Annotated in this window: 37 protein-coding genes and 1 pseudogene; 21 read left to right on the forward strand and 17 right to left on the reverse strand. The window is 61.3% G+C overall.

Annotated features, from left to right (window positions below):
* The 3 genes from RT028_RS08210 to RT028_RS08220 form a co-directional block, all read right to left on the reverse strand.
* Window positions 1–292 (reverse strand): hypothetical protein (locus tag RT028_RS08210; RefSeq protein ID WP_312934210.1); only part of this gene is annotated, 292 nt, incomplete at its 3' end.
* A 101-nt stretch (window positions 293–393) separates the two neighbouring features.
* Window positions 394–600 (reverse strand): hypothetical protein, encoded by a 207-nt coding sequence (locus tag RT028_RS08215; protein WP_312934211.1) that lies wholly within the window; start codon window positions 598–600, stop codon window positions 394–396.
* Between the two features lie 281 nt (window positions 601–881).
* Window positions 882–1847 (reverse strand): tetratricopeptide repeat protein, encoded by a 966-nt coding sequence (locus tag RT028_RS08220; RefSeq protein ID WP_312934212.1) that lies wholly within the window; start codon window positions 1845–1847, stop codon window positions 882–884.
* A 499-nt stretch (window positions 1848–2346) separates the two neighbouring features.
* Between RT028_RS08220 and RT028_RS08225 the strand changes: the two genes are divergently transcribed.
* Window positions 2347–2919 (forward strand): hypothetical protein, encoded by a 573-nt coding sequence (locus RT028_RS08225; RefSeq protein WP_312934213.1) that lies wholly within the window; start codon window positions 2347–2349, stop codon window positions 2917–2919.
* 51 nt (window positions 2920–2970) lie between these two features.
* Here RT028_RS08225 and RT028_RS08230 read toward each other — a convergent pair whose 3' ends face one another.
* Window positions 2971–4155: a hypothetical protein gene (locus RT028_RS08230; RefSeq protein WP_312934214.1), complete on the reverse strand. Its 1185-nt coding sequence runs from the start codon at window positions 4153–4155 to the stop codon at window positions 2971–2973.
* A gap of 229 nt (window positions 4156–4384) precedes the next feature.
* Window positions 4385–4909: a hypothetical protein gene (locus RT028_RS08235; protein ID WP_312934215.1), complete on the reverse strand. Its 525-nt coding sequence runs from the start codon at window positions 4907–4909 to the stop codon at window positions 4385–4387.
* A 597-nt stretch (window positions 4910–5506) separates the two neighbouring features.
* On the opposite strand from RT028_RS08235, the gene RT028_RS08240 reads away from it, so the two are divergent.
* From RT028_RS08240 to RT028_RS08270, 7 genes are all read left to right on the forward strand, one after another.
* Window positions 5507–5761: a hypothetical protein gene (locus RT028_RS08240; RefSeq protein WP_312934216.1), complete on the forward strand. Its 255-nt coding sequence runs from the start codon at window positions 5507–5509 to the stop codon at window positions 5759–5761.
* Between the two features lie 425 nt (window positions 5762–6186).
* Entirely contained in the window at window positions 6187–10005 is a 3819-nt protein-coding gene (dsr1, locus tag RT028_RS08245; protein ID WP_312934217.1) for an anti-phage defense-associated sirtuin Dsr1, read from the forward strand.
* Between the two features lie 605 nt (window positions 10006–10610).
* Window positions 10611–11204 (forward strand): hypothetical protein, encoded by a 594-nt coding sequence (locus tag RT028_RS08250; protein ID WP_312934218.1) that lies wholly within the window; start codon window positions 10611–10613, stop codon window positions 11202–11204.
* Window positions 11205–11872: 668 nt separating this feature from the next.
* Window positions 11873–12178, forward strand: coding sequence for a DUF3077 domain-containing protein (locus RT028_RS08255; protein WP_312934219.1), 306 nt, complete (start codon window positions 11873–11875; stop codon window positions 12176–12178).
* A gap of 189 nt (window positions 12179–12367) precedes the next feature.
* Complete coding sequence (locus tag RT028_RS08260) at window positions 12368–12682, forward strand: hypothetical protein (protein ID WP_312934220.1); 315 nt, start codon at window positions 12368–12370, stop codon at window positions 12680–12682.
* Between the two features lie 414 nt (window positions 12683–13096).
* Entirely contained in the window at window positions 13097–13336 is a 240-nt protein-coding gene (locus tag RT028_RS08265) for a hypothetical protein (protein ID WP_312934221.1), read from the forward strand.
* 136 nt (window positions 13337–13472) lie between these two features.
* Window positions 13473–13721 (forward strand): CsbD family protein, encoded by a 249-nt coding sequence (locus RT028_RS08270; RefSeq protein ID WP_312934222.1) that lies wholly within the window; start codon window positions 13473–13475, stop codon window positions 13719–13721.
* Window positions 13722–13963: 242 nt separating this feature from the next.
* Here RT028_RS08270 and RT028_RS08275 read toward each other — a convergent pair whose 3' ends face one another.
* The 5 genes from RT028_RS08275 to glnT all read right to left on the reverse strand — a co-directional run bounded on the left by RT028_RS08275 (window position 13964) and on the right by glnT (window position 20204).
* Window positions 13964–15289, reverse strand: a complete 1326-nt coding sequence (locus tag RT028_RS08275) for an ammonium transporter (RefSeq protein WP_312934223.1) — start codon at window positions 15287–15289, stop codon at window positions 13964–13966.
* 569 nt (window positions 15290–15858) lie between these two features.
* Window positions 15859–17181, reverse strand: a complete 1323-nt coding sequence (locus RT028_RS08280) for an FMN-binding glutamate synthase family protein (RefSeq protein ID WP_312934224.1) — start codon at window positions 17179–17181, stop codon at window positions 15859–15861.
* A 15-nt stretch (window positions 17182–17196) separates the two neighbouring features.
* Window positions 17197–17880: a protein glxC gene (locus tag RT028_RS08285; protein WP_312934225.1), complete on the reverse strand. Its 684-nt coding sequence runs from the start codon at window positions 17878–17880 to the stop codon at window positions 17197–17199.
* Window positions 17877–18797, reverse strand: coding sequence for a glutamine amidotransferase family protein (locus RT028_RS08290; RefSeq protein WP_312934226.1), 921 nt, complete (start codon window positions 18795–18797; stop codon window positions 17877–17879). Before RT028_RS08290 ends, RT028_RS08285 begins: the two co-directional genes overlap by 4 nt.
* 72 nt (window positions 18798–18869) lie before the next feature.
* The gene (gene glnT, locus RT028_RS08295) at window positions 18870–20204 is read right to left on the reverse strand and encodes a type III glutamate--ammonia ligase (protein ID WP_312934227.1); all 1335 of its coding nucleotides are present in this window, start codon (window positions 20202–20204) and stop codon (window positions 18870–18872) included.
* Window positions 20205–20478: 274 nt separating this feature from the next.
* Between glnT and RT028_RS08300 the strand changes: the two genes are divergently transcribed.
* From RT028_RS08300 to RT028_RS08335, 8 genes are all read left to right on the forward strand, one after another.
* Complete coding sequence (locus RT028_RS08300; protein ID WP_312934228.1) at window positions 20479–21081, forward strand: helix-turn-helix domain-containing protein; 603 nt, start codon at window positions 20479–20481, stop codon at window positions 21079–21081.
* A 250-nt stretch (window positions 21082–21331) separates the two neighbouring features.
* A complete protein-coding gene (gene purU, locus RT028_RS08305) occupies window positions 21332–22198 on the forward strand; it encodes a formyltetrahydrofolate deformylase (RefSeq protein WP_312934229.1) in 867 nt (288 codons plus the stop codon).
* Entirely contained in the window at window positions 22195–23100 is a 906-nt protein-coding gene (folD, locus tag RT028_RS08310) for a bifunctional methylenetetrahydrofolate dehydrogenase/methenyltetrahydrofolate cyclohydrolase FolD (protein WP_312934230.1), read from the forward strand. Before purU ends, folD begins: the two co-directional genes overlap by 4 nt.
* Window positions 23082–24323, forward strand: coding sequence for an FAD-dependent oxidoreductase (locus RT028_RS08315; RefSeq protein ID WP_312934231.1), 1242 nt, complete (start codon window positions 23082–23084; stop codon window positions 24321–24323). The genes folD and RT028_RS08315 overlap by 19 nt, the downstream gene beginning before the upstream one ends.
* Before the next feature lie 10 nt (window positions 24324–24333).
* Window positions 24334–24633, forward strand: coding sequence for a sarcosine oxidase subunit delta (locus RT028_RS08320; RefSeq protein WP_312934232.1), 300 nt, complete (start codon window positions 24334–24336; stop codon window positions 24631–24633).
* On the forward strand, window positions 24630–27527 hold the full coding sequence (locus RT028_RS08325; protein WP_312934233.1) for a 2Fe-2S iron-sulfur cluster-binding protein: 2898 nt from the start codon (window positions 24630–24632) through the stop codon (window positions 27525–27527). The genes RT028_RS08320 and RT028_RS08325 overlap by 4 nt, the downstream gene beginning before the upstream one ends.
* A 1-nt stretch (window position 27528) precedes the next feature.
* The gene (locus tag RT028_RS08330; RefSeq protein ID WP_312934234.1) at window positions 27529–28110 is read left to right on the forward strand and encodes a sarcosine oxidase; all 582 of its coding nucleotides are present in this window, start codon (window positions 27529–27531) and stop codon (window positions 28108–28110) included.
* A gap of 116 nt (window positions 28111–28226) precedes the next feature.
* Window positions 28227–29006 carry an IclR family transcriptional regulator gene (locus RT028_RS08335; protein WP_312934235.1) on the forward strand — a complete coding sequence of 260 codons (780 nt, stop codon included), beginning with the start codon at window positions 28227–28229 and terminating at the stop codon, window positions 29004–29006.
* A gap of 138 nt (window positions 29007–29144) precedes the next feature.
* Here the strand turns inward: RT028_RS08335 and RT028_RS08340 are convergent, their stop codons facing one another.
* From RT028_RS08340 to RT028_RS08350, 3 genes are all read right to left on the reverse strand, one after another.
* Window positions 29145–31265 (reverse strand): ATP-binding protein, encoded by a 2121-nt coding sequence (locus RT028_RS08340; protein ID WP_312934236.1) that lies wholly within the window; start codon window positions 31263–31265, stop codon window positions 29145–29147.
* Window positions 31255–32754, reverse strand: coding sequence for an ATPase domain-containing protein (locus RT028_RS08345; RefSeq protein ID WP_312934237.1), 1500 nt, complete (start codon window positions 32752–32754; stop codon window positions 31255–31257). The genes RT028_RS08340 and RT028_RS08345 overlap by 11 nt, the downstream gene beginning before the upstream one ends.
* A gap of 138 nt (window positions 32755–32892) precedes the next feature.
* A complete protein-coding gene (locus RT028_RS08350; RefSeq protein ID WP_312934238.1) occupies window positions 32893–34449 on the reverse strand; it encodes a PAS domain-containing protein in 1557 nt (518 codons plus the stop codon).
* A gap of 196 nt (window positions 34450–34645) precedes the next feature.
* On the opposite strand from RT028_RS08350, the gene RT028_RS08355 reads away from it, so the two are divergent.
* The gene (locus tag RT028_RS08355) at window positions 34646–35413 is read left to right on the forward strand and encodes an NAD(P)-binding domain-containing protein (protein ID WP_312934239.1); all 768 of its coding nucleotides are present in this window, start codon (window positions 34646–34648) and stop codon (window positions 35411–35413) included.
* Between the two features lie 57 nt (window positions 35414–35470).
* On the opposite strand, the gene RT028_RS08360 is transcribed toward RT028_RS08355, so the two are convergent.
* A complete protein-coding gene (locus RT028_RS08360; protein ID WP_312934240.1) occupies window positions 35471–35686 on the reverse strand; it encodes a hypothetical protein in 216 nt (71 codons plus the stop codon).
* Between the two features lie 229 nt (window positions 35687–35915).
* Here RT028_RS08360 and RT028_RS08365 point away from each other — a divergent pair, with 229 nt between their 5' ends.
* The 4 genes from RT028_RS08365 (at window position 35916) to RT028_RS08380 (ending at window position 40428) form a co-directional block, all read left to right on the forward strand.
* Window positions 35916–36923 carry a zinc-binding alcohol dehydrogenase family protein gene (locus tag RT028_RS08365; protein ID WP_312934241.1) on the forward strand — a complete coding sequence of 336 codons (1008 nt, stop codon included), beginning with the start codon at window positions 35916–35918 and terminating at the stop codon, window positions 36921–36923.
* 294 nt (window positions 36924–37217) lie between these two features.
* The gene (locus RT028_RS08370) at window positions 37218–37508 is read left to right on the forward strand and encodes a hypothetical protein (RefSeq protein ID WP_312934242.1); all 291 of its coding nucleotides are present in this window, start codon (window positions 37218–37220) and stop codon (window positions 37506–37508) included.
* Window positions 37496–39211: a TonB-dependent receptor gene (locus tag RT028_RS08375; protein ID WP_312934243.1), complete on the forward strand. Its 1716-nt coding sequence runs from the start codon at window positions 37496–37498 to the stop codon at window positions 39209–39211. Before RT028_RS08370 ends, RT028_RS08375 begins: the two co-directional genes overlap by 13 nt.
* A gap of 299 nt (window positions 39212–39510) precedes the next feature.
* Entirely contained in the window at window positions 39511–40428 is a 918-nt protein-coding gene (locus RT028_RS08380) for a LysR substrate-binding domain-containing protein (RefSeq protein ID WP_312934246.1), read from the forward strand.
* A gap of 155 nt (window positions 40429–40583) precedes the next feature.
* On the opposite strand, the gene madM is transcribed toward RT028_RS08380, so the two are convergent.
* The 3 genes and pseudogenes from madM to RT028_RS08395 form a co-directional block, all read right to left on the reverse strand.
* The gene (madM, locus tag RT028_RS08385; protein WP_312934244.1) at window positions 40584–41345 is read right to left on the reverse strand and encodes a malonate transporter subunit MadM; all 762 of its coding nucleotides are present in this window, start codon (window positions 41343–41345) and stop codon (window positions 40584–40586) included.
* Between the two features lies 1 nt (window position 41346).
* The gene (gene madL / locus RT028_RS08390) at window positions 41347–41766 is read right to left on the reverse strand and encodes a malonate transporter subunit MadL (RefSeq protein ID WP_312934245.1); all 420 of its coding nucleotides are present in this window, start codon (window positions 41764–41766) and stop codon (window positions 41347–41349) included.
* A gap of 60 nt (window positions 41767–41826) precedes the next feature.
* A pseudogene (locus RT028_RS08395) lies at window positions 41827–42354 on the reverse strand (malonate decarboxylase subunit epsilon); the annotation flags it as partial.

Below are 42354 nucleotides of genomic sequence, written 5' to 3' on the forward strand. Positions count from 1 at the left end.
CATACATGCACCTCTTACTCATGTTATGCCTGAACACAAAATTTCTGACACCCTCAAATTCTAGGTTAGCACCATTCACAACAAAATGTATTTCAGCTGCAACGACAAGCTCAACAGCTCTCGTGTTCACACCTGAACTCTTCCTCATTGCCAAATACTTGAAAGACAAGCGCGATACAAGATATGCAACAAAATGCCGAAAGTGCATATTAAACTCTGTTGGTCCAGTTAAATTTCCTGCCGTGCCAAACGAGGAATATTCAGAAAGCGAACAACCAAAGAGCGATGACACATAGCTCTCATCATTGGTGGGGTTGCATTGATCCGCCGGGACTGAGGCTATACTGGCTCTAATGTCTGCATTTGGCCGTTTGCGCCCTCCACGAACGGCTGTTATGGGTCGAAAGCAGACTTGTGTGACTGGTCGATTGTGGCCGCTTGCTCAGGGCCGCTTTTGGCGAACGACCAAAAGGTCGGAAAGTCGTCTACGTCGCTCTGGCTTTTCGGTCCGCCCAGGTCATAGTCGCCCATCACCCCGCCGATGGTGATGCGCGAGCAGCTCTGCATCAGCGACAGCGCCACCAGCACCAGCACCAGCACGCCTGCGAAGTTCGTGCCTACATCAGGCCGGCGACGCGGACCCAGTCGCCTACAGGCACGGCCAACTTCGGCGCCAGCTCGATGAGCTGAGTGGCGATGCTGATGTACAGGATACGGTGGCGCATCGCTTACTTCGTCGGATATGTCGACAGATCGTTGGTCAGCACGGCAGTCCTGCTGATCTGCTGATCAGGCGACAGGCTCAGATCACCCTCCATGGCTGCAGTACCCCAGCGCCTCTCTCAAGAGTTGCTAAGGATTCTGCGCAAGGCCATCGCAGCTCAAGCCAGCAACCGGTCGATCAACGCCTGCTCGTAATCGTTGAGAGGCTGATCCTCATAGAGCTTGTCGGAGGCCGCGACCAGCGCCTGGCCCTCGACCTCACGCCCACTGTCGCCATAGACATGCCCAAGGTTCTCCAGCGACTGCAGGTTGCCGTGCAGAGAGAAGGAGATCAGGTACCAGCGCTCGGCCGCCTCGAGCTCGCCCAGGCGGTGGTAGGCCACCGCCAGGTTGTGCTGGGCGTAGACGTGGTCGGATTCCAGGGCCTGCAACAACGCCTGCTTGGCCTGCTGATAGTCTTCGAGCTGCAAGTACAGCAGGCCAAGATTGTTGTAGCCGTCGACATGGCCCAGCTCGGCCGCGCGCCGGTAGGCCTGCTCAGCCTGCGGATAGCGCTCGGCCTGCAGATGGACGTCGCCGAGCAGGTTCAGCGCCTCCGGCTGATCGTGGCGTACGGCGTTGTTGAGGTGCTCGACGGCGGCATCGTGATCGCCATCCTGGAAGGCCATGCTGCCAAGGTTGAAGTGGCTGCGGGGGCAATCGTACGCGGCGCCTTTCTGGAAGTAGTGACGGGCGGTGTCGTGATCACCTTCCTGGAAGGCCATGGTGCCGAGGTTGTAGTGGCTGCCCGGATAATCGTGCTCGGCAGCCTTCTGGAAGTGTCGGCGCGCGGCGTCGTGATCACCGTCCTGGTAGGCCATGATGCCGAGGTTGTAGTGGCTGCCGGGATAATCACGATCGGCGGCCATCCGGAAGTGTCGATGGGCATCGGCGCGATCGTCACGTGCCAGGCTCACCGCGCCGACGCCATTCATCCAGCGTGCGTCGGCGGGACATGCCTTGGCCAGGGTCTGGAAGCACTCCAGCGCGGTGTCCAGATCCTGCTCGCGAAACGCCGCCCAAGCCTGGTCATGGAGCGCAGTCGCCTGCTCGTCACTGAGCGTTTGTTTTTTCATGAACCACATGGTGTTTCCTTCCTTGCGAGGGCTGGCCATTCTAAGGGCGTGCAGAGAAGCCAACAAGGCAACGGCTCTGCTGGGCAGGTTTGAGCCGTACTCGCCAGGCCCAGGTTGCAGCGGCATGACGCACTGGCGCGAGGCCTGAGCATCAGCGGTGTGGCTCCGAATCGGACGCAGCAGCGTCGCGGGTGGATGAAAAGAGCGCACAGCTCCACCCTACCAGTTAGTCCCGCGTCGCAGCGCACCCGTAGTAGCGAACAGCAACCCTCGCTGGTCACGTCAAGCGGGGATATATCCATCAAATGCCCAGCCCCCCACTGCAGCAGGTTACGGGTACTCCCATGGGGCATAGCCGCGCGCACAAGTTCGGCTGTGCACACTGCCCACTACGCTGGCGACGCTGCGGGTCCTTGCCGCTAATAAGGCATTTCAGCAAACTGTACCGCCCCCACACGACTGCCAGCAGGTCGTTCCCACATGTGCAGCCCCCCGAGAGAACGCCGACATGAAACTCCGCCCCCGCATCGCCGCATGCATGCTTGCACTGCTTCCTACGGTCTCGATGGCGGAGGTGCCTATGGAACTGTTGGGGGGTGGCAATTCGGCGAATGACGGGAAAATGGCAAACACGACGTTCTATAAAGGCAAGGAAGGCATTTGGGTGCTGTCGCACAAGGCGGTGAATGATGGCTACCAGTGCTCCGTCAGCTTCATCAGCAAGACGGCCTCGCTGAAGATTGCAGGTCCGTGGGATGCCGACATGGCCAAAAAAGGCGACGGGATGCTGTGGTTCAACAGCAAGGACATTCCTCAGGTAAAAGCCCCTGAAACCGTAAGAGTCACCTTCGGCAATGGGCTGGGCAATGCTGATGTCGGGGCTTACCAGGTCCCCGGCAGTCACGGCCAGGGAGGGGTTTTCATCCTGTCACTCAAGTTTGACTCGGTGCTGAAGGATAAAAGCGACACTGCCCACTACACCATCGGCATGAATGGCAAGCCTATGGTCGATATACAACCCATTGGCGTGCAGGCCGCCTATAAGCATTTGAAGGATTGCATGGCGGTGCGGGTAAAGTAAGCCCCGGGCGACAGCTCCGGGGCAGTACGTTACACCGCCTTGATGTGCCCCTTATTGGCCGGGCGTGTTCATGACGTTGGCGCAGGCATGCATGCCGCGGGTATCCCCTGCAGAGTCAGCCGCTACCCGGACATCGGCAACTTTGTAGACGTTGTCCGACTCGTCCGGCATCAGGACATAGCGCACGTTGCAATACTGCCAACCGCCCGCCGAGCCCATTGGGGCGCCATTGAACGCATTGACCCACTGCACCTGGTTGTCGTACGAACTGCCGTAGGAAAGAAAGCGCATCCCACCGGCCTCATTGATTGCCGGCGGCCCGTTCGCCACGACTACATCATGTTCTGTTTTCCCTACCCACACCTGGACCAGCGTTGACTCGGCCAGCGACAGCTTGCGCTTGCCGCGCAATTGCGCAGCCTTGGCGGTAAAAGAAAGTTCTCCGCCAAGCTTCTTGAGCGTTGCATTGGTCTGATCTGCTTCACGGTCAACTTTCGACTTGAGCTGGGCCATGTTTCGTTTGAGTCCGGCGATTTCAGCCGGCGTCATCTTCCGCGCGGCTACCGAGGGCGGGCGTACCGCGTCCTTCCAGATGTGCTTCCAGGTGAAATCTGCCGCATCCTCACCAGGACCTATTGGAACCACGGCCAAACCGTGGAGGCCCAGCCCTTCCATATTTTTTGCAAGCAGTCCGTCATTGATGGAGCGGTCCGGGTTACCCGAGGCCTGCAGTGCGCTCGAGAAAGCATCCGGCTGACAGGCAATGCGATAGGCCTGCAGCAAGGTGTAGCTCGAGGTGGTCTGCCAATCCGTGGGTTGCATTGCATCGTAGCTGTCTTTTTTCCGCGACCAGGTTCCACCTCCACTGGAACGGAACCTGATGGTGTCTACTTCCGGCAAGGATGCAAGTTTGACCTCCATATCTTTCGGCACCCGCACATTGCTTCCATTCACGTCCGGCATGTTCATGCGATTCATGTTGGGGCATTCGAATTGCGCCGCCATGACCGTCCAATTAGGCTTGTCAGCCGCCTCGTAGACCAGTTCCAGCTCGATCCCTCGAATCAGCGTTTTGGAAAATGCACTGCCACCCAGTCTGGCAATATCCTCCGCATCGGCATACACGATCACGCGATTGGGCGATTCACCCTGCACGTCGATGATGTACTTGTTCGCCAGTACCGGGCTGGCCATCGCCAATAGGGCCAGCCCGCAAAACAGTTCTTGAACGTTCATCGAAGGGTCCATTGTGGTGATCCACAGCGCAGTGCATGGCCGGCTATGACCTTGAGAGGGTTCGATCTTAGAGTTGCTTGGTCCGGCTAACAAGCCGACCAGAATGGCTACTACCTGCCAGACGCGCAACGACTCAAGCAATTTCCATCTCTACGCTGATGCCCGGTCCACGCGCAGCGTAGTGAGGTCTAATAACCGTTACAGCAAGACGAATTTCGACCCTAAACTTTCAACAGATTGAGGTAACGAATCGCGTTTCGAGGCCAACGTTTACTGGCGGTAGCGCATTGATCAACACGACGGCATCGTCGCCCTGGTTAAGGTAAATCAAGAAGTCACCAGACTCGAACGTAACTCTGAATCCGGCCAGCCAAGGCTCGTGTCCGCTGAGCGAGTCAAGCACCCCCTCGACTTCGCAAACTTTGGTTTCCCCAAGGTGCGTTGCTGATAAACCTGCGAGCAGGTCTTCCCGTTTCCAGGAGCAGGTCGCGTTCGGCTCTATGTCGAAAGCTGTCGGCGTCTCGGACGGCAAGAAGTCCGCGCCTACTTTCTCGCCGTCACTCAAGAGATACATTGATAATATTTCTTGCTCGCCAAAGTGCCACTCCAGATCACCTAGGTCTCCCAGTACTTTCTCGTCGTTGAAATAATACTGGTCGTGCAGCAGCTGGCTCAGGCGCTTTCCCAAAAGCGAGCGTGCGTTTTGGAGGTCTTGTGCCGCCCTTGCTGGGGACGGAGAGTAGCGGCCAGACATCGGGGATCTCATAGAGGTGGGAAGAGCGGCAGATACTACACAAACGCTGTTGCAACTGGGCAACAGCCCACAACGCATCACAGACGGCTTGATCATCAGCCACCCCCGCCACAACCCGCCAAAACACGACGCGCAGAGCTAGACCGCGTTGGAGCGACTTCAGTCGCGATGGGCTGCAAAGCAGCCCCAATTGCTGCATTTGCGATCCCAGCCCCCGCCTGCGCCGTGGTCGTTTTGATGGATTTTCCAAACGGGAACCCGTCTACAGCACCACAATCCTGTAAGACCTTTCCGAATGTGAAACCAAACACTTCAGGATCGCAACGCTGGCGAATTATCCTACGCCACGAGCCGAACTATCGCCGTTGTCGGGGAAATGCTTCAGGACTAATGTCCACCGCGTCGCTTCAGCGACCGGGTGTGAGAACCCGAATGCGTTAAAGCTCGGCCAAGTTTCATGGTGGCCATGCGTGGGCAGACTTCGGTCTGGCCGGGTTTTGCTCTGACGCCTCGGTTTCTCACCCCGCGCATGGCTGCCACCCGATCCTGTGAGAAGGATGGATGGCAGCTTGGTATCCATAAGTCAGAGCTCCCATCATGAAAAAGCCCGTACCTGATCCACCCCAAACTCAGCACGCCCGCAACTACTTCCTGATCAATCCAGACCTCAGCGCCATCGATGCCTTGAATCACACCCTTGAGTTGATGTCGGGAATCGAAACCACCCTAGACGAATACATCTGCGCGAACGCCGGTGAGCCGGGGGTGCCGATGTTGGTGAATACGGTGCATCAAGTGCAGATGGTGCGGGCGTTGGCTACGTTTGCGGTACGACGTATGGAGCAGAGCTAACCACGTTGTAGTTAGTCCAAAGCCCGTCCTTTACCAATATTCCATTGCTCCAAGCGACCGGGGTTTTGCCTATTAAATGACCAAGAAGGGCTATAAACGGACAGACTTCCTATGGCCTATCATTCGAAACAAAAGTTCTGCCCTAGATTGTGGCGGATTCCGACCTATTAGCGCCCTCACCGGACCCAGGCAATCGGATGGCATTGTGGAAACATGGGCTGGATTATCTTTTAGGCAGCGGGGATTAATCAGATGCTAATGAGTCTATCCGCTACCGCTTTTCCAGACCCGTGATTCATCCGGATAAGTGCTGAGATCACAAAGCAGAAGAGACGATTCTTATCGTTAATGGCGTAAAGGTCCCATCCGTGCTACACAACAGCTAGAAAATGGCTTTTCGCCATCAAAACAGAGGTGGGGCAGGGATGCAATTTGTAATGAATGGTCCAGATATTCCAGATGAGCTGCTCCAGGCCCATGAAGAAGGGAGGGTAATTTTCTTCTGTGGGGCAGGTATTTCATATCCAGCAGGGCTCCTGGATTTCAGAGGGTTGGTAGAACTCATCTATAAAGAAGCGTCGACTACCTTTGATAGCGCAGAGCAGAAGGCTTTTGATAACTACCAGTTTGATGCCACGCTTGATCTACTAGAACGTCGTTTGCCGAATGGGCGGGGTGCGGTTCGAGAGGCGTTAGCGCGGGCTCTCAAGCCCAAAATTCGACTCAAAGGCGCAACTGATACGCATGCGGCATTGCTGAGATTGGGAAAGTGTCGGACTGGTGAAGTGCGTCTGGTAACCACAAATTTCGACCGAGTGTTCGATGCCGCAGGTCGGCGTACAAAACAGAGTTTCAACTCTTACTCAGCTCCCATGCTACCTCTTCCCAAAAAAAGTCGATGGGATGGGGTCGTTTATCTGCACGGGAAGCTGCCGGATAAACCCAACATTTCAGAACTGAACCGACTGGTCATTACCAGCGGGGACTTTGGACTTGCTTATCTAACTGAGCGTTGGGCTGCCCGATTCGTAAGCGAACTTTTCCGTAACTACGTGGTTTGCTTCGTGGGGTACAGCGTCAGCGATCCAGTTCTGCGATACATGATGGACGCATTGGCGGCTGACAGAATGCTTGGAGAAGTTACCCCCCAGGCGTGGGCGTTCGGATCTTGTGCACCAGGAGAAGAAAGCCTGAAGACCGCTGAATGGAAAGCAAAAGGGGTCGCACCTGTTTTGTACCACACTCAGCCGGGCGCGAACGCGCATAGAGGATTGCACCAGACTCTAAAAGTTTGGGCCGAGACTTACAGTGACGGGACTACCGGTAAGGAGCGGATCGTAACCGCCCATGCTCTTTCCAGGCCTTCGGCCAGCACCCGGCAAGATGATTTCGTGGGGCGCATGCTGTGGGCGCTTTCTGACAAGTCAGGACTGCCGGCGCGGCGTTTTGCAGATTTCAACCCTACTCCGCCTTTGGAGTGGCTGCTAGACGCCTTCAGTGATTCCCGCTACTGCCACTCAGATCTCGCGCGTTTTGGTGTTCCCTGTCACGCTGAACCTGATCTAAAGCTCAACTTCAGTCTGATTCAAAGGCCATCGCCTTATCATCTAGCGGCGCCGATGACATTAGGCAGCGGGAGCACGGGTAACTGGGACCATGTGATGTTCCAGATCGCTCGTTGGCTTGTCCGACATCTAGACGATCCAGATCTTCTAATATGGCTTGCTATGCGTGGTGGATATATCCATGATCGGCTTGCATTTCTTATTGAAGATCAACTGACGCGTATCGCTAGGCTCCATACCGAAGGAAACGCCACTGAGTTGGACGCGCTTCGCAAAAGCTCACCTAATGCGATACCTGGGCCTAACATGCGTAAGCTGTGGGGACTATTCCTGACGGAACGGATCAAGTCTCCCCTCAAAAACATGGCCCTCTACAGCTGGTTGGAGCGATTGAAACGTGATGGTCTGACTGCCAGTCTTCGACTGCAACTCAGGGGGCTACTTTCGCCTGTAATATCGATCTCCCGCCCGTTTCGATTTTCACAAGAGCAGGATGTCTCAAACAAAAAACTGCGCGATCTTGTTAACTGGGATTTAGTTTTAGTCTCCGATCATGTGCGATCCACGCTCTCTGAGTTGTCTCGTTCGGAGTGGGCACCGGTCCTGCCCTTACTACTTGAGGATCTCCAGGCATTGGTCCGTGATGCGTTGGATCTTTTGCAAGAATTGGGAAGTGCTGATTCATCTAAGGATCGTTCGTATTGGGATCTGCCGTCTGTCAGTCCTCACTGGCAGAATCGTGGTTTCCGCGAATGGGTCGTGCTTGTGGAACTACTGCGTGATTCGTGGCTGGTTACTTTCCAAGAACAACCCGAAGCTGCTGCGAAGATTGCGCATAGGTGGTTTGAGGTTCAATACCCAACATTTAAACGCTTGGCGCTCTTTGCTGCTAGTCAGGATGGAGCTATTCGTCCTGATGTTTGGGTTGAATGGCTACTTGTCGAGAATGGTCGTTGGTTGTGGTCCCCCTCCACTAAACGCGAGGTCTATCGTCTACTTGTGTTGCAAGGGAGCATACTGTCCTTTACCGCTCAAATAAGGCTAGAGCAAGAGATTTTGGCCGGCCCCCCCAAAGAAATTTTCGTGGAAGGCATTACGGATGATCGCTATCAGATACAAGTAGACCGGGCGGTTTGGAGGGGCTTGGCAAAGCTTAAGTGTGGTGGGCTTGTGCTGGGTGATCAGGCTCAGCAAAGACTTGATACGCTGTCCGCAGCCTACCCACATCTACGTTTGGAAGACAATCAGAGTGACGAGTTTTCTCATTGGATGAGTGGGACTGGAGATCCTGACTATCAGCAACAGCGTATTATCAATACTGCACCATACAAACGCAAAGCATTGGTCCAATGGCTTCGAAATGTCCCGCCATCTGATGGATATTTCGATGAAGACACCTGGAGAGATGTATGCCGAAAGCATCTTCTCAACAGCTTGTATGCTTTGGGTGATCTAGCGGACGAAGGTCAATGGCCCGTAAGTAGGTGGCGGGAAGCTTTCCAAGCATGGAGCGAATCAGGCATAGCTCGAAAATCATGGCGTTACGTTTCTCCTTGGATCAATAGGATGCCCGATAGTGAACTTGAGCAGGTAATTCATTATGTAACTCGCTGGCTTGATGAGGTATCCAAATCAGAGCTTCAAGATATGGATTTGTTTTTGAGGCTTGTCCGTAGGGTCATGCATCTCCCCCTGGAAGCGGATACTGGGATGACCAGCAATGGTGAACCGATCAATCAACCAGTTACTGAAGCCATCAATCACCCCATTGGGCACGTCACCCAGTCTCTCTTGAATATTTGGGAGAGATCAGGCCTTAACGATCGTGGCGGTCTGCCAGAATGGATAGGGCACATTTTCTCCGAGTTGTGCGATGCGCGAGTGGAGCGATACCGTCATAGCAGGGTTTTGCTTGCTTCCAGACTTATTGCTTTGTACCGGGTGGATGAAGCTTGGACGAGAGCAAATCTACTTCCTCATTTCAGCTGGGCCCGTAGTCCTGCTGAGGCTATGAGGGCTTGGGAAGGTTTCTTATGGTCGCCGCGCCTGTATCGTCCGCTTCTGTTGGCCTTGAAAGCTGAGTTTCTTGATACTGCACGCCATTATGCGGATCTGGGTGAACATGCAGAGCAATTCGCGGCAATTTTCACGTACGCAGCCTTAGATTCACTTGAGGGGTACACCAAGGATGAATTCCGGGATGCTTTTTCAGCGTTTCCACTAAAAGCGTTACAAGAGGCAGCTCAGGCCCTTTCACAAGCGCTGGAGGGGGCAGGGGAACAGCGGGAGGAATATTGGCGAAATCGGATCCTGCCTTTTTGGCAAAACATCTGGCCAAAATCAAGGGACTTAGTTACATCCAATATCGCTGAATCATTGATCCGGATGTCCATAGCTGCCGGAAGACAATTTCCTGAGGCCCTAAAAACGATTTACGATTGGCTGGTGTCCATCGAGCATATGCACTACGTCACCCATATGCTTCATGAATCAGGCCTCTGCTCAAGTCACCCTGAAACAGCACTACGCTTGCTGGATGCGGTCGTAGACGAGCAGGGTTGGCCGTCTACTGACCTTCTCACTTGTATGCAGGCGATCGCAGAGCAGCAGACGAACCTTGCTGAACGTCCTGAGTATCGTCGTCTTATGGAATACTTGCGTCGCCGTGGCCAGACCTAGCGCCGAAAAAACCGATGCAGCGGCTGAATTAACCTTGTGCAAGAATGTGGACTGCGGAGCAATTGGATGAATATTTCTAGCCGATAGCTGTATCTCTACGGACAGAGTAAACCTGGGTTCTCGTCAACATGAAGCTTAACGAGAAGGCAGGTTTACCATCATTGCGGACTTCACTGGCCGTACGCTTTGGGCCGATAACCGCTTGTAGCGGAACGCAACCCTCAACCCTTCAAATGCCACAGAAGGATATGGTTGTATCTCATTCAAATTTTGGGGCGGTTAACAAATACAAATTCGCGGATCAATTTCACCTACCATTCCAGATACAAACCAAGAGGATGTCTCAAATCTAAGTCGATGTGCATCACGCGCGCCCATTTCGCTTTATCCCTCGGCGATGATAGGCAGTGGCCTTGAAAAAAACGCACAGGCAGAAAAGGTATTGACATCCCCAACACCAATGCCTAAAGATTCCCCGACCTGGGGAGGCACCCTGCTGCGAAGGGAAAAAACCCTCAAGTCTACATCTTGATTTTTCGCCTTTTCCGGTCCAGCAAGCAGCATGCAATTACCGAGACATCGGTACAGGCCAATGGAGAAAAATCATGTCTGCTGCAATCGACTGCTACAACGACTTCAAGTACCTATCCCGCCAGTTCAAAAACGATGGCATGACGCATTGCCAACGGCTCGATCTTCTTTGCCGCAAGCTCGGTTTCAACAACCGGCATCATTTCGAGCAGATGATCGCCCAACTCCCTGATGCTCAGATCGGCAAATTCTCAACGAAACTCATGCATCAAGCTTGCGCAAGGGTGCTGCCAAAGCCCAACGTGGCCTACTATGAGTTCATCTCTCAGCACGAACGACGCATGCGCTTCTACAGCCTTTGGGTGGGCTGGGACAAACGCGGACAGGAGATTCGTGTTCCTAGGGGGCTCAATGGGCCTTTCTCGGTTCCGCGTCTGCGTGAGCGGCTGGATGCGCCTGTATATGTTGTTGAAACTGATCGCCAGTTGGTGGCTTGGAGAAGTCAGTGGCACGGCATGGCTTATGTGCCTGTAGCACTTGCACGCGAGCACATGAGTGAAGCTTTTGCACGTCATCAATCGGTGGCGAAAGGGCCTCGAAATGAAGCTTATGGACTGGAGGCAGATTTCAGCGACAATTATGCAACATGGTATCCAGTTGGCGAGTAGATAGGCTATAGGGGCTGCGATGCGGCCCCGCTTTGATGCAACGCAGCAGGATGTCTCCAGTAACCACAGTGACCTTCCCCAGTCGCTTACGCTAACCGCCCAAACCTCAGTTTTATCCTCTTTCCTGTAGGCAATTTCCCAAAGATACTCCCCGCGCGCGTTTTCCGTTGTGATCCCCTTCCAACGCTCCTAGTCTCCCCCGGTCGTCGCAACCCGACGACACGACTTTGACAGGTCGCAACGGTAAACAACAAACGGCTACCGCTTATGGCAGCTGTACGTGCGGGCACGCTTGCGTGCGCCGGAGCTTGTTGTTTCCGCCGGTCTGTCAACCCACGTACAGCTGCCACCCACTGTTTGACAGCAGCGGATGGTGGTCTTCAAAGGGAAACAAGCATGTTGAAGATAGTCCCTGATCCACCCCTCATTGCCCCCTCCGCCACGCCTCACAGCGGCAGATGTCAATCAACGTCCCCAGATCCTTCCCCATGCCTCAATGCTCGTCTCGCGTCGGGCATGACAAAGGCTTGCATCATCGAAGACGAACCGCCGCCAAATCGCATGAACCAACTCTCCTCCGCCAGCTCAGCAGACGGGTCTAACAAGCCACAGCCACGCCCCCCGGCACCGCGCAAAGCAACTTCGGCTTTGGTGGGAAGACCCGACCAATGAGCGAGCAAACATCCCAGCAGTCAGACAAGGCCAGCGTCTCCGTCGGTTCAGCCACCTTTGGCGAGGGCGCCAGTGGCACCAGCACCCATCGTCTCTTCAGGGTCATCCCAGGCCACGATCATGACTACCTGCTAGAGCAAGCCAGCATCTTGATGAGCTGCGTCTACCAGCTCAATCGGGAGGCAAGCCTGGAACGGGACGACAAGCTGATCGTCGCCGCTTACTACCTCAGTGGCATGGCCAAGGCGCTCATCGAAGACATCGCAATGGCACGCACCATCACCCCGCCAGCAGCGACGTAGTACGCACTGTCTGCCGCCAACCCCGAGTGACAAGCCATTGGGTGAATGAGCGCAACCCGCTCGAACGCCCATGCGAAAACGGCGACCCACATCCGAAAAGATGAGGTCGCCCGTTCAATCAAATTCGTCCACTAAAGACCCCTTAGGCCCGTGCCGATAAGTAGAAAACGCACCCACGGACGGTCCCTCATGCGCAGCTCTCTCCTGACCCTCGCCCTCACCCTACTCACCCTAACCACCCCCGCCTCCGCCCTCCAACCCACCCCCACCGACGCCCAAATCGCCCAACACCTCATCGACCAATCCATCGCGGCCTACCCCGGCCCCTGCGCCTGCCCCTACAATCGCGCGCGCAACGGCAGCAGTTGCGGCCGGCGCAGCGCCTACAGCCGTGCGGGCGGCTACGAAACCCTGTGCTACCGCAAAGACATCACCCAGGAAGCCATCAAGGCCTACCGCGACCAATACAATCCCACCCCGGCCAACCGCAAACGCAATCAGTAACCGGTGTTGCATTCCCTGACGGCGCTACAAGCGGAACCCTTTTCCAGGCATTCCTCCCCAACTTTTCCCGACTGTGTCCCTCTGCTACCTGCCGAGGTCGCCATGCTCACCCGGCCCGCAGGTCCTCCAGCACAGTCAAACCTTGCAAGCCGGTGGCCGCCTCCACTACGAACACATCGAAAGCCCTGACGGCCAACGCCTCTCGATCGGCACGCTCGAAACCCGCGCCGGTGCGCGCGAGAGCCTGCAAAACTGCGCGGTTTTTTTGCAGGCCATGGCATCATCTTCAACCTGGGTCAGTTACAGATGACCGATTGCAGCGGCGCGCGGGTTTTTCCGTGCGTGCACGGCAGTCTTGGCAGCCACAGCAGCCTGGCCCTCTGCAACCCTCAACCGAACCGGAGACGGCACGCGATGCCCGAAGCACCACTGTCACTCGTTTTCATCCCGGCCCTGGTCGCTTTGCTCAAGGCCGCAGAAGATGCCAAAGGCACACCCTTGGACATGCAGGAGGTGCTGGATATTCGAGACAAGGGCGTCTGCATCGCACTGCCAGCGGATGAAGCCGCGGCCATGGCGATGAGTCGCGGCTATGCGGACATCGATCCGCAACACTGCTGGGAGGAATGGCAGCAAGTGCGCGCCGTGCTTTAAAGGGCAATCGCCAATGCGGCAGTCCTGACAAAACCTTGAACTATTCATCACCGCCCGCGCCCTAACCTTGTGCGCATTACCGCACGCTCAGGCCACCCGCTGAGCCGTTCATCCAGACACAAGGATTCAGTCAGTTATGAAAAGCGAACAAGTTGAAGGCACCGTACAAAAAGTAGCCGGTAAAGCTCAAAACGCCGTCGGCAAGCTGTTTGGCGATTCCAAGCTGGAAGCCGAAGGCGCAGGCCGTGAAGCGGCTGGCCAGTTGACCGAGACCTATGGCGACGCAATGAACTGCGTCTCCAACTTCGTCAAAGAGAAGCCAGTGGCCGCTGTGGCCATTGGTGCAGTTGCGCTGCTGGTGCTGGGTCGCCTGCTGCGCCGCTGAATCGGCGAGAAACGCGCCTGAGCGCTCAGCTCGATCTCGGCCCCGTACGCTTGGTAATGACTTATGCCAAGCGTACGGGGCCGAGTCTCGTTTTGCTGGAGGCGTCCGCTTGGCCATCAAGGTTGCACGTCAGCGACTGAGGCCGCTCTGCGACCCATTGCGCCTGACCGGACCGGTAACGGTCGGTAGCGCAGTCCGAAGACTCAAGCCTCATTGGTACCACAAAGCGTCCCCAGCCCCCCTCAGTGGTTGTACGCCCGCTCGTTATGCTCCCCAAGATCGAGCCCCATCTCCTCCACCGTGTCATGCGCACGCAGCCCCATCACCGCTTTCAACCCCTTGAGGATGATCCAGCTGGCGATGAAACAGTACGCTGCGGTAAACGCCACCCCCTTGATCTGCGCGATCACCTGATCGGCCATGCTCACGCCGTCGACCAGCCCGCCCAGTGCCGGCATGCAGAACACGCCGGTCAGCACGGCACCGATCATGCCGCCAATGCCATGCAGGCCAAAGACATCCAGGCTGTCGTCATACCCCAGGCGGGTCTTCAGTACGGTCACGCTGAGGTAGCAGAACACGCCGCACAGCAGGCCAATCGCCAGCGCGCCGCCTACCCCGACATACGCACAGGCCGGGGTGATGCCGACCAGGCCGGCCAAGGCGCCACTGGCCAGGCCCAAGGCACTGGGCTTGCCCACCTTTAGCCATTCGGTGAACATCCAGCCGAGAATCCCGGCGCAGGCGCCCAGCTGTGTGTTGAGCATCACGATGCCTGAAAGCCCGCTGAGGCCGCCGCCAGACCCGATGTTGAAGCCGAACCAGCCGACCCAGAGCATTGCCGCGCCGGCCATGGTCAGGCTCAGGTTGTGCGCGGGCATCGGTGCGTTCTGGTAGCCCTTGCGTTTGCCGAGCAGTAGACAGGCGGCCAATGCCGCGACCCCGGCATTGATGTGCACGGCGGTGCCGCCGGCAAAATCCAGCACACCCCAGTTGTGCATCAGCGCCCCTGCCCCGCCCCAGACCATGTGCGCGACCGGCGCGTAGACCAGGGTGAACCAGAGCGCCATGAACAGCAGCGCGGCGGAGAATTTCATGCGCTCGGCGAAGGCGCCGGCGATCAGCGCGGGGGTGATGATGGCGAAGGTCATCTGGAAGGTGACGTATACGCCTTCGGGGATGTCGCCGACCAGGCTGTCGGGCGTCATGCCGGCGAGGAACGCGCGGTTCAGGCCGCCGATGAAACTGTTGAGCGTGACTTCGCCTTCGACCATGCCGGTGCTGTCGACCACCAGGCTGTAGCCGTAGATCACCCACAGCACGCCGACCAGCCCGGCGATGCCGAAGCATTGGGTGAACAACGAAAGCATGTTCTTGGCCCGCACCAGACCGCCGTAGAACAGCGCCAGCCCGGGCAGGCACATGAACAGCACCAGCACGGTGGCGGTGACCATCCAGGCGGTGCTGCCGGTGTTCAGGGTCGGGGCTTCGGCGGCGTGGGCCAGGGGAATGCAGGCGCTGAGCGCGAAGAGTGCGAGCAGCGATTTTCCGGGAAGACGGTTGAGCATGGTGCGAGCTCCTGCAGTGAACGGAAGGTGTCTGGCAGAAAGCAAGGTGCGCGTGTGCTGGGCCGTGTGGGCCTCTTGGAAGGGGTAATACAGGTTGCCGGGGTGTATGTGATTGCAGATTCGCGACACGGTGGCCATTGGACCGGCTTTGCCGGCCATCGCGACTGACCGGAGCGCCGGACCGGTCGCTACACGACCGCGAGAGGCCCACGTACCTCCTGTTGGAGCTTTAGCCGCAATGGCCGGCGCAGCCGGCCTGATGAAGGCACTACGTCACCGTTTGTCAGAGTCGAATGAAAGACCGTTGGCCTCTAACCGACCGTGTGAATTTCAGAGACTTCGCGGTAATTGAGATTTACGCGGTCGTGGCAACTTCAGTCGCGCAGGGCAGCGAAGCCGCCCTGACTCAAGCAATACCGACCACCCAATGGAGACGCGATGACAGCCATTTGGACTGCTTCGCAGCCCTACGCGGCTAACCGGAGCGCCGAGCCGGCCGCCCCCTGAAAACCAGTTTCTTGCACGACAGTGCAACGCCTTGCGGCGGGCGGACGCCTGCAGGTAAGCCGCTAGTACTGACTCCCCGGAATCCACGACGTCCCCGCCAACGGCACCCGCGCCATGGCGGCGGACTCCACGGTCAGCGCCACCAGATCTTCGGGATCGAGGTTATGCAGGTGCGACTTGCCACAAGCCCGGGCCATGGTCTGCGCTTCCAGTACCAGCACGCGCAGGTAGTTGGCCAACCGCCGCCCGCCTTCGACCGGGTCGAGGCGTTTCGACAGCTCCGGGTCCTGGGTGGTGATGCCGGCCGGGTCGCGGCCGTTCTGCCAGTCATCGTAGTAACCGGCGGCCGAGCCGATCTTGCGCAGCTCTTCGTCCAGGCGCGGGTGGTTGTCGCCCAGGGCAATCAACGCAGCGGTGCCGATGGCCACGGCGTCGGCGCCGAGCGCCATGGCCTTGGCCACGTCGGCGCCGTTACGGATGCCACCGGAGACGATCAGTTGCACCTTGCGGTGCATGCCCATCTCCTGCAGCGCCTGCACGGCCTGGGGAATGGCCGGCAGAATCGGGATGCCGACGTGTTCGATGAACACTTCCTGGGTGGCGGCGGTACCGCCCTGCATGCCGTCAAGCACGATCACGTCGGCACCGGCCTTCACCGCCAGCTTGACGTCGTAGTACGGGCGGCTGGCGCCGATCTTCACGTAGATCGGCTTTTCCCAGTCGGTGATCTCGCGGATCTCGGCGATCTTGATCGCCAGGTCATCCGGGCCGGTCCAGTCCGGGTGGCGGCAGGCCGAGCGCTGGTCCACGCCGATGGGCAGCGTGCGCATGCCGGCCACGCGCTCGGTGACCTTCATGCCCAGCAGCATGCCGCCACCGCCGGGTTTGGCGCCCTGGCCCAGGACGATCTCGATGGCGTCGGCCTTGCGCAGGTCGTCGGGGTTCATGCCATAGCGCGAGGGCAAGTACTGATAGACCAGGTGCTGGGACTGCCCGCGTTCTTCCGGGGTCATGCCACCATCGCCGGTGGTGGTGCTGGTGCCGGCGATGGTGGCGCCACGGCCCAGGGCTTCCTTGGCATTGGCCGACAACGCGCCGAAGCTCATGCCGGCGATGGTCACCGGGATCTTCAGGTGGATGGGCTTTTTGGCAAAGCGGTTACCGAGGATCACGTCGGTGCCGCACTTCTCGCGGTAGCCTTCGAGCGGGTAGCGCGAGACGCTGGCGCCGAGCAGCAGCAGGTCGTCGAAGTGTGGCAGCTTGCGCTTGGTGCCGCCGCCGCGAATGTCATAGATGCCGGTCTCGGCGGCGCGCTGGATTTCCTGGATGGCCAGGCGATCGAAGGTGGCCGACTCGCGCAGTACGGGAGGTTGTTTCTCGCTCATGGTGTGGCTCCTTGATCAGTACGCCGAGGCGTTGTCGACTTTGAAGTTGTACAGCTGACGGGCCGAGCCGTAGCGTTTGAAGTCGCGGGCGTTCTCGTTGAAGCCGGCCTTGTTCAGCAGCGCTTGCAGCTCCTCGATGTGTTCGGGGCGCATGGTTTTTTCGATGCAATCGGAGCCCAGCGACTCGACGCTGCCTTTGACGAAAATCTTCGTCTCGTACAGCGAATCGCCCAGCGCATCGCCGGCGTCGCCACACACCACCAAACGTCCCGCCTGACCCATGAAGCAGCTCATGTGGCCAATGCTGCCGCCGACCACGATGTCGATGCCCTTCATGGAGATGCCGCAACGGGCACCGGCATCGCCTTCGATCACCAGCAGGCCGCCATGCGCAGTGGCGCCCGCCGCTTGCGAAGCACTGCCTTTGACGCGCACGTAGCCCGACATCATGTTCTCGGCGCAGCCCACGCCCACGTTGCCGTGCACGGTGATCGAGGCTTGCTGGTTCATGCCCGCGCAGTAGTAGCCGGCGTGACCCTGGATATCCACCGACACCGCTTCGTTGATGCCCACCGCCAGGTTGTGTGCGCCATCGGGGTGGGTAACGATCCATTCGCGTTCTGCAAGGGTTTGCGCTTGATCGTGCAAACCCTGGTTGAGGTCGCGCACGCTGGCGCTGCTGAGGTCGATGGTCTTCATGGGCGTGCTCCTTGGGCCGACTCGCGTTCCCAGATGTACAGGGTGGCCGGGACCGGTTCCCAGACCTTGGCGTGCTCGATGCCCGGCAGGCTAGACAGCGCCTGGTATTCCGAGGCCATGGCGACGTAATCGTCGGTTTCCGCGAGGATCGCCGGTTTGCAGGCGATCGGGTCGCGGATCACCGCAAAACCGTTGCGGGTGCCGATGGCGAAGGTGAAGAAGCCGTCCAGCGCGTTGAGCGAGCTGTCCAGGGCGGTCTGCAGTGAATCGCCTTGTTGCAGGCGCCAGGCAAGGTAACCGGCGGCCACTTCCGTGTCGTTCTCGGTGTCGAACTCGATCCCTTCGCGGCGCAGTTCCTGGCGCAGGCGGAAGTGGTTGGACAGCGAGCCGTTGTGCACCAGGCACAGGTCGGCACCGGTGGAAAACGGGTGGCTGCCCTCCATGGTCACGGCGCTTTCAGTGGCCATGCGGGTGTGGCCGATGATGTGGCTGCCTTGCATGGAGGCCAGGCCGAAGCGCTCGGAAATCGCCTTGGGCAAGCCCATGCCCTTGAGAATCTCGATGCTCTTGCCAGCGCTCATGATGCGCACCGACGGTGCCAGCTCGGCGAGGGCAGCGCGCACGGCGGCCTCTTCGGCGTGGATCTTCAGCACAACGGCGCTGGCATTCTGAAACCAGTCCAGCGAGGCGCCGAGTTTGCCTTCCAAGGCGCCGACCAGCGCCTGGAAGTCATAGCCCTCGGTGGTCGCCTGCAAGGTCAACTTGACCCAGCCGTCGGCCACTTCGTCACCGTAGATGGCAAAGCCTGCGCTGTCGGGGCCACGGTCGGTCATGGCTTCGAGCATGGGCTCGAAGAGCTTGCCGAGCTGGGGCTCGAGCGCTGGGTTTTTCAGGTACAGCCCTACAATTCCGCACATATCGTCAACTCCTGGGCAGAAAAACCCCTACCCATGGGCAGGGTGTCAAAACGGTGGATGAACAAGGTTCGATCAGAAGAATTCGGTGTAGCGCTTCACTTCCCAGTCCGAGACGTGACGGCTGTACTCCACCCATTCCATGCGCTTGAGCTTGATGAACTCGCCAACGATCTCGGGGCCTAGCACCTCGGCGAACAGCGGGTCGGCTTCCAGCGCGTCGCAGGCTTCCTTGAGCGACTGCGGCAGGGTCTTGATGCCGCGGGCAGCGATCTCCTCAAGGCTCAGCTTGTAGAGGTTCTCGTTGCACACCTGCTCGACTTCCAGCTGGCGGTCGATGCCGTCGAGGCCGGCGGCGATGATCGCGGCGCTGACCAGGTACGGGTTGCAGCCAGCATCCGGCAGGCGGAACTCGAGGCGGCCGTAAGGCACGCGGACCATGGCGGAGCGGTTGTTGGCGCCAAAGGCGATGAAGGCCGGCGCCCAGGTGGCACCGGACAAAGAGTTGCCGACGACCAGGCGCTTGTAGGAATTGACTGTGGGCGCGGCGAAGGCGCACAGGGCCGGGCCATGGGCCAGGAGGCCGGCGGCGAAGTGGTAGGCCATTTTCGACAGGCCCATGCCGCTCGGGTCGCTGGGGTCGTGGAACAGGTTCTTGTGGGTCGCGCTGCTGATCGACAGGTGAAAGTGCATGCCATTGCCGGCGCGCTTGGGGTCGGGCTTGGGCATGAAGGAGCAGATCATGCCCATGTCGTTGGCAATTTCGCCGGCGGCCATGCGGAAGAAGGTGAAGCGGTCGGCCGACTCCATGGCGTCGCTGTAGGTGTAATTGATCTCGAACTGGCCGTTGGCGTCTTCGTGGTCGATCTGATAGATGTCGAAGCCCACCGGCTGCAAGGCCTCGGTCAGGCGCTCGAGGAATTCGCGCGAGCGCGACAAGCCTTTGTAGTCGTAGCACGGTTTGTCCAGGTCATCGCTGCTGTCCACCATCTGCAGCTTGCCCTGGGGGTCACGCCGGAACAGGCTGAACTCGGGCTCGAGGCCAGTGTTCAAGGTCCAGCCGCGGTCACTCAGGCGCTCGACCTGCTGCTTGAGCACGTAGCGGCTGTCATAGGGCCAGGGCTTGTTGTCGACATGGCCCACGCAGACCACACGGCCATAGCCGGGCTGCCAGGGCACGGGGGTCAGCGAGGCCAGGTCACCCTTGGCCATGAAGTCGGGGCCATGCGGCTCCATGCCCATGCCGCAGATGGCGAACCCGGCGAACCCGGCACCCGCCTCTGCCACCATTTCCAGACCCGACACGGGGACCGACTTGGTTTTCGCTGAGCCATGAATATCGACGAACTGGGCCAGAACATACTTGATCCCGTGTGTCTCGATCAGGCGCTGTGTTTCGGGTGGCAACATGGACATGACTCCTGGCTGTAGCAGTTCGCGGTGGGATATCTTGAGCGTCCTGCGCAAATTATTACGATCAGGAAACTTAATTTCTCTACAGGAATGCAATCAGCTTGCCAACTTGCCGCCACCCCATGAAACAACCGGCAGGTGTAGTCGCGCTGCCTTATATGGGAAACTCTTTTTCCCGTGATGAATAAAGCCAGAAGCTGATCCCAGCACTTGCCACTCCGCACATTCCCAGTGCGAAATTAAATTTACTGTTCGGAAATAGTGCACTGCCATGACCACTGATGAGATCCAACCCAAACTCAAGCTGGAGCAATACCTGGGTATCCAGATCAAACGCCAGCGCCAGGCCCAGGAGCTGAAGCTGGCCGATGTGGCGCGCATCGCCGGCATCAGCCAGGGCATGCTGAGCAAGATCGAAAACGCGCAGGTGTCGACCAGCCTGGAAAACCTCAGCCGGCTGTGCGATGTGCTCGGCATGCCCATGTCCAAGCTGTTCAGCCAATACGACCAGCCGGGCAGCAGCGCCATTCTGGTCAAGCGCGACGAAGGCCTGGAAGTGGTTCGCCGTGGGACCGAGAAGGGCCATACCTATCACCTGCTGAACCACACCCGTGGGCCGAAGAAGAGCTTCGAGGCGTACATGGTGAGCATGGATGACGCCAGCGAAGAGTTTCCGACCTTCTCCCACCCCGGCACCGAATTCCTCCACTTGCTGGAGGGCGAACTGGTGTACCGCCATGGCAACCAGCTGTACCGCATGGAAGCCGGCGACAGCCTGACCTTCGATGCCGACATTCCTCATGGTCCAGAGACGCTGGTGAGCGTACCGATTCGCCTGCTGTCGATCATGAACTACAGCCCGTCAGAGGGCTGATCACCGGTCATCCCACGAGTCCGGCCTGCGTCTGGACTCGATACTCCCGCCTAGCCACTCCTCTCGCTTCAAATATTTCCTGCCAGTAAAAATAATTTCTCAACCGTGTAGACGCGCGCCCTGGATTCGCCTATAAATTCGCCATCTGGAATATTTAATTCCTTAAGGGAATATTTATTTGCAGGCGAAACCGCGCTTCACCGATCAATCCCTTGCCGGAAACCACGCCGTGCATTGCTGAGGAATGACCATGCCCCCTGAAAGAAACCATTTCATACTCAAGATCAGCTGCCCGGCGACCTCTGGCATCGTCGCGGCGGTCACCACCTACCTGGCCGGCAACGCCTGCTACATCGGTGAAATGGCGCAGTTCGACGATGAGCTGTGCGGCAAGTTCTTCATGCGCGCCGTGTTTCGCTTCAACGATGGGCACGAGGGCGATATCGTCCAGCTCAAGGCGGGCTTCGCCGACGTCGCGCACGCCTTCGGCATGCAGTGGGAACTGCACGATACGCGCCAACCGATGCGCGTGTTGCTGATGGTCAGCAAGTTCGACCACTGCCTCACCGACCTGCTCTACCGCCACCAGAAAGGCGAGATGGACATGGCCATCACCGCCATCGTTTCCAACCACCTCGACCTGCGGCCCATGGCCGAGCGTCAGGGCATCCGCTTCATCTACCTGCCGGTGAGCAAGGACACCAAGGCGCAGCAGGAAGCGGCGTTGATGAAGATCGTCGAGGAGACCAACACCGACCTGGTGGTCCTGGCGCGCTACATGCAGATCCTGTCGGATGACCTGTGCCGGCAGATTTCCGGCCGTGCGATCAACATCCATCACTCGTTCCTGCCCGGCTTCAAAGGCGCCAAGCCGTATCACCAGGCCTACGAGCGCGGCGTGAAGCTGATCGGCGCCACGGCGCATTACGTGACCAGCGACCTGGACGAGGGCCCGATCATCGAGCAGGAAGTGCAGCGGGTGGATCATGCCTACCTGCCCGATGACCTGGTCGCCATCGGCCGCGACACGGAAACCGTGGCCCTGTCCAAAGCCGTCAAGTATCACCTTGAGCACCGGGTGTTCCTGAACAAGGACAGAACGGTGATCTTCCGATGAACAGCGCCAAGCTGATTGATGGAAAGGCTGCCGCCCAACGGGTGCTGACGCAGGTTCGCGCGGACGTCGAGCAGTTGAAGGCCGAGGGCATCGCTCCGGCATTGGCGGTGATCCTGGTCGGGCAAGACCCGGCCAGCCAGGTCTATGTGCGCAACAAGATCCTGCGCGCCGAAGAGGCCGGTATCCGCTCGCTCGAATACCGCCTGAGCGCACAGACCTCGCAGCACACCTTGCTCACGCTCATCGCAGAGCTGAACGCCGACGCCGCCGTCAGCGGCATCCTGGTGCAGCTGCCGCTGCCTGCGCACATCGAAGAAACCCGTGCATTGCAGGCCATCGCACCCGGCAAGGATGTCGACGGCTTCCACAGTGACAACGTCGGAGGCCTGAGCCAGGGCCGCGCGGTACTCACGCCGTGCACCCCCAGCGGCTGCCTGCAGTTGCTGGAGGAAGCTTGCGGTGACCTGAGCGGCAAGCACGCGGTGGTCATCGGGCGCTCCAACATCGTCGGCAAACCCATGGCAGCACTGCTGCTCAAGGCGCATTGCTCGGTCACCGTGGTGCATTCGCGCAGTACCGATGCCAAGGCGCTGTGCCAGTTGGCCGACATCGTGGTCGCGGCCGTCGGCCGCCCGCGCATGATCGACGCCAGTTGGCTGAAACCCGGCGCGGTGGTGATCGACGTGGGGATCAACCGCATCGATGACAACGGCCGCAGCAGGCTGGTCGGTGATGTCGACTTCGACAGCGCCCTGCCCCAGGTCTCGGCCATCACCCCGGTGCCCGGTGGCGTGGGGCCGATGACCATCGCCTTTCTGATGAAGAACACCGTGACTGCTGCGCGGCAGCAGGCTCATGCACAACGCAGTTCCCCGGAGGCAGCATGCCGTTCAATCTCCTGAAGTACGGCCTCAGCGCCGAGTACCCGGTCGAGGTGGACTTGCCCGCGCCCAAAGCGCTCAAGCCCCATTACGACGTGGTGATCATCGGCGGTGGCGGCCACGGTCTGGCCACCGCCTACTACCTGGCCAGGTACCACGGGATCACGAATGTCGCCGTGCTGGAAAAGGGCTATCTGGGCGGCGGCAACACGGCGCGGAACACCGCCGTGATCCGCTCCAACTACCTGACCAGCGAGGGCGTGCGGTTCTACGCCGAATCGGTGCGGATGTTCGAGGGGCTGTCCAACGAATTCGACTTCAACATCATGTATTCCCAGCGCGGGCAGCTGACGCTGGCCCACACCGACGCCACGGTGCGCTCGTTCCGTCAGCGCGCCGAAGTCAACAAGCACTTTGGCGGGCGCACAGAAATGCTCGACCGCCAGCAGATTGCCGAGCTGGTACCGACCTTGAACCTCGACCCTGGCCACCTCCCGGTGATCGCTGGCCTGTGGCACAAGGATGGCGCCACCGCCCGGCACGATGCCGTTGCCTGGGGGTACGCCAAGCAAGCCGCCAAACGTGGGGTGGACATTCACCAGCTCACCGACGTGCAGGAACTGGTGATCGAAAACGGCGCGATCCGTGCGGTGAAAACCAACCGCGGCACGGTGCAGTGCGGCTGCGCGGTGCAGGCCGTGGCGGGCATGAGTTCGCAGCTGATGAAAAAAGCCGGTATCCGCTCGCCGATTCAGACCTTCCCGCTGCAAGCCATGGTGACCCAGCCCTTCAAGCCGTTTCTCGACCCACTGGTGAGCTCATCGGCCCTGCACTGCTACGTGCAGCAGACCAGCCGAGGTGAGGTGGTATTCGGCGGCGGCTCTGATCCCTACCCACTGTTCAACACCCGCTCCACCCTCGATCTGAAAGAAAGCCTGCTGGCCCACGCCATCGAGATGTTCCCGTTCCTGGCCAACGCCAAGCTGATGCGCCAGTGGGCCGGGATCACCGACATGACCCCGGACTACAGCCCGATCATGGGGCTGTCGCCGGTGAAGAACTACTACCTGGATGCCGGTTGGGGCACCTGGGGTTTCAAGGCAACGCCGATCTGCGGCAAGACCATGGCCGAGCTGGTCGCCAGCGGCGGCAAGGTGCCGGCGCTGATCGAGCCCTTTGCACTGGAGCGCTTTTCGACCTTCCGCCAGGTCAACGAAATGGGCGCCACGGCCGCCAGCCATTGAGGAGCACGACATGAAGGTAATGAACTGCCCGCTCAACGGGCCGCGCAACATCAGTGAATTCACCTACGGCGGCGAGTTCAAGCCCATGCCCGATCCGCAGACCTGTACCGACGTCGAATGGGCCGACTACGTGTTCAACCAGGACGACACCCTCGGCGTGGTCCGCGAATGGTGGATGCACACCCCTTCCAGCTACTGGTTCCTGGCAGAACGCCATACCGGCAGCGACGACATCCTGCGCACCTTCGATGCCAAAGAACTGTTCACCACCCGCGTTGATTTCACCCTCGCCAAGGAGACCGCGCAATGAGCCGCCTGCCCGCGCCCATGGGCGTGCTGATCGACCGTACTCAGCCGCTGCACTTCAGTTTCGATGGCACGCCGTACCAGGGCTTTGCCGGTGACAGCATCGCCAGCGCCCTGCTCGCCAACGGCCGTTTCCTGCTCTCGCGCTCGTTCAAGTACCACCGCCCGCGCGGCCCGCTGACCATGGCCGGGCAAGACGCCAATACCCTGGTACAACTGCCCAGCGAGCCCAATGTGCTGGCCGACCACCACGCGCTCGCCAGCGGCCTGCAGGTGACCGGGCAGAACTTCAACGGCTCGCTGGACCACGACAGGGACGCGTACCTCGGTAAGTTTTCCCGGTTCATGCCGGTGGGCTTCTACTACCGCTCGTTCTACAAGCCCAAGGGCGCCTGGAAGCTCTGGGAGCCGATCATCCGCAAGAAGGCCGGGCTCGGCGTGCTCGACCTGAGGTTTCAGCCCGAGTACTACGACAAGGCCTACCTGTTCGCCGACCTTGCCGTGGTCGGCGCCGGCCCGGCTGGTCTGCGAGCTGCGCTGACTGCCGCCAACGCCGGTGCCAAGGTCATCCTCATCGAGCAACAGCCGATCCTTGGCGGCTCGCTGAACTACGCCCGCTTCGCCATCGACACCACCCGCGCCGAGACCCTGCGCCGCGAGCTGATCGAGGCGGTGCAGGGCCACGCCAATATCCAGGTGCTGAAGCAGGCCACCTGCAACGGCTGGTTCACCGACAACTACCTGCCGGTGATCCAGGGCAAGCGCCTGTACAAGGTGCGCGCCAGCCAGTGCCTGATCGCCAGCGGTTCGTTCGATCAGCCGGTGATCTTTCGCAATAACGACCTGCCCGGTGTGATGCTCAGCAGCGCCGCCCAGCGGCTGATGAAGCTGTACGCGGTCAAGCCGGGCAAACGCGCAGTGGTGCTGACCGGTAACGACGACGGCTACTACGCCGCGCTCGACCTGCATGAGCAAGGTGTCGAAGTGGCGGCGCTGGTCGACATGCGCGCCACGCTCACGGATCGCCAGCTGCTGACCGCACTGGAGCAACGCGGCATTCGCTGCCACCTGGGCAGCACGGTGTATGAGGCGCTGCACGAAAAAGGCCTGCGCCATGTCAGCGGCGTGGACATTCGCACCATCACCGCGCGCGGTGAAGTGGCGCCCAACGGCCTGACGCTCGACTGCGACCTGCTGTGCATGTCGGGGGGCTACATGCCGGTCTATCAGTTGCTGTGCCAGGCCGGTGGCAAACTGGCCTACGACGATCAACTGGCCGAGTTCACCCTGAGCGGCCTGCCGAGCGGCCTCAGCGTTGCAGGCTCGGCCAACGGTTACCACGCGCTGGACAACGTGCTGGCCGATGCCATCGCCGCGTCACTCGAGATCCTCGCGGCGCTGCACCTGAGCGCCGATGTCGAGCCACCGGCCTTGCGCGCAGAGGCGCCGGTGAATTTCCCCTGGCCGATCTTTGCGCACCCCAAGGGCAAGGATTTCGTCGACTTCGACGAAGACCTGCAAGTGCGCGACATCATCAACGCCACCAAGATCGGCTACCGCGACATCCAGCTGGTCAAGCGCTACTCCACGGTCGGCATGGGGCCGTCGCAAGGGCGCCACTCGGCCCTGCCCACCGCGCGCCTGGTAGCCGCCTCGACCCAGCGCAGCGTCAGCGACACCGGCGTGAGCACCGCGCGCCCGCCGTTTACAGCCGAGAAACTGGCGCATGTCGCCGGCCGCGCCTTTGACCCGTACCGGCAGACCCCCATGCACCGCCGCCACCTGGAGGCGGGCGCAAAAATGATGCCTGCCGGTATCTGGCAGCGCCCGGCCTATTACGGCAAACCCAGCGAGCGCGATGCCTGCATGCAGGCCGAAGCGCTGCACGTGCGCACCAAGGTCGGCATCATCGACGTCTCCACGCTGGGCGGCCTGGACGTACGCGGCCCGGACGCCGCCGAGCTGCTCAACCGCCTGTACACCTTCACCTTCCTCAAGCAGCCGGTAGGCCGCTCGCGCTACGCGCTGATGACCAACGAGCATGGCGTCGTCATCGATGACGGCGTGTGCGCGCGCTTTGCCGAGCAACACTTCTATGTCACCGCCACCACCAGCGGCGTGGACCGCATCTACCAGCAGATGCTCAAGTGGAACGCGCAATGGCGCCTGGACGTCGACATCAGCAATGTCACGGCGGCGCTCGCGGCAGTCAACGTGGCCGGGCCCGATGCCCGCAAGGTACTGCAGAAGGTGTGCAGCGACCTTGACCTGTCTGCCGAGGCGTTTCCGTACCTGGCGGTGCGCCTGGGCACCGTGGCCGGGATCGAGGCGCGGCTGTTGCGGGTCGGTTTCGTCGGCGAGCTGGGCTATGAAATCCACGTGCCCGCGCGCCATGCGCTGGCGCTATGGGATGCCTTGATGGAGGCCGGCAAGGCGCTGGACATCCGCCCGTTCGGGGTTGAAACCCAGCGCCTGCTGCGCCTTGAAAAAGGCCATGTGATCATCAGCCAGGACACCGACGGCATGACCCACCCCAGCGAAATCGACATGGCCTGGGCGGTCAGCCGCAACAAGCCATTCTTCGTTGGCCGACGCTCGGTAGACATCCTCCAGGCGCAGCCACAGACGCGCAAACTGGTCGGCTTCACCCTGCCCAAGGGCAGCCCACAACCGCTCGAAGGCCACCTGGTGCTCAAGGGGCCGGACATCAGCGGCAACGTGACCTCCTGTGAGTATTCGCAAAGCCTCGACCGGATCATCGGCCTGGCCTATGCGGCGTTCGAGCAAAGTACCCCGGGGCAGCAGATACCGATTCGCGTCGAGAACGGCGTGGTGGTCCAGGCCACCGTGGTGACGCTGCCCTTCTTCGATCCCGACAACCAGCGCCAGGAGCTGTGACATGTCCAACCTCAACGACACCGGGCTTGGCCCCCTGCAACACTGCGCGCTGGTCGATCTGACGGCGCTGCCGCGGGTCGGTTTTCGTGGCACGCAGAGCGCTGACTACCTGCAGGAACGTGGTTTCAGCCTGCCGCACACACCCAATACCGCGGTGATCCAGGCTGACGGCAGCCAGGTGGCGCGTCTGTCGCAGACCGAGTACCTGATCCTGGGCAGCCTGCGCGACAGAGGGCAACGCATTGCCGATGAAGAAGCGCAGTGGCAACCGGGCCCCATGGCCAACTACCTGCTGCCGCGCCAGGACAGCCATGCGTGGCTGCAACTGAGCGGTGTGCACGCCGCCGAGGTGATGGCAAAGCTGTGCGGGGTAGACCTGCGCAGCGCGGCTTTTGCGCCCGGTGCGGTAGCGCAGACCTCGGCGGCCCGGATCAACGTAGTCGTGATCAACCTCGGTGCCGCGTCGCACACGGCCTTGCAGATCCTCTGTGATCGCCCGTCGCTCGAGTATTTCAAAGGCGCGCTGCTGGATGCGATGGCCGAATTCGAGGGCAGAGCTCTGGGCATCGACGTGCTGTATTGAGCGTCCATACGCGCCACGCGCCGCTGCTGACGGCGCGCGCCAGCTGGTGACGCACCCGCCGCGCGCGGTCAGCCTTGACCCACACCCCACCGCGCTCAAGCCGAGGGCACGCCCCGATGAACACTCCACCCGTCAAGGACGCCGACTACAGCGTGCCAGCCCTCGCCCGAGGGCTGACCGTGCTTGGCCTGTTCAATGCCAACACCCGCAGCCTGAACATGCAGGAGATTGCCGAGCGCCTGGGGCTCAGCACCTCGGCGCTGTACCGCATCCTGTTCACCTTGACCGACATGGGCTACCTGAACAAACAGCACAGCCAGTACGCCCTCGGCCCGCGGGTGATCAGCGACGGCTTCAGTTACCTGGCCAGCCGCGACATCGTCGATGTGGCGATGCCGCATCTGAACCAGCTGCGTGATCGCACCTCGCTGTCGTGCCACTTGAGTGTGCGGGAGAACACGCAGAGCCTGTATGTGTACCGGGCGTTTGCCGCGCAGCGGTTGTCCGTCAACATCCCGATCGGCACGCGCATCGCCTGCCATTGCACGGCCATCGGCCGCATGCTGCTGACCGGCCTTGCGCACGCCGAACTGGCCGCGCTGTACCAGCACATCCGCCTGGACGATTACCCGCCTCCCGCGCCACGCACCAAGCTTGAGCTGCATGACATGATCGAAGCAGACCGGACGCGAGGCTGGGTGCTGCACCGCTCCGATTACTCGACCGCCATCGCCATGGCCATCAAGGACCATCGCGGCCAGGTCACCGCCGCCATCAACCTTTCCGGCCCGGATGCCGTGATGGACCCCGAGGGGGCGATCGAGAAGTTCCAGGCCCTGCTGCACGACTGCAGCGCGGGCATCAGCGCTGATCTTGGATACGTGGACGATCGATAGCGCGGCGAGGGTGGACTGCCAAGGCGGCTGGCGCAGGGCGCAGGATGCGGCACCAGCGCCCCGGGAGCCTGATCTGCTGCCCTGAACAGGGTGAGCTGGCAACAGGTCCAGCGCCTGATCAACGAAGCCCTGCTCGGATCAGGACTGGTGCACGACCGGCGGCACCTGAAGCCGCTCAGCGGAACTGGCCTGCGGCACCTCATCGAGCATGCTCGCCACCTGGCTGGCGAGCTGCTCCAGGCTGTACGGCTTGGTCAGCAGCTGCATGTACGGGCCCAGGAAATCGGCTCGCGCCATCGCGTTTTGCGCATAACCGGTCAAGAACAGCACCGGCAGGCGCGGCTTGAGCTGCTGGATGATCTCAGCCAGTTGCCGGCCGTTCATGCCCGGCAGCCCTACATCGGTGAGCAACAGGTCGAGCGTTTCCAGCTCATTGAACAGCTTCAGCGCCTGCTCACCGTCTTGCGCAGCATGCACGCAGTAACCCAGCACCTCGAGCACTTCCTGATTGATCAGGCGCACCGAGTCATCGTCTTCGACCAGCAGAATGACTTGCCCCTGCCCCGTGCTCGCCTCTGACAAGGCAATCGGCGGCGGCGCTTCGACCTGGCCATGCTCGGGCAGGCAGATGGAAACGGTGGTGCCGACCCCCACGGTGCTATCGATCGCAAGCCGCCCATGGCTTTGATTGGCGAAGCCGTAGACCATGGAAAGCCCCAACCCGGTGCCCTGGCCAATCGGCTTGGTGGTGAAGAAGGGCTCGGTGACCTTGTCCAGGTACTCCTTGGAGATGCCGGAGCCGGTATCGCTCACCTGAATGCAGGCGTGCCGAGCACCGCCTTCGGCACCCTCCCGCTCGATACGTGTGGTGATGGTGATCACGCCACCCTCGGCCATGGCATCGCGGGCATTGATCACCAGGTTGAGAACGGCGTTCTCCAGCTGGTTGGCGTCGGCGAAGACCCAGGGATCTTCGCTGCTCAACTCAAGCTTGAGGGTAATGTTCTCGGTCACCGATCGCTGCAGCAGATCGGCCAGCGCATGAATGAGCTGGTTGACCGAAGTCGGTTTGGCATCCAGCGACTGACGCCGGGAGAACGCCAGCAACCGATGGGTCAGCGAGGCTGCCCGTTGCGCTGACGCCAGCGCGGCGTCCATGAAGCGGTCGACGCCGTTCAACTGCCCTTTGAGCAGGCGCAGCTTCATCAGGTCGAGTGCGCTGATCACGCCGGTCAGCATGTTGTTGAAGTCGTGGGCAATCCCGCCGGTCAGCTGGCCCACGGCTTCCATTTTCAACGACTGACGCAGCTGCTCTTCGGCACGCGCGCGTTCTTCGCTTTCGGCCTTGAGCTGCTCGACGGCAGCGTTCAGTTCGCGGGTGCGGGCCTCGACCTGGATTTCCAGTTCTTCATTGAACCGGCGCAAGGTCAGCGCGGCCTGCTTCTCTTCATTGATGTCGACGATGACGGACGCCGCACCGATGATCGCGTGCTTTTCGTCGTACAAGGGCACTGCGCTGACGCGCATCCACGATTCCTGGCCCTCATCCTGGCGATGATAGAAATCGACGCCAGTGGCAGCATCGCCTCGCAAGGCGCGGGCGCCTGGGTACATGTGCGGCTCCAGGCGCCTGCCCTGCGCATCCAGGCCCACCCAGCGCAAGGCTTCGCTGGGTTGGGTGGACGGCATCGCGCCGCCCGGCACATAGCGTCGATACAACGGATTGCTGACCAGCGAGGCGCCGTGCACGTCCATGAAACACACGCCCACCGGGATGTTCTCGAGGAGGATGTTCAAGCGGCTGCGTTCTTCGGCCAGCTGCGTGAGGTTTTCCTGCATCTCGAACTGCCGTAAGCGCGAGCGCCAGGCAGCGGCGGTGGCGCTCAGCAGCGACGCCGAGCTCAGCGGGCGTTCGAGGACAATCACATGCCCTGCCGACTTGGGCAGCCTGCGCCGCGCCATCTCGGTGTCTCGCCCGGAACGACCGTTGTTCGAGGCCAACAGCAGAATCGGGATCTCCGACCACCCAGGTTGCAGGTCAAGGGCCTTGCCCAGGCTCAGCACATCACCGGTGAGGCTCTCTTCGGTGAGAATCACCAGGCCGGTGTTTTCATCGAGCACGGTCGCCAGGCTGTGCAGGTCATGGTGAATCTGCACGGGGTAGGTATCGCTGAGCAACTTGCGCAGGCTGATGCCGTCGCCCTTGAACGGCGCCACCACCAGCAACGTCTTGCCTTTGGAAAAACGCTTAATCCCCACGGTTTCGCTCTTCCATCAACGGCAGCTCGGCACCGAAATACTCCGGCGTCCCCGTCAAGACACCGCGGAAGTTGACCAAGGGTTCGCCGACGCGCACACCCTGGGAGTCGATGCGCAGTTCGCGGATGGCGTCTTCGTGGGCACCGCTGCGGTGTTTGAGAATGGAAATGGCTTTGCGCAGTCGCCCTTGGGCTTCGAAGAAGCGAATCAGAATGACCGAGTCCGCCACATAGGAAATGTTCAGGTTGGTCGACATCGACCCGACCAGGCCGTGTTGTGGATTGATCAGGAACGTCACCACGCCCAGTTGGCTCAGGTAAGACAGCAACTCGTGGATCTGCAGGATCAGCTGCTGCTCTTGCGGCATCGCGGCCATGTAGCCGTTGAGGCTGTCGACCACCAGCAAGGTGCAGCCGCGCTCCTCCACTTCGGTACGCACTCGCCAGGCGAACTCGCCCGGGGAAATCTCGGCCGGGTCGATCTGCTGGATGACCAACTGGCCGTTCGCCACGTAGCGACTCAATTCCATGCCCATGCTGTCGGCCCGTGAAATCAAGGTGGCAATGCGCTCATCGAACTCGTAGATGGTGCAGTTCTCACCGCGAGCACAGGCCGCCGCCAGGTAGGCCAGGGCCACGGTGGTCTTGCCCGAACCCGCAGGCCCGGTCACCAGCGTGCTGGTGCCGCGCAGCGGGCCGCCAACCAGCAGGTCGTCCAGCGCGCGAATGCCGCTGCCCACAGGTTCGGAATCGAAGGGCACGTGGTGGGTGGCCGCGATCAACCGCGGATACACCTCCAACCCACCTTTGCGAATCGTGAAGTCATGAAACCCTGCAACGAAATCGACACCGCGCAGTTTCTGCACCTGCAGGCGTCTGCGCGCCGCGCCGAAGTCCAGGGTCAGCCGCTCGAGGGTAATCACGCCATGGCAGAGGCTGTGCAGGTGGTTGTCCCGCTCGCCATTGGAACCGGTGAGGTCGTCGACCAGAAAAACCGTGATGTCGCGACCGGCAAAATACTGCTTGAGCGCCAGCACCTGGCGGCGATAACGCAGCGGGTCCTGCGCCAGCAGGCGCATTTCGGACAAGCTGTCGAACACCAGACGGCGCGGCTTGAGCTGATCGACACGGTTCTGAATCAGCTTGATCGTGTCCCCCAGTTCCGCTTCCCAGGGATGCAGGATGGACTGCTCGTACTCATCGCCCAGTACCTGCTCGGTAGAGGAGAACTCGAACAGGTCGATGCCTTGCAAGGACCAGCCGTGCGACTCGGCCACACTGTCAAGTTCTTCGCTGGTTTCGGACAGGGTGATGTACAGCACCGGTTCACCGGCCCGCACGCCCTCCAGGAGAAACTGCAACCCCAGGGTGGTTTTACCCGCGCCCGGAGTGCCTTCCAGCAGATACAGCCGGTTGCTCGGCAGCCCACCGCGCAGGATTGAATCGAATCCAACATTACCAGTGGAAACCAACGGGCGGGACGGGGCCATGTGTTACCTCAGGGGCAGCGGTCTTGAAACAGTGATAAGTCACCGCAGTATGAGGCTGTCCCGGAAACTCCGCCATGGATTGATCGGCTATTTATCGAAGTGTCGGGCGTTTTGCGCCGCGCCGCCAGTGGCCAGTTCTCAGAGCTTGAACTTTACCTGAATGGAACTGGTAAGCGATGTGCGATCAACGCTGACGGCATCACTGCCAAAGCCTGAATAGCCTTTCACCAGACGCATGCCAAGGCCGGTGCCACTCGGTTTGGGATACTGCTCCGGGAACCCGTCTCCTTCATCGGTGACCGTCAACAATGCGTGATCGCAGGCATCTTCCAGGCACACCGTGATTGCCCCCTTGCCGTACTTCAGCGCGTTGGTAATCAGCTCGGAAATCACCAGGCCCAGCGGTGCCATGCGATCCACTGGCAATGCCAACGGCGCCACGGTCAGCTTGATCGGCCGCTCGGAGAAGGCACGGCCGATGTCTTCCAGCAGGCAATGCAGGTATTCGTGAACACTGACCGCCTCGGTCTTGGCGGTCTGGTACAGCCGCTCGTGCACCTTGGCAATGGTCACGACTCGGCCAGCCGCCGCCTGGAGTTGGCTCTTGACGGCTTCATCCGGGGACAGATTGGCTTGTAGCAGCAGCAGGGTATTGACCAGGTGCAGGCTGTTTCTGATGCGGTGGTGGATCTCTTCGAGCTGTAGATCGCTGGCGTTGATCTTCTGGTTCTGCACGTCGATCAGTTCGGCCAATGCAGTTTCATGGTCGTGGCGTTCGGTGATGTCCCGGGATACCGCAATGATCTTGTCAGTGGCACCCTGTTCATCGGTGATCGGCGCCATGGTGACATCCCACCACCTCGGCTCGCCCTGCTGGGTGGGGCAGAACGACTCGAAACGCACCGACTCGCCGGCAGCCACGCGTGCCAACGCATCGGTCACCACCGCCTTGGAGGCGTTGGGCCACAGATCGGCCCATGGCTTGCCGTATACCTCTCGCGGGCTGCCAATCTGCATCTGACACAATCCTGCCTGGTTGAAAAACTCCAGAACACCGTCGGCAGACAGGATTTTCACGCAATCAGGGCTGGCATTGAGCACGCTTTCGGAGTAACTCCCCGTGCCTGAGGTGTGCTGCTCTTTGTGCAGCGTCAGGCGCTCCAGGCTCATGGCAATGACGTTGGCAATGCCGCCCATGAACACGATATCGCTTTCAATGAAATCATCCCCCTCCCCGCTGTCGGCTTCGAGCACGCCAAAGGTGCAGGACGCCCCCTGGATCGGCACGTTGATCGCGCGCTCGATACCGTACTGCTTGAGCAGCGAAGGGGTGCGGAAGCGTTCTTCCAGCCCCAGATGGTTGGAAATCACCGGGCGATTGGTCAGAAAGGCATAACCGGCAGGGCTGCCCTCGTCAGCACCGACGGTCGCCGTGCCGATATCGGACACGTCCCAGCCCACGCCGTGGGTCAGCAGAAAATGGTGATCGTGCGGCACCGGTTGCAGCACTTTGGCAAACCGCGTCCTCAACCCCTGAGCCACCACGTTGCAGGCCAGGGTCAGCAGGCTGTCCGTGTCCAGCAGCTTGAGCGACGCGCCACCGAACTCCACCACCAGCTCATGTTGCTGGCGCAAACGGGCATGGGAGATCTGCAAGGCGGTACGGATGGTTTCTTCGGGGGAGATATCGGTCATGACGGTGCCAGGGTGTGGAAGTGAAAACCAGGGAGCGGTCTGTTGATCAAGGGTGAGTTCCCTGCCAAATCACTTCGGCTCGCAGCCCTGAGCGGAATTTACACGGGCGTTGGGGATGGCGATAGAGCATTGGCAATGAACTTATCGACTTTACGCAGTGTCGCTGCAAAAACACGCACGATAACCAGGAGAACACATGCACAGTATCGGCATCGTCGGCGTCGGCGATCTCACCGAAAAGATCGTCATCGGCTTGCGCACCAGTGGGTATGAAGGGCGAATTCTGCTCTCGCCGCGTAACGCGGATAAAGCCCGTGTACTGGCTGAACAGCACCGGTGCGATGTTCTGCACAACAACCAGGCCGTGGTCGATGACGCCGAAGCGGTGATCATCGGCGTGCGGCCTGAGCAGGTTGCTGCTTTGGCCAAGGACATCACGCTACGACCTGAGCAACCGTTGCTGTCCTTGCTCGCCGGGGTCAGCGCCCATGACCTCAAAGCGCTGTTCCCCCAGGCCCGCTGCTTGCGCGTCATGCTCTCGTACACCGCGCAGTACAACCATTCAACGGTCGTGATTCACCCACCAGAACCCACACTCCACCCGCTTCTGGCGCGGTTGGGCACGTTGGTGCCGATGGAGGATGAAGCCGCGTTCGACGTCGCCACCGTCGCCGCCTGCATGAATGGCTGGTTCTATTTCCTGGCGCACGGCCTGCAGCAATGGTTGGGCGATCAGGGCCTGGACCCTGCACAGGCCCGCACACTGGCGTTGAGCAACATGCAGGACTGCATCGTCAGCGCCCAGCACAGTCCGCACACGAGCCTGAAGTCGATGGGTGAAGCCATCGCCACGCCGGGCACCTATACCGCCGCCGGGCTAGAGGTGCTCGAGCGCAAGGGCGGTGTTTCAGCCTGGAAGGAAGCCTCCGAGCACGTGCTGAGCAGGCTGTTGCAGCGGCCTTGACGAGGATGGCCGGCAGACGGTCGTGGAGGTCGGCCGCTGGCTGGAGCAGGGCGCGCCCTACTCCCGCTGCTGCGCCACCAGCGCCTTGAGCGCCACCTGTGCGCGCTCGACGTTCGCTTCGAGCGCCGTCAGGCAGGCGTCCTGCTCGGGCAGCGCCCGTTCGATGCAGCGCGCAGCCTGCTGCCCGATGCCTTCATGCCAGGCGCCCAGCCTGTAGGCGAACAGGACCGCTGCCACGGTGATCAGCACGTACACCCCATAGACCTTCTTCACGACCGCTCCTCTGTTCAATCCGCCCTGATGCAGCCGCACACGGCAAGCACGCCGACACACGCTTGCGGCGGTGCACAGTGTGCAGGATCCCTGCCCCGCCGGTCGAACGCGCAAGGCCGACGATTGCACGCCGGCCACCCGTAGCAGACCCGCTGCCCGCAGATGCCTGTTTCCCAACGGGCCATTCCCGCTTAGCCTTGTACGCTCATTCCATCAACGGGCCCGCCCAATGAAAGCCATCGTTTTCGACACCCCCGCCCTGCCCATCAATGACCCCCGCTCGCTGTTCGAGCTCACCCTGCCCAAACCCACACCGGGCGCGCGCGACCTGCTGGTCGAAATCAAGGCCATCGCCGTCAACCCGGTCGATACCAAGGTCCGCGCCAGCCGACGCAGTGACCAGCCTGAAGTGCTGGGCTGGGACGCCGTCGGTGTGGTGCGTGAAGTGGGGGCCGAGGTCACGCTGTTCCAGCCGGGTGATGAAGTGTTCTACGCCGGTGCCATCGACCGACCCGGGGCCTACAGCGAATTCCACCTGGTCGACGAGCGCATCGTCGGGCACAAGCCACGCACCCTGGACAACGCCAGCGCCGCCGCCCTGCCGCTGACCTCCATCACCGCCTGGGAGCTGCTCTTCGATCGCCTGGGCGTGACCGAACAGGCTGGCCAGGGGCAGCGTTTGCTGGTGATCGGCGCAGGCGGTGGCGTGGGTTCGATTCTGCTGCAACTGGCGCGTCAGCTGACCCAGCTCACGGTGATCGGCACCGCGTCACGGCCTGAGACCCAGGCGTGGGTCAAGGACCTGGGCGCCCATGAAGTCATCGATCACACCCAGCCTCTGGCACCCCAGCTGGCAGCGCTGCAGCTGGATCAGGTGGATTACGTGATCAGCCTGACCCACACCGGCAGCTACCTCTCGCAGATCGTCGAGATCCTGCGGCCCCAGGGCAAGCTGGCCCTGATCGACGACCCGGACCAGCTCGACATCATGCCCTTCAAGCGCAAGTCGATCTCGGTGCACTGGGAGCTGATGTTCACCCGCTCGCTGTACCAGACCGACGACATGATCAAGCAGCATGAACTGCTGGAGCGCGTCTCGGCCCTGATCGACGAGGGCGTGATCAAGACCACGCTCGGCGAGCACTTCGGCACGATCGACGCCAGTAACCTCAAGCGTGCCCATGCGCTGCTCGAAAGCGGCAAGGCCAAGGGCAAGATCGTCTTGGAAGGGTTCTGATCGTGACTGCTCAGGGGCTGGCGTGTGAGTGCGCCCTGCAAGGCGCGCACCACCGATCACAAACACCCGCCTGAGATCACCCGCGGGCTGCCACGCAGCCCATCGCTCAACTGAACCGCAATCCGTGGAGGCGCACGACACCCATCCTGCCTGGGGGTGCCGGCCAGGCTCACGCCGCATACGAATCACGCGCTTGCGCATAGACATGCAGATGCTAATCATTCTCGACAAGGCGATAGACTGCCTGCCTTCGCCCCCCTTCACTGGGCGCTGTGCAGGTACAGGGGAATGGTAATGACAAGGGCATGGTTGGGCGGCGTGGTCGGCGCCTGGGTGGTCACGACGGGCATGGCGCAGGCCCAGGACAGCGAACGACCCGCGCTGGAGCTGGAAAACATCGTGGTGCAGAGCGACAAGCTCGAACAGACCCGCGATCAGCTCCCGGCGAGCCTTTCGGTGATCGATGCCAGAACGCTGCAGAGCGCGCCGCTGGACTCGCTCGAGCAACTGGTGCGACGCACCCCGGTTTCACCTTCCAGCCCTTCGGCCAGTCCGGCACGCAGCTGCCCGTGGTGCGCGGTCTGACCTCCAACGCGACGGCGTTTTCCAACTCGCTGCTGATGCTGGTAGACGGCGTGCCGGTGCTGCGCGGACAAGGCTTCGACACTGACCTGGTCGGCGTCGAGCAGGTAGAAATCCTGCGCGGGCCGCAGTCGGCGCTCTATGGGCGCAATGCCGAAGCCGGGGTGCTCAGCGTCTCCACGCGCCAGCCGGGCGCGGCCGATTACGCCCGGCTGGAAACGGGCCTGGCCAGCCGCAACAAGCAGACCTACAGCGCCGACCTCAGCACGGCATTGGTCAAGGACACGCTGTACGCAGGCTTCGCCGGCCAGTTCACGCGTCAGGATGGCTACCTGGACGACGATTTCGCCGGCGGCACGGCCGACGATCGCGAGCGCCAGAGCGGTCGCCTGAGCCTGCGCTGGACGCCCGATGAACTCACCGACGCAACCCTGCGCTACAGCCGCCTGAAATACCGCGACGAGGCCTCGCAATGGGGCAGCCGCACAGGCCGCGACCGCGCAGTGAACTCGGGCCTGGCCGGGCGCAACCATTCCAGCGGGGAGACCTGGTCGCTGGACGTACGCCACAGCCTGGGCGGGGATCTGGAACTGCGCTCGATCACCGCACGCAGCGTGTTCGATGATCGCCTGCGCCAGGACACCGATTTTCAGCCGCTCGACCTCATGCACCTGGCCCGCGACTACCACTTCGAGACCCTCAGCCAGGAACTGCGCCTGAGCGGCAGCGTCGAGCAGAGCCGTTGGCTGTTGGGCCTGTATGCCGACCGCGAGGACCACGACCTCGACTACGAGCAGAAACTGCCGCTGGGCCTGAGCCGCACCCAGACGGGCCTGGGCGGTAATACCGCGGCGGCGTTCGGGCAGTGGCTGCAACCCCTCTCCGACGCCTGGTCGCTGACCGTGGGCGGACGCTACGAAAATGCCCGCGCCTGGATCGACCCGGCGGGCACCGCCAGCCAGTCGGACCGCTGGACACATTTCACGCCCAAGGTGGCGCTGCAATACGCCTTGACCGACGATGCCCACGCCTACCTCAGTTACACCCAGGGCATGCGCGCGGGCGGCTTCAACGCCTTCGCCAGCCGCGCCGGCAACCCGGCCTACGACCCGGAAAAAGTCAGCAGCTACGAGCTCGGCGTCAAAGGCCTGGGCGCCGACCAGCGCCTGCGCTATTCCGCGGCGCTGTACCGCATGCAGGTGCGCGACATGCAGGTCCAGCAGTTGATCCAGCAAGGGCTGGTGTACATCACCAACGCGGCGTCGGCGACCTCCACCGGGCTCGACCTTGACCTGGAATACCTGCTGGGCGAGCGCTGGACCCTCACCGCCGCCCTGGGCCTGAACCGCACCCGCTTCGAGCGTTTCCGCGAAGGCGCCAACGATTACCAGGGCAACCGCAACCCCTTCGCGCCCGATCTCACCGGGCACCTGGGCCTGCGTTACGACGCTGACTCCGGCTGGTATGCGCAAGGGTCAGTCAGCGCGGTGGGCAAGGTCTACCTGGACGCCGCCAACACCTATCGCCGCCCCGGTTACGGGCTGGTGGACCTGAGCAGCGGCTACCGGTTCGGGCAGTACACCGTCAGCACGTACGTGAACAATCTGCTGGACCAGCGCTATGACGCCGACGGGCTGCTCAACGGCGCGGTGACCGTCTACAGCCCGCCGCGTGAGGTCGGCGTGCGGCTGAGCTTCGAGCTGTGATGGGGTGGAGGGATAAGGCGAAGTCAATGAACGCGTGGCTGGCGGGTAGCAAAAGCCTCGCCAGGCGCTCAGCCAGCGTTGCCAGCACGTGAGGTCGCCACGCTCGATGCAGATGTGATCGAAAGACCGCGCCGCAGTACCCGACGCGCTCGTCCCGTGCCGCTACGCGCTCAGGCTGCATTGACAACGCGCGGGGCTGAGCGCGCTCGATGCAGTTGCCCGTCGCAGGCCAACGCCCTACGCTGCAGCACCCGATGCGCGCTCGTCCCGTGCCGCGTCAAGGCCTGGAACAGACCCACATGCAGATCGACGAAGAGCTGACGCTGAAGAAGCTCGAAATATTTCTGGCCTTCATGCACAGCGGCAACCTGGCCCGCGCCGCCAGCGCCCTGGACACCAGCAGCGTCAGCGTGCACCGGGCCATCCACTCCCTGGAAAACGCTTTGCGCTGCCCGCTGTTCAAGCACGAGGGACGTACGCTGACACCGTTGGAAAGCGCCTATGTACTGGAAGAAAAAGCACGCAAGCTGATTCAGGACACCAGTGAGATGATTCGCGCCACCCGTGAAGCGGCTGGCTTTTCCGCTGAACGCTTCAAGCTTGGCACGCTGTATTCATTGACCGTCAAGACCGTGCCGCAGCTGATCATGGGCCTGAAGCTGCGCCGCAGCGAGCTGAACATCGACCTGACCCTGGGCTCGAACGTCGACCTGATGTACCGGCTCAAGAACCTCGAACTGGATGCGATCCTGGTCTCGCTCAACGAAAGCACCTGTGATCCTGCCTGCGAGCAACTGCCGCTGTTTTCAGACGATATCTTCCTCGCGGTGCCCAACGAATCGCCCTTTGCTCAGGAGCGTGAAGTGGACCTGGCTGACCTCGCCCAGTCCACGTTCATCACCCTCACCCAAGGCTTTGCCACGCACCGCGATGGAGAGCGGGTGTTTCAGCAGGCGGGGTTCGAACCGAACGTGGCGATGCAGGTGAACGACATCTTCACCCTGCTCAGCATGGTCAGCTCAGGCGTGGGTTATGCGTTGCTGCCGGGGCGCATTTCGGCAGTGTACGAGAATCGCATCCGGTTGATTCCACTGCAGCGGCGCTACCGGCTGCAGCAGCATATCGGCGTGCTCTTTCTCAAGACCCGCGAGCGCGACCCGAACCTGCTGGCGCTGGTCGCCGAATGCCGGATGTACACCCGCCAGCACGATCAGTGAGCGGGCATCCGGCCGGGTGCAGCGGCGCAATTCGTGCAGGGGCAACCGACCTGTGGGAGCGACTTCAGTCGCGATGGGCTGCGCAGCAGCCCCAGTAGCTGCCACAGCGTTCCGTCAGGTTGGTCGATAGCGCCCGAGCTGGCCCGGCTCCCTTCTCAGCCCACCAACCCGCGCACGCAGAAATACAGGATCGACGGCCCCAGCAGGCAGCCCAGGCCGGTGTGGAAGGTGGCCGTCAGTGCGCCGTAAGGCACCAGCCGTCGGTCCGTTGCCGCCAACCCGGCGGTCACGCCACTGACCGTGCCCGCCAGGCCGCCGAAGACCATCGCCGAACGGGGGTTGTCCAGTGCCAGCAAGCGCGCCGAGACCGGCGTGAACACCATCACCAGAATCGCCTTGATCAAGCCGGTGGCGATGGACAGCGCCATCACATCGGAACTCGCCCCCAGCGCGGCGCCGGTGACCGGGCCGACGATGTAGGTCACGGCGCCCGCCCCGATGGTGGTCAGGCTCACCGCGTCGCGGTAGCCAAAGCTCCAGGCCACGGCCACACCGACGATGAACGGCAGCACGGTGCCCAGCAGCAGCGCGACGACACCGATCATTCCCGCCTTGCGCGCTTCAGTGGCCTGCACCTCGAAGGCTGTGGCGACGATGGCGAAATCGCGCAGCATCGCCCCACCCATCAGGCCGATCCCCGAGAACAGGGTGAGGTCCGCCAGGCCCTTTTGCCCGCCGGTGAGCGTGCCGCCCACCCAGGCCAGCACCAGACCGATGACGATGGCAATCGCCGAGCCATGTACACGGCCGAAGGTGAGCCGCTTGGACAGCACCACCGACAGCCACATGACGCCGCCCACCACCGCGAAGGCAGTGATCAGGCCGTTGTGCTCCAACGCCTTGAGAATCAGGTCCATGTCAGCGCCCCCCTGCCGGTACGACGGCGACGGCATCGACTTCAGGCACTTCCTTCTCCAGCGGCTCGCCACGGTGCATGCGGCTGATCACGGCGATGGTCACGCCACACACCAGCACCGCGCCGACCGCCGCGAGCAGTGCGACCGGGCCACCGTGCAGCGCGGTGACCACGTTCTGCTGGGCCGCCATGGCCACCACGATGGGAATGTACAGGGCGCCCCAGAAGCCGACGCCGAACTCGCACTCCTTGCTCATGCCGCCATTGCGCTGCATGTACAGCCGGGCGCAGATCAGCAGGATCATGGCGATACCCACACCGCCGACATTGGATTTGACGCCGAGCAGAACGCCCAGGAAATCGCCGAGGATGACCCCGGCAAGGGTGCAGATGGCCAGCAGGGCCACGCCGTAGATAATCATTGTTGTTGTCCTCAGGTTCAGTCGAAGTGGCTTGTTGTTGTTCTTCGAGACGCGAGCAGGTCAGTCGGTGGCGTTCACCTCCCGCCGCTGCAGGGCATCGAGGGTATCGCGGCGGGTGCCCTGGCAGGCGACCACGGTACCGCGGGTGAAGACGCGCCGTGCCAGACCGCTGAGCACGACCCCGGGCGGCATTTCGATGAACAGCCGTACGCCGCGCTCGTGGGCGTTGCGCAGGGTGGCGTACCAGTCGACGGTACGGCACATGTTGAAGGCGAGGTCATCACGCAGGGCCTCGGGCTCACGCAGCACGCGAGCGCAGGTGCTGCTCAGGTAGCCCAGCGTCGGGCGGCCCAGGGCAACGCCAGCGAAGGCTTCGCCCAGTGCCTGTGCCGGTGTAGCGAGCAGCGCACAGTGCGACGGCACGCTCATGGCCAGGCGTCTGGCGGCGCTGGCGCCCAGCGCCAGGGCACGGCTGGCGCAGGCGGCCATGGCCAGGTCGCTGCCGGCGATCACATGCTGGTTGTCGGCATTGATGTTGGCGAGAAACACCGGGCCATTCGAGGTGCTGATCAGGTGCTCGATGGCCGT

Origin of the sequence: Pseudomonas sp., assembly GCF_032058845.1 — a bacterium.
In the GTDB taxonomy this organism is placed as follows: domain Bacteria; phylum Pseudomonadota; class Gammaproteobacteria; order Pseudomonadales; family Pseudomonadaceae; genus Aquipseudomonas.

Excerpts from the sequence above, each read along its gene's own strand:
- RT028_RS08220 (WP_312934212.1), bottom strand. The coding sequence starts at position 1,847 with ATGTGGTTCATGAAAAAACAAACGCTCAGTGACGAGCAGGCGACTGCG.
- RT028_RS08225 (WP_312934213.1), top strand. The coding sequence starts at position 2,347 with ATGAAACTCCGCCCCCGCATCGCCGCATGCATGCTTGCACTGCTTCCT.
- RT028_RS08230 (WP_312934214.1), bottom strand. The coding sequence starts at position 4,155 with ATGAACGTTCAAGAACTGTTTTGCGGGCTGGCCCTATTGGCGATGGCC.
- RT028_RS08235 (WP_312934215.1), bottom strand. The coding sequence starts at position 4,909 with ATGTCTGGCCGCTACTCTCCGTCCCCAGCAAGGGCGGCACAAGACCTC.
- RT028_RS08240 (WP_312934216.1), top strand. The coding sequence starts at position 5,507 with ATGAAAAAGCCCGTACCTGATCCACCCCAAACTCAGCACGCCCGCAAC.
- dsr1 (WP_312934217.1), top strand. The coding sequence starts at position 6,187 with ATGCAATTTGTAATGAATGGTCCAGATATTCCAGATGAGCTGCTCCAG.
- RT028_RS08250 (WP_312934218.1), top strand. The coding sequence starts at position 10,611 with ATGTCTGCTGCAATCGACTGCTACAACGACTTCAAGTACCTATCCCGC.
- RT028_RS08255 (WP_312934219.1), top strand. The coding sequence starts at position 11,873 with ATGAGCGAGCAAACATCCCAGCAGTCAGACAAGGCCAGCGTCTCCGTC.
- RT028_RS08260 (WP_312934220.1), top strand. The coding sequence starts at position 12,368 with ATGCGCAGCTCTCTCCTGACCCTCGCCCTCACCCTACTCACCCTAACC.
- RT028_RS08265 (WP_312934221.1), top strand. The coding sequence starts at position 13,097 with ATGCCCGAAGCACCACTGTCACTCGTTTTCATCCCGGCCCTGGTCGCT.
- RT028_RS08270 (WP_312934222.1), top strand. The coding sequence starts at position 13,473 with ATGAAAAGCGAACAAGTTGAAGGCACCGTACAAAAAGTAGCCGGTAAA.
- RT028_RS08275 (WP_312934223.1), bottom strand. The coding sequence starts at position 15,289 with ATGCTCAACCGTCTTCCCGGAAAATCGCTGCTCGCACTCTTCGCGCTC.
- RT028_RS08280 (WP_312934224.1), bottom strand. The coding sequence starts at position 17,181 with ATGAGCGAGAAACAACCTCCCGTACTGCGCGAGTCGGCCACCTTCGAT.
- RT028_RS08285 (WP_312934225.1), bottom strand. The coding sequence starts at position 17,880 with ATGAAGACCATCGACCTCAGCAGCGCCAGCGTGCGCGACCTCAACCAG.
- RT028_RS08290 (WP_312934226.1), bottom strand. The coding sequence starts at position 18,797 with ATGTGCGGAATTGTAGGGCTGTACCTGAAAAACCCAGCGCTCGAGCCC.
- glnT (WP_312934227.1), bottom strand. The coding sequence starts at position 20,204 with ATGTTGCCACCCGAAACACAGCGCCTGATCGAGACACACGGGATCAAG.
- RT028_RS08300 (WP_312934228.1), top strand. The coding sequence starts at position 20,479 with ATGACCACTGATGAGATCCAACCCAAACTCAAGCTGGAGCAATACCTG.
- purU (WP_312934229.1), top strand. The coding sequence starts at position 21,332 with ATGCCCCCTGAAAGAAACCATTTCATACTCAAGATCAGCTGCCCGGCG.
- folD (WP_312934230.1), top strand. The coding sequence starts at position 22,195 with ATGAACAGCGCCAAGCTGATTGATGGAAAGGCTGCCGCCCAACGGGTG.
- RT028_RS08315 (WP_312934231.1), top strand. The coding sequence starts at position 23,082 with ATGCCGTTCAATCTCCTGAAGTACGGCCTCAGCGCCGAGTACCCGGTC.
- RT028_RS08320 (WP_312934232.1), top strand. The coding sequence starts at position 24,334 with ATGAAGGTAATGAACTGCCCGCTCAACGGGCCGCGCAACATCAGTGAA.
- RT028_RS08325 (WP_312934233.1), top strand. The coding sequence starts at position 24,630 with ATGAGCCGCCTGCCCGCGCCCATGGGCGTGCTGATCGACCGTACTCAG.
- RT028_RS08330 (WP_312934234.1), top strand. The coding sequence starts at position 27,529 with ATGTCCAACCTCAACGACACCGGGCTTGGCCCCCTGCAACACTGCGCG.
- RT028_RS08335 (WP_312934235.1), top strand. The coding sequence starts at position 28,227 with ATGAACACTCCACCCGTCAAGGACGCCGACTACAGCGTGCCAGCCCTC.
- RT028_RS08345 (WP_312934237.1), bottom strand. The coding sequence starts at position 32,754 with ATGGCCCCGTCCCGCCCGTTGGTTTCCACTGGTAATGTTGGATTCGAT.
- RT028_RS08350 (WP_312934238.1), bottom strand. The coding sequence starts at position 34,449 with ATGACCGATATCTCCCCCGAAGAAACCATCCGTACCGCCTTGCAGATC.
- RT028_RS08355 (WP_312934239.1), top strand. The coding sequence starts at position 34,646 with ATGCACAGTATCGGCATCGTCGGCGTCGGCGATCTCACCGAAAAGATC.
- RT028_RS08365 (WP_312934241.1), top strand. The coding sequence starts at position 35,916 with ATGAAAGCCATCGTTTTCGACACCCCCGCCCTGCCCATCAATGACCCC.
- RT028_RS08370 (WP_312934242.1), top strand. The coding sequence starts at position 37,218 with ATGACAAGGGCATGGTTGGGCGGCGTGGTCGGCGCCTGGGTGGTCACG.
- RT028_RS08380 (WP_312934246.1), top strand. The coding sequence starts at position 39,511 with ATGCAGATCGACGAAGAGCTGACGCTGAAGAAGCTCGAAATATTTCTG.
- madM (WP_312934244.1), bottom strand. The coding sequence starts at position 41,345 with ATGGACCTGATTCTCAAGGCGTTGGAGCACAACGGCCTGATCACTGCC.
- madL (WP_312934245.1), bottom strand. The coding sequence starts at position 41,766 with ATGATTATCTACGGCGTGGCCCTGCTGGCCATCTGCACCCTTGCCGGG.